Origin of the sequence: Aedoeadaptatus nemausensis (assembly GCF_903819165.1) — a bacterium.
In the GTDB taxonomy this organism is placed as follows: domain Bacteria; phylum Bacillota; class Clostridia; order Tissierellales; family Peptoniphilaceae; genus Aedoeadaptatus; species Aedoeadaptatus nemausensis.
In genome coordinates, this window is record NZ_CAIJCS010000019.1 from 1 (window position 1) to 57,671 (window position 57,671).

General features: G+C 44.8%; 55 protein-coding genes, 1 riboswitch and 1 other annotated feature (1 of these 57 running past the window's edge). Of the genes, 9 read left to right on the forward strand and 46 right to left on the reverse strand.

Going from position 1 to position 57,671, the window contains the following annotated elements; translation table 11 throughout:
• From PEPTYR26121_RS04650 to PEPTYR26121_RS04695, 10 genes are all read right to left on the reverse strand, one after another.
• On the reverse strand, nt 1-95 hold a 95-nt coding region (locus PEPTYR26121_RS04650), incomplete at its 3' end, for a GTP-binding protein (protein WP_005434227.1).
• A gap of 15 nt (nt 96-110) precedes the next feature.
• Entirely contained in the window at nt 111-2,192 is a 2,082-nt protein-coding gene (gene fusA, locus PEPTYR26121_RS04655; protein ID WP_180499737.1) for an elongation factor G, read from the reverse strand.
• A 15-nt stretch (nt 2,193-2,207) separates the two neighbouring features.
• Complete coding sequence (gene rpsG / locus PEPTYR26121_RS04660) at nt 2,208-2,678, reverse strand: 30S ribosomal protein S7 (protein WP_180499739.1); 471 nt, start codon at nt 2,676-2,678, stop codon at nt 2,208-2,210.
• A 99-nt stretch (nt 2,679-2,777) separates the two neighbouring features.
• The gene (rpsL, locus tag PEPTYR26121_RS04665) at nt 2,778-3,194 is read right to left on the reverse strand and encodes a 30S ribosomal protein S12 (protein WP_180499741.1); all 417 of its coding nucleotides are present in this window, start codon (nt 3,192-3,194) and stop codon (nt 2,778-2,780) included.
• A gap of 168 nt (nt 3,195-3,362) precedes the next feature.
• A complete protein-coding gene (locus tag PEPTYR26121_RS04670; RefSeq protein WP_180499742.1) occupies nt 3,363-3,902 on the reverse strand; it encodes a biotin transporter BioY in 540 nt (179 codons plus the stop codon).
• 98 nt (nt 3,903-4,000) lie between these two features.
• Entirely contained in the window at nt 4,001-7,540 is a 3,540-nt protein-coding gene (gene rpoC / locus PEPTYR26121_RS04675; RefSeq protein WP_180499744.1) for a DNA-directed RNA polymerase subunit beta', read from the reverse strand.
• A 47-nt stretch (nt 7,541-7,587) separates the two neighbouring features.
• Entirely contained in the window at nt 7,588-11,295 is a 3,708-nt protein-coding gene (gene rpoB / locus PEPTYR26121_RS04680) for a DNA-directed RNA polymerase subunit beta (protein WP_180499746.1), read from the reverse strand.
• Between the two features lie 184 nt (nt 11,296-11,479).
• Nucleotides 11,480-12,832 (reverse strand): VanW family protein, encoded by a 1,353-nt coding sequence (locus PEPTYR26121_RS04685; protein WP_180499748.1) that lies wholly within the window; start codon nt 12,830-12,832, stop codon nt 11,480-11,482.
• A complete protein-coding gene (gene nth, locus PEPTYR26121_RS04690; RefSeq protein WP_218956332.1) occupies nt 12,825-13,466 on the reverse strand; it encodes an endonuclease III in 642 nt (213 codons plus the stop codon). The genes PEPTYR26121_RS04685 and nth overlap by 8 nt, the downstream gene beginning before the upstream one ends.
• Before the next feature lie 8 nt (nt 13,467-13,474).
• The gene (locus PEPTYR26121_RS04695) at nt 13,475-14,383 is read right to left on the reverse strand and encodes an epoxyqueuosine reductase (RefSeq protein WP_180499752.1); all 909 of its coding nucleotides are present in this window, start codon (nt 14,381-14,383) and stop codon (nt 13,475-13,477) included.
• Between the two features lie 60 nt (nt 14,384-14,443).
• On the opposite strand from PEPTYR26121_RS04695, the gene rodA reads away from it, so the two are divergent.
• Both rodA and PEPTYR26121_RS04705 read left to right on the forward strand, forming a co-directional pair.
• Nucleotides 14,444-15,688: a rod shape-determining protein RodA gene (rodA, locus tag PEPTYR26121_RS04700; protein WP_180499754.1), complete on the forward strand. Its 1,245-nt coding sequence runs from the start codon at nt 14,444-14,446 to the stop codon at nt 15,686-15,688.
• A gap of 198 nt (nt 15,689-15,886) precedes the next feature.
• On the forward strand, nt 15,887-16,534 hold the full coding sequence (locus tag PEPTYR26121_RS04705) for a 50S ribosomal protein L25 (protein ID WP_180499755.1): 648 nt from the start codon (nt 15,887-15,889) through the stop codon (nt 16,532-16,534).
• An 80-nt stretch (nt 16,535-16,614) separates the two neighbouring features.
• Here PEPTYR26121_RS04705 and PEPTYR26121_RS04710 read toward each other — a convergent pair whose 3' ends face one another.
• The 3 genes from PEPTYR26121_RS04710 to PEPTYR26121_RS04720 all read right to left on the reverse strand — a co-directional run bounded on the left by PEPTYR26121_RS04710 (nt 16,615) and on the right by PEPTYR26121_RS04720 (nt 19,707).
• Nucleotides 16,615-17,223, reverse strand: a complete 609-nt coding sequence (locus PEPTYR26121_RS04710; RefSeq protein WP_180499757.1) for an ECF transporter S component — start codon at nt 17,221-17,223, stop codon at nt 16,615-16,617.
• Between the two features lie 61 nt (nt 17,224-17,284).
• A riboswitch (FMN riboswitch) is annotated at nt 17,285-17,399 on the reverse strand.
• A gap of 104 nt (nt 17,400-17,503) precedes the next feature.
• Nucleotides 17,504-18,187 (reverse strand): phosphoribosylaminoimidazolesuccinocarboxamide synthase, encoded by a 684-nt coding sequence (locus PEPTYR26121_RS04715; RefSeq protein ID WP_180499759.1) that lies wholly within the window; start codon nt 18,185-18,187, stop codon nt 17,504-17,506.
• A gap of 137 nt (nt 18,188-18,324) precedes the next feature.
• Nucleotides 18,325-19,707 carry a L,D-transpeptidase family protein gene (locus PEPTYR26121_RS04720; RefSeq protein ID WP_180499761.1) on the reverse strand — a complete coding sequence of 461 codons (1,383 nt, stop codon included), beginning with the start codon at nt 19,705-19,707 and terminating at the stop codon, nt 18,325-18,327.
• Between the two features lie 142 nt (nt 19,708-19,849).
• Between PEPTYR26121_RS04720 and PEPTYR26121_RS04725 the strand changes: the two genes are divergently transcribed.
• Nucleotides 19,850-20,614: an IclR family transcriptional regulator gene (locus PEPTYR26121_RS04725; RefSeq protein ID WP_180499763.1), complete on the forward strand. Its 765-nt coding sequence runs from the start codon at nt 19,850-19,852 to the stop codon at nt 20,612-20,614.
• Between the two features lie 46 nt (nt 20,615-20,660).
• Here the strand turns inward: PEPTYR26121_RS04725 and PEPTYR26121_RS04730 are convergent, their stop codons facing one another.
• The 6 genes from PEPTYR26121_RS04730 to PEPTYR26121_RS04755 all read right to left on the reverse strand — a co-directional run bounded on the left by PEPTYR26121_RS04730 (nt 20,661) and on the right by PEPTYR26121_RS04755 (nt 25,724).
• Nucleotides 20,661-22,088 (reverse strand): NCS2 family permease, encoded by a 1,428-nt coding sequence (locus PEPTYR26121_RS04730; protein ID WP_180499765.1) that lies wholly within the window; start codon nt 22,086-22,088, stop codon nt 20,661-20,663.
• A 52-nt stretch (nt 22,089-22,140) separates the two neighbouring features.
• Entirely contained in the window at nt 22,141-22,470 is a 330-nt protein-coding gene (locus tag PEPTYR26121_RS04735) for a branched-chain amino acid transporter permease (RefSeq protein WP_180499767.1), read from the reverse strand.
• Nucleotides 22,460-23,137 carry an AzlC family ABC transporter permease gene (locus PEPTYR26121_RS04740; protein WP_180499769.1) on the reverse strand — a complete coding sequence of 226 codons (678 nt, stop codon included), beginning with the start codon at nt 23,135-23,137 and terminating at the stop codon, nt 22,460-22,462. Before PEPTYR26121_RS04740 ends, PEPTYR26121_RS04735 begins: the two co-directional genes overlap by 11 nt.
• Before the next feature lie 250 nt (nt 23,138-23,387).
• Nucleotides 23,388-23,777, reverse strand: a complete 390-nt coding sequence (gene rplL, locus PEPTYR26121_RS04745) for a 50S ribosomal protein L7/L12 (protein ID WP_180499771.1) — start codon at nt 23,775-23,777, stop codon at nt 23,388-23,390.
• A gap of 29 nt (nt 23,778-23,806) precedes the next feature.
• The gene (rplJ, locus tag PEPTYR26121_RS04750; protein WP_180499773.1) at nt 23,807-24,343 is read right to left on the reverse strand and encodes a 50S ribosomal protein L10; all 537 of its coding nucleotides are present in this window, start codon (nt 24,341-24,343) and stop codon (nt 23,807-23,809) included.
• Between the two features lie 17 nt (nt 24,344-24,360).
• Nucleotides 24,361-24,477: a sequence feature (ribosomal protein L10 leader region), on the reverse strand.
• Nucleotides 24,478-24,521: 44 nt separating this feature from the next.
• Nucleotides 24,522-25,724 carry an aminoacetone oxidase family FAD-binding enzyme gene (locus PEPTYR26121_RS04755; RefSeq protein WP_180499775.1) on the reverse strand — a complete coding sequence of 401 codons (1,203 nt, stop codon included), beginning with the start codon at nt 25,722-25,724 and terminating at the stop codon, nt 24,522-24,524.
• A 76-nt stretch (nt 25,725-25,800) separates the two neighbouring features.
• Between PEPTYR26121_RS04755 and pepT the strand changes: the two genes are divergently transcribed.
• Nucleotides 25,801-27,018 carry a peptidase T gene (gene pepT / locus PEPTYR26121_RS04760; RefSeq protein WP_180499777.1) on the forward strand — a complete coding sequence of 406 codons (1,218 nt, stop codon included), beginning with the start codon at nt 25,801-25,803 and terminating at the stop codon, nt 27,016-27,018.
• Between the two features lie 45 nt (nt 27,019-27,063).
• On the opposite strand, the gene PEPTYR26121_RS04765 is transcribed toward pepT, so the two are convergent.
• Genes PEPTYR26121_RS04765 through PEPTYR26121_RS04785 form a run of 5 tightly spaced genes read right to left on the reverse strand, consistent with a single transcriptional unit; the run spans nt 27,064 to nt 31,291 of the window.
• Complete coding sequence (locus PEPTYR26121_RS04765; protein ID WP_180499779.1) at nt 27,064-28,467, reverse strand: S-layer homology domain-containing protein; 1,404 nt, start codon at nt 28,465-28,467, stop codon at nt 27,064-27,066.
• Between the two features lie 13 nt (nt 28,468-28,480).
• Complete coding sequence (locus tag PEPTYR26121_RS04770; RefSeq protein WP_180499781.1) at nt 28,481-29,425, reverse strand: NADH:flavin oxidoreductase; 945 nt, start codon at nt 29,423-29,425, stop codon at nt 28,481-28,483.
• Between the two features lie 54 nt (nt 29,426-29,479).
• Nucleotides 29,480-29,659: a rubredoxin gene (locus PEPTYR26121_RS04775; protein WP_425484709.1), complete on the reverse strand. Its 180-nt coding sequence runs from the start codon at nt 29,657-29,659 to the stop codon at nt 29,480-29,482.
• Between the two features lie 53 nt (nt 29,660-29,712).
• Nucleotides 29,713-30,960 (reverse strand): amidohydrolase family protein, encoded by a 1,248-nt coding sequence (locus PEPTYR26121_RS04780; RefSeq protein WP_180499783.1) that lies wholly within the window; start codon nt 30,958-30,960, stop codon nt 29,713-29,715.
• 1 nt (nt 30,961) lies between these two features.
• Nucleotides 30,962-31,291 carry a rhodanese-like domain-containing protein gene (locus PEPTYR26121_RS04785; protein WP_218956318.1) on the reverse strand — a complete coding sequence of 110 codons (330 nt, stop codon included), beginning with the start codon at nt 31,289-31,291 and terminating at the stop codon, nt 30,962-30,964.
• 138 nt (nt 31,292-31,429) lie between these two features.
• On the opposite strand from PEPTYR26121_RS04785, the gene nadA reads away from it, so the two are divergent.
• Genes nadA through PEPTYR26121_RS04805 form a run of 4 tightly spaced genes read left to right on the forward strand, consistent with a single transcriptional unit; the run spans nt 31,430 to nt 34,523 of the window.
• Complete coding sequence (gene nadA, locus PEPTYR26121_RS04790) at nt 31,430-32,326, forward strand: quinolinate synthase NadA (RefSeq protein ID WP_180499784.1); 897 nt, start codon at nt 31,430-31,432, stop codon at nt 32,324-32,326.
• Between the two features lie 22 nt (nt 32,327-32,348).
• Complete coding sequence (gene nadC / locus PEPTYR26121_RS04795; RefSeq protein ID WP_180499786.1) at nt 32,349-33,206, forward strand: carboxylating nicotinate-nucleotide diphosphorylase; 858 nt, start codon at nt 32,349-32,351, stop codon at nt 33,204-33,206.
• A complete protein-coding gene (locus tag PEPTYR26121_RS04800; protein ID WP_180499788.1) occupies nt 33,193-33,708 on the forward strand; it encodes a transcription repressor NadR in 516 nt (171 codons plus the stop codon). Before nadC ends, PEPTYR26121_RS04800 begins: the two co-directional genes overlap by 14 nt.
• An 11-nt stretch (nt 33,709-33,719) precedes the next feature.
• On the forward strand, nt 33,720-34,523 hold the full coding sequence (locus tag PEPTYR26121_RS04805) for an aspartate dehydrogenase domain-containing protein (protein ID WP_180499789.1): 804 nt from the start codon (nt 33,720-33,722) through the stop codon (nt 34,521-34,523).
• 54 nt (nt 34,524-34,577) lie between these two features.
• Here PEPTYR26121_RS04805 and PEPTYR26121_RS04810 read toward each other — a convergent pair whose 3' ends face one another.
• Complete coding sequence (locus PEPTYR26121_RS04810; RefSeq protein ID WP_180499791.1) at nt 34,578-35,720, reverse strand: acyl-CoA dehydrogenase family protein; 1,143 nt, start codon at nt 35,718-35,720, stop codon at nt 34,578-34,580.
• 208 nt (nt 35,721-35,928) lie between these two features.
• Between PEPTYR26121_RS04810 and bioB the strand changes: the two genes are divergently transcribed.
• Nucleotides 35,929-36,879, forward strand: a complete 951-nt coding sequence (gene bioB, locus PEPTYR26121_RS04815; RefSeq protein WP_180499793.1) for a biotin synthase BioB — start codon at nt 35,929-35,931, stop codon at nt 36,877-36,879.
• Nucleotides 36,880-36,890: 11 nt separating this feature from the next.
• Here the strand turns inward: bioB and PEPTYR26121_RS04820 are convergent, their stop codons facing one another.
• The 21 genes from PEPTYR26121_RS04820 to typA form a co-directional block, all read right to left on the reverse strand.
• On the reverse strand, nt 36,891-39,152 hold the full coding sequence (locus PEPTYR26121_RS04820; protein WP_218956319.1) for an ATP-binding cassette domain-containing protein: 2,262 nt from the start codon (nt 39,150-39,152) through the stop codon (nt 36,891-36,893).
• Nucleotides 39,153-39,198: 46 nt separating this feature from the next.
• Nucleotides 39,199-39,669, reverse strand: coding sequence for a glutathione peroxidase (locus PEPTYR26121_RS04825; protein ID WP_180499795.1), 471 nt, complete (start codon nt 39,667-39,669; stop codon nt 39,199-39,201).
• A gap of 154 nt (nt 39,670-39,823) precedes the next feature.
• Entirely contained in the window at nt 39,824-41,341 is a 1,518-nt protein-coding gene (gene ahpF / locus PEPTYR26121_RS04830; protein ID WP_180499797.1) for an alkyl hydroperoxide reductase subunit F, read from the reverse strand.
• Nucleotides 41,341-41,910, reverse strand: a complete 570-nt coding sequence (gene ahpC / locus PEPTYR26121_RS04835) for an alkyl hydroperoxide reductase subunit C (protein ID WP_180499799.1) — start codon at nt 41,908-41,910, stop codon at nt 41,341-41,343. Before ahpC ends, ahpF begins: the two co-directional genes overlap by 1 nt.
• Nucleotides 41,911-42,123: 213 nt before the next feature.
• Nucleotides 42,124-43,500 carry a sensor histidine kinase gene (locus tag PEPTYR26121_RS04840; protein ID WP_180499801.1) on the reverse strand — a complete coding sequence of 459 codons (1,377 nt, stop codon included), beginning with the start codon at nt 43,498-43,500 and terminating at the stop codon, nt 42,124-42,126.
• Complete coding sequence (locus PEPTYR26121_RS04845) at nt 43,491-44,150, reverse strand: response regulator transcription factor (protein ID WP_180499803.1); 660 nt, start codon at nt 44,148-44,150, stop codon at nt 43,491-43,493. Before PEPTYR26121_RS04845 ends, PEPTYR26121_RS04840 begins: the two co-directional genes overlap by 10 nt.
• Nucleotides 44,151-44,188: 38 nt before the next feature.
• Nucleotides 44,189-44,932, reverse strand: a complete 744-nt coding sequence (locus PEPTYR26121_RS04850) for a lantibiotic immunity ABC transporter MutG family permease subunit (RefSeq protein WP_246285900.1) — start codon at nt 44,930-44,932, stop codon at nt 44,189-44,191.
• The gene (locus PEPTYR26121_RS04855; RefSeq protein ID WP_180499805.1) at nt 44,929-45,669 is read right to left on the reverse strand and encodes a lantibiotic immunity ABC transporter MutE/EpiE family permease subunit; all 741 of its coding nucleotides are present in this window, start codon (nt 45,667-45,669) and stop codon (nt 44,929-44,931) included. Before PEPTYR26121_RS04855 ends, PEPTYR26121_RS04850 begins: the two co-directional genes overlap by 4 nt.
• A gap of 3 nt (nt 45,670-45,672) precedes the next feature.
• Nucleotides 45,673-46,374 carry a lantibiotic protection ABC transporter ATP-binding protein gene (locus tag PEPTYR26121_RS04860; RefSeq protein ID WP_180499807.1) on the reverse strand — a complete coding sequence of 234 codons (702 nt, stop codon included), beginning with the start codon at nt 46,372-46,374 and terminating at the stop codon, nt 45,673-45,675.
• Between the two features lie 284 nt (nt 46,375-46,658).
• On the reverse strand, nt 46,659-48,059 hold the full coding sequence (locus PEPTYR26121_RS04865; RefSeq protein WP_180499809.1) for an ABC transporter ATP-binding protein: 1,401 nt from the start codon (nt 48,057-48,059) through the stop codon (nt 46,659-46,661).
• A complete protein-coding gene (locus PEPTYR26121_RS04870) occupies nt 48,056-48,784 on the reverse strand; it encodes an energy-coupling factor transporter transmembrane component T family protein (protein ID WP_180499811.1) in 729 nt (242 codons plus the stop codon). The genes PEPTYR26121_RS04865 and PEPTYR26121_RS04870 overlap by 4 nt, the downstream gene beginning before the upstream one ends.
• The gene (locus tag PEPTYR26121_RS04875) at nt 48,784-49,374 is read right to left on the reverse strand and encodes an MptD family putative ECF transporter S component (protein WP_180499813.1); all 591 of its coding nucleotides are present in this window, start codon (nt 49,372-49,374) and stop codon (nt 48,784-48,786) included. Before PEPTYR26121_RS04875 ends, PEPTYR26121_RS04870 begins: the two co-directional genes overlap by 1 nt.
• A 25-nt stretch (nt 49,375-49,399) precedes the next feature.
• Nucleotides 49,400-51,124 (reverse strand): ABC transporter ATP-binding protein, encoded by a 1,725-nt coding sequence (locus PEPTYR26121_RS04880; RefSeq protein ID WP_180499815.1) that lies wholly within the window; start codon nt 51,122-51,124, stop codon nt 49,400-49,402.
• Nucleotides 51,121-52,890, reverse strand: coding sequence for an ABC transporter ATP-binding protein (locus PEPTYR26121_RS04885; protein ID WP_180499816.1), 1,770 nt, complete (start codon nt 52,888-52,890; stop codon nt 51,121-51,123). The genes PEPTYR26121_RS04880 and PEPTYR26121_RS04885 overlap by 4 nt, the downstream gene beginning before the upstream one ends.
• A 107-nt stretch (nt 52,891-52,997) precedes the next feature.
• Nucleotides 52,998-53,612: a TetR/AcrR family transcriptional regulator gene (locus PEPTYR26121_RS04890; RefSeq protein WP_180499818.1), complete on the reverse strand. Its 615-nt coding sequence runs from the start codon at nt 53,610-53,612 to the stop codon at nt 52,998-53,000.
• 368 nt (nt 53,613-53,980) lie between these two features.
• A complete protein-coding gene (gene rlmD, locus PEPTYR26121_RS04895) occupies nt 53,981-55,255 on the reverse strand; it encodes a 23S rRNA (uracil(1939)-C(5))-methyltransferase RlmD (protein ID WP_180499820.1) in 1,275 nt (424 codons plus the stop codon).
• Entirely contained in the window at nt 55,255-56,061 is an 807-nt protein-coding gene (locus PEPTYR26121_RS04900) for a CvfB family protein (protein ID WP_180499822.1), read from the reverse strand. The genes rlmD and PEPTYR26121_RS04900 overlap by 1 nt, the downstream gene beginning before the upstream one ends.
• Nucleotides 56,058-56,630: a hypothetical protein gene (locus PEPTYR26121_RS04905; protein WP_180499824.1), complete on the reverse strand. Its 573-nt coding sequence runs from the start codon at nt 56,628-56,630 to the stop codon at nt 56,058-56,060. The genes PEPTYR26121_RS04900 and PEPTYR26121_RS04905 overlap by 4 nt, the downstream gene beginning before the upstream one ends.
• Nucleotides 56,631-56,736: 106 nt before the next feature.
• Entirely contained in the window at nt 56,737-57,021 is a 285-nt protein-coding gene (locus PEPTYR26121_RS04910; protein ID WP_180499826.1) for a hypothetical protein, read from the reverse strand.
• A 73-nt stretch (nt 57,022-57,094) separates the two neighbouring features.
• Nucleotides 57,095-57,559 carry a YbaK/EbsC family protein gene (locus PEPTYR26121_RS04915; protein ID WP_180499828.1) on the reverse strand — a complete coding sequence of 155 codons (465 nt, stop codon included), beginning with the start codon at nt 57,557-57,559 and terminating at the stop codon, nt 57,095-57,097.
• 9 nt (nt 57,560-57,568) lie between these two features.
• Nucleotides 57,569-57,671: the 3' portion of a translational GTPase TypA gene (gene typA, locus PEPTYR26121_RS04920; RefSeq protein WP_180499830.1), read on the reverse strand. Its footprint extends 1,718 nt past the window's final position; the window shows 103 of its 1,821 coding nt (coding positions 1,719-1,821); the start codon falls outside the window, past its right edge — the gene reads right to left on this strand; the stop codon is at nt 57,569-57,571.

Below are 57,671 nucleotides of genomic sequence, written 5' to 3' on the forward strand. Positions count from 1 at the left end.
ATTGCTGCGGTAAGGGTGGTTTTGCCGTGGTCAACGTGGCCGATGGTGCCGACGTTAACGTGCGGTTTGGTTCTTTCAAATTTTCCTTTTGCCATAATAAGCCTCCTATTTTAGTTGTCTTTGTTTTTACCGTTCAGAACTTCTTCCGAAACATTCTTCGGTACTTGTTCGTAGTGATCGAATTGCATGGAGTAGTTTGCGCGACCTTGCGTATTGGAACGCAAGCTGGTTGCGTAACCGAACATTTCAGCCAAGGGAACGAAACAGGTTACGATTTGAGCACCCGCTACAAGTTCCATACCTTCCATACGGCCACGACGAGAGTTGATATCGCCGATAACATCGCCCATGTATTCTTCAGGCGTTACGATTTCAACTTTCATAACAGGTTCGAGAAGAACCGGTTGTGCTTTGCTTAGTGCGTCGCGAAGTGCCATGGAGCCGGCGATCTTAAATGCCATTTCCGAAGAGTCGACATCGTGGAAGGAGCCGTCATAAAGACTTACTTTCACGTCGAGTACTTCGTAGCCACCTAAGACACCATTTTGCATCGCTTCTTCGATACCTTGTTGGGTCGGTCCGATGAATTCCTTGGGAATAGCACCACCGACGATGTTATTTTCGAATTCAAAGCCTTTACCTGCTTCGAGGGGTTCGACCTTGATCTTGGCGTGACCGTATTGACCGCGACCACCGGATTGACGTACGAATTTACCTTCGCCGTCAGCGGATCCGAGAATACCTTCACGGTAAGATACTTTCGGGTTACCGATGTTCGCTTCTACTTTGAATTCACGAAGCAGGCGGTCGACGATAATATCCAAGTGCAACTCGCCCATACCGGAGATAATGGTTTGACCGGTTTCTTCGTCTGTATAGGTGCGGAATGTCGGGTCTTCTTCTGCAAGCTTTTGAAGGCCGATGCCCATTTTGTCTTGAGACGCTTTGGTCTTCGGTTCGATCGCTACAGAAATTACCGGTTCCGGGAATTCCATGTTTTCAAGGATGATTTCATCGCTTTCGTCACAAAGGGTGTCCCCTGTGGAGGTGTGCTTAAGGCCGACGGCCGCCGCAATTTCACCTGCGTAGATTTCATCTACTTCTTCACGCTTGTTAGCGTGCATCAACAGGATACGACCTACACGTTCTTTCTTGCCCTTGCTGGAGTTGTAGACATAACTACCCGCTTTAAGGGAACCGGAGTAAACGCGGAAGTAGGAAAGTTTACCTACATAGGGGTCGGTTACGATCTTAAATGCTAATGCGGAGAAGGGTTCGTCGTCGCTTGCGTGACGAGATTCTTCTTCTTCAGTAGCGGGATCAATACCGGTAATCGCAGGAATGTCGATAGGAGCCGGTAGGTAATCGATGATCGCATCGAGTAGTAATTGAACACCTTTGTTTTTGTAGGAAGAACCGCAGGTTACCGGAGTCATTTCAACTGCTAGGGTACCTTTACGGATTGCGCGTTTGATCATTTCTTCAGTGACTTCTTCTCCTTCGAGATAAGCCATCATTAATTCTTCGTCAAAATCGGAGATTTTTTCGATGAGGTTTTCGCGCCATTCTTCGGCTTGTGCCTTATATTCTTCCGGAACTTCGGTAATTTCGATTTCCGTTCCCATGTCGTCTTTGTAGATTTCAGCTTCCATCTTGACCAAGTCGATCATACCGATGAAATCTTCTTCTGCGCCGATGGGAATTTGGATCGGTACCGGGTTGCCGCGAAGTTTTTCGTCAATAGTGTTAACCGAACGGAAGAAATCCGCGCCGGTAACGTCCATTTTGTTAATGTGTGCAATTCTCGGAACGTGATAGCGGTCCGCTTGTCTCCATACGGTTTCCGATTGAGGTTCTACACCGCTTTTGGCGTCGAACAAGGATACGGCACCGTCGAGAACACGTAGCGAACGCTCAACTTCTACGGTAAAGTCAACGTGGCCCGGTGTATCGATGATATTGAGTCGATAACCTCTCCAGTGAGCAGTCGTAGCAGCAGAGGTGATCGTAATCCCTCTTTCTTGCTCTTGCTCCATCCAGTCCATTTGAGCACCACCGTCGTGGGTTTCACCAATTTTGTGAATACGTCCGGTGTAATATAAGATACGCTCTGTCGTCGTCGTTTTACCGGCGTCGATGTGCGCCATAATTCCGATATTACGTACTTTATCAAGCGCCACTTCTCTAGCCACGTAATTTCCCCTTTCTTACCATCTGAAATGCGCGAATGCTTTATTCGCTTCAGCCGCACGGTGCATTTCGTCTTTACGTTTTACTGCACCGCCTAATTCGTTGGATGCGTCCATGATTTCTTTGGATAAACGTTCAATCATGGTCTTTTCGCCGCGGGCTCTTGCGTAGCGAACGATCCAGCGAAGACCCAAGGTTTGACGTCTTTCGGGACGTACTTCCATAGGTACTTGGTAGTTTGCACCACCGACGCGACGAGCTTTAACTTCCAATACCGGCATGGCATTGTTTAATGCCTTGTAGAAGACTTCTAAGGGTTCTTCACCGGTTTGTTCTTTTACGACGTCCAATGCGCCGTAGACGATTTTTTGTGCCACGCCGCGCTTACCATCGAGCATGACATTGTTGATTAACTTTGTAATGACAACGTCATTGTAAATGGGATCGGGCATGACCTCTCTTTTAGGAATATGTCCTTTTCTTGGCATTCTCTTCCCTCCTTAACTATGGATCTGAGAAATATCACAGGTACTCGACTTAAGTCGTGTGCCAAGAGCATCTATATTTATGATTGTGCTCTTTGATGATTAGTTGCTTTTGGGCTTCTTCGCACCGTATTTGGAGCGAGCTTGTCTTCTGCCGTCTACGCCGGCGGTATCTAAAGAACCGCGAACAACGTGGTAACGGACACCGGGAAGGTCTTTAACACGACCGCCGCGAACTAAAACAACACTGTGTTCTTGCAGGTTGTGACCGATTCCGGGGATATAAGCCATAACTTCATATCCGTTAGAAAGACGAACACGGGCTACTTTACGAAGCGCGGAGTTCGGTTTCTTCGGGGTAACCGTACGAACAGCGACACAGACGCCTCTCTTTTGAGGAGAGTTTACGGCTGTGAGTTGTTTGTCCAAAGAGTCGTAGTTGAAACCTAAAGCCGGAGATTTCGACTTCGTCAAAGATTTCTTTCTACCTTGTTTGACTAATTGATTAATTGTAGGCACTTAGTGCACCTCCTTTTATTAAGAATTATGACTAACAGCACAAATCGTTTAAACTCATGAAAAACTACCCGATGAGCGGGTAGTTTCAAAGTCAGTCGATTTACACTCTGGTATTGTACCATCAGAGATTTAGATTTTCAAGTGTTTTAGCGGATTTCCGCCTTTTTTCTATAGTTTTTCCAAAGTTTTTACTTTTCCCGTGGCAAATAGACGCTCCGCGATCCAGGCTAAGGCCAGTGCCTTTACGGTATCTCCGGGAATAAAGCCCAAAATCGTCTTAAACGCTACAGCCACGCCGCCGCTATGATAGCTCAAGCTAGGAATCCCCGTAAGATTAATAAAGAGGGCGCCGAAGAGCCAGAAAATTATGAAATAATGCAGTAAATTTTTAGGGCGCCACTTTTCAATGGCGAGGCCGATCAGGTAAGGAGATAAAATATAGCCGATAAAAAACGATCCGGTGGCGCCGGCAAAGATCGCCGCGCCTCCCCTTCCTCCCGGTAAAACCGGCAGTCCGATTGCGATGCAGAGAATAAAGACGAGAACCGTAAGGGTTCCGTGTTTTTTGCCGAGCAAGGCGCCTCCCAAGGCACAGACCATGTTTTGTAAAACGATGGGAATGCCTACGGGGGTCGGGATGGCAAACAGCCCGCTTAAAATAATAATTGCGAGGTAAAGGGCCATTGCCGTCATTTGTTTTGTCTTCATGTAAAGCCTCCTAATTTACAAAGTTATTGTAAATAATAAGCTTTACAATTCTATTTGTCAATATAAAAGAGACCTCGCTTTTGCGAAGTCTCTTTCATTTATGCGTTCATGCCTTCCAGGATGTCGAGGTTTTCTTTTCTCTGATCCTCTTCCTCCCAGTAGACCGTGCCATTTTGACGCACGCCCGTACCGGCGGGAATAAGCTGTCCGATAATAATATTTTCTTTTAAGCCTTCGAGATAGTCTTGCTTTCCTTCGATGGCCGCATCGGTTAAGACGCGAGTCGTCTCTTGGAAAGACGCTGCCGACAGGAAGGAGTCCGTAGCGAGGGACGCTTTTGTAATACCGAGAAGCGTCGGGCTCGCCGTGGCCTCTTGAAGGCCTTCGGCTTCGGCCGCCTTGTTGGCGCGCTCGAATTCGATTTTTGTTACCATGCTGCCCGGCAGTAGGTTCGTACCGCCTGCCTCTTCGATGCGCACTTTAGACATCATTTGCTTCACAATGACTTCGATGTGCTTGTCGTCGATATCTACCCCTTGTAAACGATAGACTCTCTGTACTTCTTTTACGATATATTCTTGAACGCCGGTAGCACCTTTTACGCGAAGTAAATCTTGAGGATAGACGGAACCTTGGGTAAGTTCGTCGCCTTTTTCCACGCGGTCGCCGGGTTTTACGCGAATGCGCGCGCCGTAGACCACATTGTAAGCTTCGCTCGTGCCGTCGTCGCCTGTTACGACGATTTCACGTTTTTTAGCGGTTTCTCGAATGTCCACCGTACCGTCGATTTCAGAAATAATCGCGAGGCCCTTGGGCTTGCGCACTTCGAAAAGTTCTTCGACACGGGGCAAACCTTGGGTAATATCCGCAGCCGCTGCAACACCCCCGGTGTGGAAGGTACGCATGGTAAGCTGTGTACCCGGTTCACCGATGGATTGTGCGGCAATAACGCCGACCGCTTCGCCGATGCCCACGGGTCGTCCCGTTGCCAGGTTTTGGCCGTAGCATTTGGCGCAGACGCCGTGTTCGGAGTGGCAACCTAATACGGAGCGAATCTTCACTTCTTCGATGCCCGCCTCCGTAATAGCGTCGGCCGCGTTGGCATTGATCATTTCACCCGCTTCGACGATAAGCTCGTCGGTTTCGGGATGGCGAATATCTTCGTAAGATGTGCGTCCTTCAATACGATCGTGTAATTCTTCGATCATTTCGCGACCGTCTTTAAAGGCCTTGGCTACGATATAGCTTTCCGTGCCGCAGTCTTTTTCCGTTACGGTAACTTGTTGGGATACATCGACGAGACGACGGGTCAAGTAACCCGAGTCCGCCGTACGGAGAGCCGTATCCGCCAAACCTTTACGGGAACCGTGAGTGGACATAAAGAATTCCAATACGTCCAAGCCCTCGCGGAAGTTCGAGGTAATGGGAACTTCGATGGTGCGCCCGGAAGGCGAAGCCATCAAACCACGCATACCTGCGAGCTGACGAATTTGGTTCTTCGAACCACGGGCTCCGGAGTTCGCAAAAATATAAATGTTATTTAAAGCGCCGAAGCCGTCCATAACCTTATTGGTTAAGTGATCGGTCGCCTCGTTCCAAATATCGATAACGTGTTCGTATCGTTCTTCGTCACTGATTAAACCTTTACGATAGGCCTTTTCATATTTTTCTACATCGGCTTCCGCCTGCTCGAGAATTTCAGGTTTTTCATCGGGAATCTGCACATCGCCCATGGAAATGGACATGGCGCCTACGGTGGAATAGTGATAACCTAAGCTCTTCACTTCGTCGAGGAACTCTGCCGTTTCCAGATTATCGTGCAGTTTATAGCAGCGATCGATAATTTTACCGAGGAGTTTTTTGTCGATGACCTTGTCGATTTCCAAACTGTAGGGATCTTCCTTGCGATCGACAAATCCCAGGTCTTGAGGGATCACTTCGTTAATGAGGAAGCGCCCTACCGTACTTTCGACGATCTTTCCGCGCTTGTCTTCTTCGTCTTTGTGACGGCGCACCTTTACGTGAGAGTGTAAGTGAACCCAGCCGCTTTCGTAAGCGTGCATCATTTCCTTCGTATCCATGAAGGTCATGCCGTCGCCCTTGACGCTGTCTTTGCGGTCGAGGGTGAGATAGTACAAACCGAGAACCATATCTTGAGACGGCGTCGTAATGGGCTTGCCGTCTTTAAGTGCCAGGATGTTATTGGTGGAAAGCATTAAGAGGCGAGCTTCCGCCTGTGCTTCCGCCGATAAGGGCAAGTGAACCGCCATTTGGTCCCCGTCGAAGTCGGCGTTATATGCCGTACAGGCGAGGGGGTGAAGTTTAATGGCCTTACCTTCTACGAGCACCGGCTCAAAAGCTTGGATACCGAGGCGGTGAAGGGTAGGCGCACGGTTTAAAAGTACCGGGTGGTCTTTAATAACTTCTTCGAGCACATCCCAAACTTCAGGGCGTACTCTTTCCACCATGCGTTTTGCGCTCTTAATATTATGAGCCAACTCGCGCTCTACAAGCTCACGCATAACGAAGGGCTTGAAGAGTTCGAGAGCCATGTTTCTCGGAAGTCCACATTGGTAGAACTTGAGGGAAGGTCCGACGACGATTACGGAACGACCGGAATAGTCGACACGTTTCCCTAAGAGGTTTTGACGGAAACGACCTTGTTTCCCTTTAAGCATTTCCGACAAGCTCTTTAAGGGACGGTTGCCGGCGCCTGTAACGGGGCGGCCGCGACGACCGTTGTCGATTAATGCGTCTACAGACTCTTGTAGCATGCGCTTTTCGTTACGTACGATAATCTCCGGCGCACCGATGTCCATTAATTTGCGGAGACGGTTGTTACGGTTAATAACCCGTCTGTAAAGATCGTTTAGGTCACTGGTAGCGAAGCGTCCACCGTCTAATTGCACCATGGGACGCAGTTCCGGCGGAATGACGGGAATGCAATCTAAAATCATCCACTCGCATTTGTTGCCGGAGCTTCTGAAGGCTTCGATAACTTCCAGTCTGCGGGTAATGCGTACCCGCTTTTGGCCGCTGGCATCTTCCAGTTGATCGCGAAGCTCTTTTGCGATTTCATCCAGGTCGATGTTGCGTAAAATGTCGCGAATGGCTTCCGCGCCCATTTTTGCCTCGAATTTATTGCCGTAATCCCGCTTGAATTCGCGGTATTCCGTTTCGCTTAAAAGTTGTTTTTCGTAGATTTCCGTCACATCGTCGTCTACACGGGTGACGATGTAGGATGCGAAGTACAGGACTTTTTCCAAGGCGCGGGGGCTTACGTCCAAGACCAGGCCCATACGGGAAGGAATGCCTTTAAAGTACCAAATATGAGATACGGGAGCGGCGAGCTCGATATGGCCCATACGCTCTCTACGTACTTTAGATTTCGTTACTTCTACGCCGCACTTTTCGCACACGACCCCTTTGTAGCGAAGGCGCTTATATTTTCCGCACGAACACTCCCAGTCTTTCGTAGGGCCGAAGATCTTTTCACAGAAAAGACCTTCTTTTTCAGGCTTTAGCGTTCTGTAGTTAATGGTTTCCGGTTTCTTAACTTCTCCGTAGGACCAGGATCTGATCTTTTCAGAGGATGCTAAACCGATTTTAATTGAATGAAATAATTCGTTTCTGCTCAAGGAGCATGACTCCTTTCTTTAAATAGTCTGAACTACGTTCTGAAGAATTACTCGTCTTCTTCCTCTTCGTCTTCATCTTGCGTAAAGCCTTGCGGAATTTCATCGCCTGAGATTTTCTTTATCCCCGCGAGCACATTGACGCTGCTCTTGCCTTCGATTAATTCTCCCGCATCTTCTCCGTCGATCTTGCCGTCCATACTGTCTAAGTGGTTCAGATCGTCATCGTCGGTAGAAAGGTCTACCGGATTGTCGTCTTCGTCCAGCACTTGGATTTCGAGGGCCAGTGCCTCCAATTCTTTGATAAGAACTTTGAAGGATTCGGGAATACCCGGTTGAGGAATATTTTCGCCCTTGACGATGGCTTCGTAGGTCTTAACCCGTCCTACGATATCGTCGGATTTTACCGTAAGCATCTCTTGAAGGGTGTGGCTTGCACCATAGGCCTCGAGAGCCCAAACCTCCATCTCTCCGAAACGTTGACCGCCGAATTGAGCGCGGCCGCCGAGAGGTTGTTGGGTTACTAAGGAGTAAGGACCTGTGGAACGGGAGTGGATCTTTTCATCGACCAAGTGGTGAAGCTTGAGCATATACATATAGCCCACCGTAACCGGGTGATCGAAATCTTCGCCGGTTCTGCCGTCGCGAAGTTGTACCTTTCCGTCTGCGGAATAGCCTGCCTCTTCAAGAGTGTCGAAAATATCTTGCTCGTTGGCGCCGTCGAATACGGGAGTAGCCACGTGCCAGCCCAGTTTTTTAGCCGCCAAGCCCAAGTGCACCTCGAGAACCTGACCCAGGTTCATACGGGAAGGTACACCTAGGGGGTTCAGTACGATCTGAATGGGACGTCCGTCGGGCATATAGGGCATATCTTCTTTTGGAAGAACTCTCGAAATAACCCCTTTGTTTCCGTGGCGACCGCACATTTTATCGCCTACTTGGATTTTACGTTTCGTGGCGATAAAGACGCGAACCATTTCGTTGACGCCCGGTTGGAGCTCGTCGCCTTCTGCACGGCTGAAGACCTTTACGTCCACGACGATGCCCGCTTCCCCGTGAGGTAAACGGAGGGAAGTATCGCGCACTTCTCTCGCCTTCTCGCCGAAGATGGCGCGCAGAAGTCTTTCTTCTGCGGAAAGTTCCGTTTCGCCCTTAGGCGTTACTTTTCCGACTAAGATGTCGCCGGGATTGACTTCCGCACCCACGCGGATAATGCCCCGCTCATCTAAATCCTTCAGCATATCGTCGCCTACGTTTGAAATATCCCTTGTAATCTCTTCGGGACCTAATTTCGTATCGCGGGCTTCCGATTCGTACTCCTCTATATGAAGAGAAGTTAAGACGTCGTCGATAACAAGCTCTTCGTTAATAAGCATAGCGTCTTCGTAGTTGTAGCCTTCCCAGTTCATGAAGGCGATTAAAATATTTTTACCTAAGGCCATTTCACCGAGATCCGTAGAAGGTCCGTCGGCAATGACCTCGCCGCGCTTAACCTTTTGACCCTCTTCAACGATGGGACGTTGGTTGATAGTGGTGCCTTGGTTGGCTTTTTCAAATTTATGGAGTCGGTATTCGATGTCGTTCTTGCCGCTTTCAGGCGTTACGACGATGCGATTACTGCTCACTTTAGAAACCGTTCCGTCTTCTGTGGCAATGACGCAGACGCCGGAATCTCTCGCCGCTTTATACTCGATTCCCGTAGCGACGATGGGCGCTTCGGTTTTTAATAAGGGTACCGCTTGACGCTGCATGTTCGATCCCATGAGCGCGCGATTCGCATCGTCGTTTTCCAGGAAGGGAATCATACTGGTGCCGACGGCAACGATTTGTTGAGGCGAAACGTCCATGTAGCTGATATCTTCGCGTTTATAAACGTCGACGGCACCGCCGTAACCCCGGGCAATAACCCGGCTGTTAATGAAGTGGCCGTTTTCGTCCAGCTTTTCGTCCGCCTGGGCGATGATGTTTTCATCCTCCACATCGGCGGTAATGTATTCGATTTGATCGGTTACCTGTCCTTCCCCTTTGACGACCTTGCGGTAAGGCGCTTCAATAAAGCCGTATTCATTGATGCGGGCAAAGGTGGTGAGGGATGTAATCAGACCGATGTTCGGACCTTCCGGCGTCTCAATAGGGCACATACGTCCGTAGTGGGAGTTGTGCACGTCACGGACCTCCATACCGGCGCGATCACGGGATAGACCGCCGGGCCCTAGAGCCGAGAGACGACGTTTGTGGGTCAGCTCGGACAGAGGGTTGTTCTGGTCCATAAATTGAGACAATTGAGAGGAGCCGAAGAACTCTTTAATCGCAGCGGTTACCGGGCGAATATTAATGAGAGATTGGGGCGTGGCGCCGTCCGGATCTTGGACCGCCATACGTTCGCGAATAACCCGTTCCATACGGGTCAAACCGATTCTGAATTGGTTTTGTAAAAGTTCCCCTACAGAGCGAATGCGACGATTGCCCAAGTGGTCGATATCGTCTGTTTTACCGATGCCGTAGAAGAGATTAAACTCGTAGTTTACGGCAGCCAAAATATCGTCCACTAAAATATGCTTCGGCGTCAGTTCTTTATAATGTAATTTTATGCGCGCTAAAAGTTCTTCTCCTTCATATTCTTCGAGAAGTTCCTGTAAGCGTGGCAGATAAATTTTTTCTTTAAAGCCTAGAGCTTCAAAGTCGATATCCAGATCTAAAGAATCCGTATCTACGAAATTATTCCCGATTAAGACGAGTTTTTTCTTTTCGCCCAATTCATTAGGATCTTCGATCAGGATTTCAACGCGGTTAATCCCGGCGTTTTCGATGGCGATGGCCTCTTCGCGGCTTACGCGATCGCCGGCTTTGCCCATAATTTCGCCGGTTTCCCCGTCGATAACATCTTCTGCCAAAACTTGATTTTGCAGACGTTCACGAAGGGCGAGCTTCTTATTGAATTTATAGCGGCCCACTTTCGCCATATCGTAGCGACGAGCGTCGAAAAACATGTTTTCGAATAGAGATTGGGCACTTTCAATAGTAGGCGGCTCCCCGGGACGTAGTTTCTTGTAGATTTCAAGAAGAGCTTCTTCTTTATTGCTGGTTTGGTCTTTTTCAAAAACTTTAAGCAGTTCTTCCGATTCACCCATTAAACGAGTGATTTCCAAATTCGATTCCACGCCGATGGCGCGAAGTAAAACGGTAATGGGGATTTTGCGCGTGCGGTCGATACGAACATTGACCACGCCTTGGGCGTCGGTTTCGAACTCGAGCCACGCACCGCGATTGGGGATGAGCGTTGCCGAATATAATTTTTTACCGGTTTTGTCGAACTCTTCCTTATAGTAGGCTCCCGGCGAACGAACCAATTGACTGACGACGACACGTTCTGCGCCGTTAATTACAAAGGTTCCCGTTTCGCTCATAAGCGGCAAATCGCCCATAAAGACTTCTTGCTCTTTTACCTCGCCGGTTTCGGTATTGATCAGGCGTACCTTTACCTTCAGCGGCGCCGAATAGTTTGTATCCTTTTCCTTCGCCTCTTCAAAGTCGTACTTTTTTTCCTCCGAAACATAGTAGTCGACAAATTCGAGGATCAAATTCCCCGCGAAGTCTTCGATCGGCGAAATGTCTCGAAACACCTCTTCAAGCCCTTCGTCGATGAGCCATTTAAAGGAATCTGTTTGAACGCCTAACAGATTCGGTATTTCCAAAACATCGTCGATTCTGGAATAGCTCATTCTCTCCCGTTTACCGTACTGAACAGGATGTACCATCTAAATTCCTCACCCCTTAAGTTCTCTCGAAAAATAAAAAATGTATCTGTAAAAATTAACTTACGAGCACTCTCCAAGTAACTTACATATACATTATCTTCCGTAACTGCGATTTCGTTTCCATATAACTTTTTAATATTATGCAATTTATTATACTATCACGATCTGAACGACAACGCAAGGATTAATCGGAAATTCCCTTTAAATACTTTCCGTCTACAGGCACATAGCGAGAAGTGCTCGCCAATTCTCGTTTAATCTCCCGATTTCCCTGTTTATAAACTTTATAGGTCTTGTAAAAAGAGCCGTCTTCCTTCTCCTGCACGACTTTGACCTCGCCCTCTTTAAGCTCCTCTGTGTTTTGCCAATTTTCTCCGGCGGCCATCGTCCTGATCAGCTCGGGCAAAAGATCGATCGTATAGGGCTTCTCGGCACCGTGGCCGAAAATCGTACATACTACGTGACCTTTTCCTACCTTTGTTTCTATATAAATAGGCGTGTTATAAGGATTGGTAAAGATGAAATCTTTATAACCGTCACTTACGGCGCAGTCCGTTCCCTTTTCAGCATATTCTACGGCCTTGGAATGGTTGTGACGAGATAGGATATTGAGATCTGCCCGCACCGCCGCATTGTACATGGTGGTGGATACTTGGCAGACGCCGCCGCCGGTTCCCGTGGTTTCGATGCCTGCGGAAAGAGTCTCCCCTTCTTTAAAGCCGTTTTCTTTCGTAATACCGCCGATTGTTTCAAGGAAAGAAAGGCGCTCACCGGGTTGCAAGACGATGGGATTAAAAAACGATGCTCCGCGCTCTAAATTGACGACGCGATTTTCATCATTGGGATCGTAATCCGTGGTCCAGGTGGCGAGGACGGAATCGATACCCTGTAGTGCCTCTGTGGAAATCGCCGGCGCTATCTCTTCTATTTTCAACTTCACGGGCTTTTCGATTCCCTTCGAAAGGGAAAGGGCAGCTTCTTCTAAGTTCACCCCTTCGCCCACTTCGCCGTTTTCCACAACGACTTTCTCTCCCCGCAAGACGACCCGGGCAGGTTTCGCCCCGTCATAGAGAGTGCCGTTCAATTTCTCGATCCCTTTTGAAAGGACATTCTTATCCACGGCCAGAGGCACTTTCGGCTCAGTTCTTCTTATAGCTATGAAAGGCCGTTTTATAAAGGAAGTTTTTCGACTGAGCTCCATAGCTTCTCGGGCCACTTTATCGGGAGAGATGGACAAGCCGAGCATGCCGGCGCTCGCCTTTGCCTTGCGCTTGCCGTTAATTAGTGTAACGTCCTTACCTTTAAATTCTTCCTGCGCTTTTTCGAGCTTGTTCTTCGCATCGGCTTCCGTTAAAAAACCGAGCTTTACGCCCTGATATTGTACCCCGGGACTGATACGCCCGAATAAGGGAACGCAGGCCACGGCTAGGCATAGAATGAGAATAATCGAGAGCACCCGGCCCCCTTGTCGTATTCTTTTTTTCCGCTTCAACTCTTGTCGCTTGCGGTGTCGAAAGTCAAAATAGTTTTTAGCCATTGGCATCCTCGCCTCGATAGTATTTGCAATAATCGGTTAGGGGACATTCTTCGCAAAGAGGATTTTGTGATTTGCAAATCCGTCTCCCCAGAAAAATAAGTAAATGATGGCCCTTGCTCCAACAGTCTTCGGGCCAGATATCCATAAGCTGTTTTTCCGTCTTGTCTACATTCTTCGCATCGGCAAGGCCTAAGCGATTGGATACGCGGAACACATGGGTATCGACGGCGATGGCCGGAATGTCTAAAACATTGGAGGCTACCACATTGGCCGTCTTACGCCCCACCCCGGGAAGGGTCATTAAGCCCTCGATGGTGTCGGGGATCTCTCCGTCGTAGCGATCTAAAATAATGCGGGAGGCCGCCAGGATGTTTTTCGCCTTGTTTCGATAGACGCCGCAGCTATGGACATAGTCTTCCATTTCTTCTTGAGAAAGCGTCACCATTTTTTCCGGCGTATTGTAATTTTCAAAGAGCACCTTCGTCACTTTGTTAACCCTTACATCGGTACATTGTGCGGAGAGAATAGTCGCCACTAAAAGTTCGTAAGGCGTGGTGTAATCTAACTCCGCCCGAGCATCGGGAAAAGTTTCCTCCAGGATCTCATATACTTTCAAGGCGTCTTCTCGTGTCATCTGCATACTTATCTTTTATCCTTCCCAAAATAATCGTCGATATAATCGGCGTTTTTCTTCCATTGTTTAGCCCCGCGCCAGGATCCGCTTAACCGGCCGAAACTCCTCTTGAAACCGCGATTGCTCGTTTCCCGAATGGCTTCCAGAGATATTCGCTCTACGGGATCTTCTATCTGAAATATTCGCTCAATTCCTCGGTTTTTAGGGCACACTATCTGACACTGATCGCAGCCGTAGAGCCAGTCGCCCATAATATGTTTTTCACGTTCGCTCAGCTCCCCGCGCTTTTGCGTAATCCAGGAGCGGCACCGCCTGGGATCGACGATTCCCTCCTCGGAAAGGGCCCCTCCCGGACAGGCACGCACACATCGCATACAGTCACCGCAGTCTTTTTCAGACAGTTTTATATCGCCTCCTGAAAGATTGGTAAGCAATAGACCGATGCCGACATAACTTCCTAAGCTATCGTGAATAAAAAGACCGTTGCGCCCGATGAAACCTCTCCCCGTGAGCTCCGCAAAGCCCCTCTCGTAAAGAGAGCCTGTATCCACTTGTAGATAGCTTTCCAGCTCGGGATACTCCTCTCTCAAATAGCGCTCCAGCCTGCGGAGCTTGTCTCCCAATAAGTGATGGTAATCCCGATCTCGAGATACGCCGGCCAAGCGCCCGTAACCCGGCATCGCCTCAGGGGTCTTCTCCGCAAAAGGCGTTTGCTCAAAAGCCACAAAAATCGAGCGCGCCGACGGAAGCACCGATCGGGGATCGATCCTTTCATTAATTGAATCCGGCTCGATAGGTAGGCGGCGTCCTTCCCGTTCCCTTTGCTCAAAAATTAACTTCATCTCGTGAAGGGCCACCGCCGGAATATGGGCCAAGTCGTGGAAACCTATTTTATTTTTAATGCCCTCTATTTCCATTGGTTCTTCCTTTCGTTATTATATAATAGTATCATATTCGGATCTTATAAAGGAGAGACTATGAAAAACCCTTTTAATCGCCAAGGATTGGAGCGGCTGGTTTCCCACTTCAATTTTGATTTTAATAAACGAAACATCGACTTGACTTTGGTCTTGGCCATCGTCGCCATTACCCTGTTAGGCTTCGTCGTCTTGTCGTCGGCCACTTTAACTTACGGCAATCGCCCTTATTTGATTAAACAGGGCGTCGCCACCTTGCTCGGCGCCGGCATCGCCTTCGGACTTATGGTAGTAGATTACCGCATTTGGAAAAACTATTATCCCTTTCTCTACTTATTGAGCGTGCTCCTCCTCGTCGCCACCCTTCTTTTCGGGCACGGCGACACGACCTGGGGATCTAAGAGCTGGCTCACCATCGGGCCGGTCAACTTTCAGCCGGCGGAATTTGTCAAAATCTTTCTCGTTATTTGCCTCGCCGCTTATTTGGATACCCACGGCCATAAATTGAACGAGCCGAAGGAGCTCTTAAAAACACTCGCCTTTGCGGGCTTTCCCGTGGGACTTATATTGCTTCAGCCGGACTTCGGTACGGCCATGGTGTTTTTATTTTTTATCGCCATTATGCTTTTCTTCTCCAATTTAGACTGGAAATATATTTTCGGCGCATTGGGCGCTGCCCTCCTTTCCCTTCCCCTTCTCTACGCCCGCCTCGACGATTACCAAAAAGACAGAATCCTCGACTTTTTAAAGCCCGATGCCAATACGAGCGGCAGTGGCTATCAGGCTTACGAAGGGCGTATCGCCATCGGCGACGGCCGCCTCTTCGGGAGAGGTTTATATAAGGGGCCTCAAACCCAATTTAATTTCGTTCCCACAAAAGAAACAGACTTTATCTTTCCCGTGCTCGTGGAAGAATTGGGCTTTTTAGGAGGAAGCCTCTTAATCCTCCTCTACGGCCTTATTTTTTACAGACTGATTTCCCTCTCAAAAATTGCAAAAGATAAAATGGGCGAGCTTATGATTTTAGGCTTCCTCGGAATTCTCTTTATTCACGTATGGGAAAATATCGGCATGACCTTGGGTCTAATGCCCGTCACGGGGATTCCCCTCCCCTTTATAAGCTACGGCGGAACTTTTCAAATGGTAAACTTCGCCATGATCGGCCTCTGCCTAAGTGTACGATACCACCGCACCAGTCGCATCACCCACAGAAAATTACCTAATTACTGGGAAAGACTGACCGATCGGATCGCTGAAATTCAGCAAGAACAGCTTCATAAAGAGCGATCCAGACGCTCTCGGTAAAGAGACCGTAATACCCGAACTTTTTATTTTTTATGAAAAAGCCTAAAATTGGCGATTTTCCTCTCTCTTATGATATAATGGCTTAGTTATTGCCCTATGGAGATACTCGCGTGAAGATGAGGGCTTGAAATTACGAAAGAATGGCAATTCTCGGCATTTTATTGTATAATATGTTGTTGATAAACGAAGGAGGACATAATGAAAACAATCCATTTAAATGTACAAAAGCGCGAAGAAATCGGTACATCCGGCGCTAAAAAACTCAGAGCACAAGGTTTAGTTCCCGGCGTGTTCTACGCTCAAGACGAAGAACCCGTAGCAGTCGTCGCTAAAGCCAACGAACTTCAAAAAGTTGTCGATCAAGCAGGTACTTCTGCCCTCGTCGATATGGAACTCGACGGCAAAACTACCAAGATTCTCTTCAAGGAAATCCAAGAACATCCCTTTAAGAATCAATTGGTTCACTTCGACGCATACGGCGTAAACTTAAAAGAAAAGATCAAACTTTTCATCCCCGTCGTATTGGAAAACCGCGACGATATCCACGTACAACCTTCCGTTCTCTTGCACTTGCTTGAAGAAGTTGAAGTTGAATGTCTACCGACGAGCCTTCCCTCGGAAGCTGTCGTTGACGTACAAAACATGGAAATCGGCGATACCGTTACCGTTGCCGACCTCGACGTTTCCTCTATTGAAGGCATCGAAGTATTAACCGACGCCGAAGAAGCTGTCGCCGCTCTGCAAGAACCCAGAGAAGAAGTCATCGAAGAAGAAGATGATGAAGCCGAAGCAGCTGACGTCCCCACAGTTGAAGAAACTGAAGACGAAGGCGAAGACGAAGAATAATCGATCATTAAAGCTCTCTCGCGAGGGCTTTTTTTGTTGCACTTTTTTCGCAACAAAAAACGCCCCTCGCGGGGGCGTACTTAACGATGAAGCAAATAGCTTACGCGTTTATATAAAACTAAGGTTACCATAGAGGTAATAAAACCTTTGATCAGATTAAAGGGAACGATGCAATAAATCATTAAACTCCAGAGAGAATCCACTCGGGAGGTAACGGCACGTCCCATTTCGATGATCGCTTCCATGGGCATAATTTTTCCATAGAGCGGAAAGACGACAAAGTAATTGCTCATGGTGGCAAAAGCCGTCATGCTCACGACGCCTATAAGAAGGCCGAGGACCGCGCCGCCATAGGTTTTGTGGCGTCTGTAAAAAGCCGAAGATGCGGCGACAAAGATGGCGCCTACAATAAAGTTCGACAGCTCACCCACACCACCGGTGGTCGTACCGCGTACAAAAAAGATCAAAATACATTTTACAAACTCGATACAGACACCTACCAAAGGCCCCATGGCAAAGCCGCCGATAAGAGCCGGCATATCCGAAACATCCAGCTTAATAAATGGCGGTGCTATAAAGGTCAGTGGAAACTCCACATACATAAGTAAAAAGGCGATCACCGACAAGAGAGAGATTCGCGTCAGATTTTTCGTCGAGTAACCGGTTGCTGATTTTTCAATGGGATTCATCGTTTCCTCCTAATGCGGGGCATAAAAAGAGCCCTCCATACTAGGGCTTAAACATGAAAAAAGACATCTTCTTCCATCCGGACTGTAACCGTCGGTATTGGAATTGCACCAATTCTGCCAAAAGGCCCGTGGACTTTACCACCGATGAGGAATTTCACCTCGCCCTGAAGATCGTTTCGACTATTGATTTGTAATCTCATTATACCATAAGTTTAGTATAGAAAAAAGTGTAATAAAAAAGGACCCCGCAGGGTCCTTTGATTATTTCGAAAACAATATCTTATTCTCCGACGATCATTTTAGATAAGCGTAAAGGTTCGATGTATTCGTCCCCTTTGTATACGCGCATGTTCCCGCCGGATACTTCGTCGATTAAGACGATTTCGTCGCTTCCCGCGAGGCGACCGAATTCCAATTTAATATCATAGAGCGTAAGACCTCTCTCGGCAAGGTCTTCTGCGATGACTTTTGTAATGGAACGCATCAGTTCTTTAATTCTGTCGTATTCCCCTTCTTTGAAAATACCTAGTTGGATCAAGGCATCTTCGTTGATGAGCGGATCTTGACGATCGTCATCTTTTAAAGTGAATTCCACGTATTCGTCTAATTTGTCGCCATCTTTAGCGTAGCGTCCGTAGCGACGAATAAAACTTCCCGTAGCAATGTAGCGGCAGATGACTTCCAGGCCTTCACCGAAGACGGTGGCGGGCTTAATTTCCATTAGGCAATTATCTACATCGGCATCGATGTAATGGGTAGGAATGCCTTCTTTTTCGAATTTTTCGAAGAAGTATTGACTCATGGCGACACAGGCCCGTCCGGAGCCTTCGATAGAAAGGCCTACTTGGTTTTCACCCGGATCGAAAACGCCGTCTTTTCCCGTTACATCGTCTTTGAAAAAGAAATAAGTCTTACCGTCTTTTTCTCGAATGTCTTTCGTCTTGCCTTGGTAAATAGTTTTCAAAATAACCTCCTGTCTCTAACAGCAATTTACAATTCATTGTAACGCAAAATCCCTAATATGAACAGATGCCAATCCATTCTTTTTATAGATTCTTTACAAAAAGAATGAATATAAAAAAAGCACCGAAAGGTGCTTTTTTAAATAGCGTGTTTCGCCGAATTATAGACAATGACGGGCATGCCTTCGAAGACGTTTTCGTAGAATGTTCCGGCTTTTTTCGGCGGTGTGTTGACACAGCCGTGGCTGCCGCCGCCTAGGTAGATGCTGCCGCCGTAGCTTCCCCTCCAGCTGGAGTCGTGTATACCGCATCCCGTCCAGTCGAAAGGCATCCAGTATTTTACATAACTTTTCCAGGTCTCCCCGGTGAGGTAGCGATTACGTTCTTTCATCCAAACCTCTTGGGTTCCCGTAGGCGTACTGTTGCCTCTGTAGGGATTACCCGTTACCACAGGCGCCTCGACGATGAGATTGCCGTCTTTGTAGAGCCACATATGCTGTCTCGCAATATCGATTTCGATATAGCTGTTGCCCAAGTCGTTTACATTCCGACTCTGAGCTTTCCGCTTGTACACAGGCTCCATTGTTTTACTTTCCTTGGCATTGATCGCTTCGAGAAGTTGGGTGCGGGTTTCCTTTTGATCGATTTGCCAGCCGTAAATTCCGCCTTTAACGCGCATCATGGCGCCGCCGGTAGCTTGAAAATCCCTCGTGCCGCGGAAAGTATCGTATTTTTCCGCCAAGTTGGCCACATAGGTTTTGATTTTTTCTTCGTCGGGCTCCAGGGAACCGTCGGGGCGTTGTTTATGAAGCTGAATTAAATCTTGACCGGCCAAATTTTCTTCCCGATCGGAGAAGTTATACTTTAAGGCGTAGCCTTCGATTTCATTCATGCTCGCCACATGTTTTTTCATGTGATCCAAATCTTCCGCCGGTTCGGCTTCAACATAAACTTTCGCCTTGTCTGCATCCAAGACCTTGTCCTGTTTATGGAAGGATTCTAAAATTGCCCGCTTGAGCTTGGGCCCGTCGACTCGGGTTCCCGGCTTGGCATCGGCGATAAAGTATCCTTTACCGTCTGCATATTCAATTTGTTGGGGTACGGGATCGGTAATATCTTTATCCGTCACCATGTGGAGATAGGCTAATTTTCGCTCGAGTTTTTCATCGTCGTAATCGATTTTAGTGTCTACTTTAAAATCTTTTTTTACAAAAGCGAGTACGGGCCAACCCCAGGGATTGGCATCCTTTTCTTCAAAGGTCGGCATCGTTTCCAGATAATCGATGTCCTTTGCGGCAATGGTGTCTTTTTTATCGCCCCGTCCTTCGATGGCCAGGCTGTAATCTTTCCAGGACTCTTTAAAAGACTCTCTTAATTTATTTTTAGGTTGCAACGAAATATCGGCACCGTTGACCGATGTATTCGGCATATAAACCTGAGAAAAAGCCAAAGCGCCTAAAACATATATAAGGGCCAGCACTCCCAATAGAATGGCTAATACTTTTCCAACGGTTTTTTTCATCTGCTTCTCCTTCTTACTTTTACTTGTACAGCTAGTATAGTGTACCAATAAATATTTATGGGTTCAAGTTCGATTTAGGTCTTTCATCTTTTTGAAATTAGGTATAATCTATGTAGTAGTAATTAGAGAAAAGAGGAGTCTTATGGAGAGAAACCCCCGAACAATTCAATCCCTTGCCCGAGCTTTCGCTATTTTAGATTGCTTCGATTCTGTGCACCCGCGGCTCAGCATTACAGAAATCAGCGAAATCGTAAAATTAAATGTCAATACAACCCGCGGCCTCGTCAACACTCTGGTTCATTTTCAATATTTAAGCCGCGACGAGGAAGACAATGACTACCATCTGGGCCTCGCCTTTATTCCCAAGGCGAATTTGGTGGAAGAACAGTTTTTATTCCATATCAAAAATAAAATCCAGCCGATGCTCAGAAAGTGGGCCAATGCCTACGGCTTAAGCGCCAGACTTAATATGATCGACGACGGCCAACTTATGACCGTCTTTACGGAAGTGCCGGATAACTCTCGGTATATGATTATGACGCGCTCCCGAACCCCCTTCCCCCTCCACGCCACTGCGTCGGGGAAAGTCTACTTAGCTTCCCTCCCCGATTCCGTCGTTGAAACCTATATTAAAGATACCCGCCTCGTTCAGTACACGGACTTAACGATCACGGCGCCGGAGCAACTCCTCGGCGAAATCGATAGAATACGAGAGCGAGGCTACGCTTTGGAAATCGGCGAAATCAACGAAGGCATCGGCTCCATCGCCTTTCCCATTTTCGACAAGCGGAAGGAATGCATCGGCACTATTTCCCTCTCGGGAGCCAACGAGCAAATCTATGAAGAAGAAAAGGCTGCGGCCGAAACTCTTTCAAGCTACATCGACAGTTTACAGCCCTTGGGCTAAAAAAATACCCTCCGGATAATCAAAGATAATCTCCCGGAGGGTGTTTTTATGCCATGGCCAAATAAGCCATAAGTCCATAGTTTATAAGGAATAATATCGTAGCGGCGACCAAGATCGGGTGAAGCTCTTTTGCTTTTCCCTGTACGATTTTGACGATGCAGTAGAAAATAAAGCCTGCCGCAATACCGTCGCTGATGGAGTAGCTGTAGCCCATGAAAATAGAGGCGAAGAAAGCGGGAACCGCCACTTCCAAGTCCGTCCATTCGATTTCTTTAAAGCTTGCACACATCATGATTCCGACGATAATGAGTACCGGAGCCGTCGCTTGTGCCGGCACAAGGCCTGCCACCGGCGCGATAAAGATCGACGCGAGGAAGAGTGCGGCCGTTACTGTAGAGGTAAGGCCCGTACGTCCGCCGGCACCGATACCTGCGGCACTTTCAACAAAAGTCGTAGTGTTGCTCGTGCCGACGATAGAGCCGATGACCGTCCCGACGGAATCGGCGAAAAGAGCTTTGTCCAGCTTGGATTTAAAGCCCGTGCTGTTTTGCATATTGTTAATATCGTCTTCACTAAAGATTCCCGTACGACGACCGGTGCCGATAAAGGTCCCGAGGGTATCGAAGGTGTCGCTTAAGGAGAAGGCGAAAATCGTCATAAGGACGAGAGGAATTCGCGCGGGGTCGGTAAAGAGCCCGATTAAGCCTTCCCTACCCAAGGCCACTCCGAAAACCGTGGAAAGATCTTGGAAGGAACTTGCCACCGTCGGCGTTTCGGAAAGAGCGGAAAGATCCACGACGCCGAAGGGAATGCCCAAGAGAGTCGTAGCGGCGATACTGATAATAATGGCACCTCGAACATTTTTAATCACGAGGATCACCGTAATAATAATACCGATTATAGCGAGTAACACGCCGGGATCGCTGAAGCTTACAAGACTCGGCACAGCAGCCGACGATCCGACAATAGTACCGCCGTCGAGGGCTTGATAGGTGCCCGGGTCCAAAGTAAAGCTTAAAAGACCGCTGTTTTTAATGCCGATATAGGCGATGAAGACGCCGATACCGCCGCTGATAGCGTGTTGCAGGGACTCGGGAATGGCCGTAATGATCATTTTACGTACTTTTGTAACCGTAATCAGAACATTAATCACGCCGCACAAAAATACCATGCCCAGGGCTTCCTTCCAGCTGAAACCTAAGCCGAAGACGACAGTATAGGTGAAAAAGGCGTTGAGCCCCATGCCCGGCGCTAAGGCGTAAGGTACATTGGCAAAGAGTCCCATGACCAAAGTGGAAACCACTGTAGCGATAATGGTGGCCAAGAAGACGGCGCCCCAGGGAATGCCCGTTTGGGAAAGAATAGCGGGGTTTACGAAAATAATATAGCTCATGGCGAAGAAAGTGGTAACGCCGGCGAGCACTTCCGTGGAAACGTCCGTATTGTTTTCCCGAAGTTTAAAGAATGATTCCATGTTTTCCTCCTTATAAAATAAATACCTCGTTAGTATATCACGACTGAAGACTTTAGAGGAATACTTGTTGAATCAAAATCATGTATACCGCCGTCCCCGCCACAATGGAAAGAATAGATTTCCTCTTCCACAAATAACTTCCCGCCGTTACGAGACTCGCGATGGTCAGAGGCATAAAGCCCGACAAACTGTCGAATTTTATGGTGCGTAAGCAATAGACCACGAGTAAGGCCATCATGGAATAGGGCAGGAGATTCCCCAAGTCCCTCACGATTTTTGGGATCGTATCTCGCCGAGAAAAGAAAAACAGGGGGAACATGCGGATGCCGAAGGTAATGGCGGCCACAATGCCGATGGCGATATACACTTCTTTAGTTGACATATTTCCTCCTGTAGTAAAGATTTCCGATTAATATAACGATCATGGCAGGCAAAATAAAATTATCCGAACCGAATACGAGGACGGCAATAAGGGACGCACCCATGCCTAAAATCGCCGGGAAGTGGTGATCCGTTCCCTTCCACTGCTCGATAAAAGTGGTAATAAACAGAGCCGTCATCATAAATTCGATGCCCTCCACATTAATGGGAATGACGCTCCCGAGGAGGGCTCCTAAAAGGGTGCCGAGAACCCAATAGCTGAAGTTCAAAAGGCCCATGGCGAACATATCGTCGGGCGTGGCCATGCCGCCGTCTTCTCCCGTGCTGATGTAGAGAGAGAAAGTTTCGTCGCTGCAAAAATGAGTGATCAGGATTTTCTTCCACCGGGGTTCCCCTTCCAAGGGATTTAAAAGGGATATGGTGTAAAATAAATATCTTAAGTTTATGGACAGCGCCAAAATAATAAGTTCGATCACTGCCAGTGGTTGAGCGAATAAACTTACCATGGCAAATTGCATGGCTCCGGCACAAATCCCCCCACTCATTAAAACACTTACTAATGTGGAGCGGCCCACCGATCGAATTAAAACGCCGAAGCCCATCCCCATAAGCAAGTAGCTGATCAATAAAGGAATGGTCTTCGGAAAGACCTTTTTAAACTCCCTCATACTACCTCCTCCTACTTTCTTTCTGTCTCATGAAATGATTATACACGTTTTCATAATAAAAGAGAAGAAAACGGCTAAATTTCAACGCTTTATCGGGGTACCCCGCTATCGATGCTACGACATTTTCCACTTCTTAACTACAAAAAAATCACTTACTTTTTATGGTTTCCACAATGTTTCCATGCCTCATAAAGTTCTCCATACAAAAAGCCCCCATCCCGGAGGATGAGGGCTTTTTAATAAGCAAAACTTATTTTACTTCTACAGTTGCGCCGACTTCTTCTAATTTAGCTTTGATTTCGTCAGCTTCTTCTTTGTTAGCGCCTTCTTTAACGGGCTTCGGAGCACCGTCAACTAAAGCTTTAGCGTCTTTTAAGCCAAGGCCGGTGACGTCTTTAACAACTTTGATAACCTTAACTTTTTCTTGACCTGCAGATTCAAGAATAACGTCGAATTCAGATTTTTCTTCGCCGCCTGCAGCAGGTGCGCCTGCTGCGGGTGCGCCTGCTGCTGCAACAGCAACGGGAGCTTGTGCGCTTACGCCGAATTCTTCTTCTAATTCGCTAACTAAGTCAGCAAGTTCGATAACGGTTAAATTTTTGATCTCTTCAATAAGAGCGGTTACTTTTTCAGATGCCATGTTATATTACCTCCATGTAATTGATGCCCTTAGGCAGTTTCTTCTTCTTTCTTTTCACGAATTTGATCAAGCGCAACGGCGAGACCTCTGATGTTTCCGGAAAGGACAGTTGCAAGTCCTTGGATCGGAGCGTTTAAGCTGCCAAGCAAGTGTGCAACGAGAACTTCGCGGCTCGGTAGTTTTGCAAGCGCCTTAACTTCTTCAACACTTACGAGTTTACCGTCTAACACGCCGGCTTTAAGTTCCAAGCGATCGTTGTCTTCGGCAAAGTCATGAAGAATTTTAGCCGGTTGAACGGCGTCTTCAATGCCAAATGCGATGGCCGTCGGGCCTGCGAGGAATTCCTCTACGCCTTCGATGCCTAAATCGCCAAATGCACGTTTCAGCATGGTGTTTTTGTACACCTTGTAATCTACGCCGTTTTCGCGAAGATTCTTTCTGAGTTCGGTCACTTCAGCAACGTTTAAGCCTTTGTTGTCGACGAAAACAATCGATTGAGACTTCTCGATTTTTTCTTTAATCTCGTTGACGAGATTAATTTTCGATTGGAGTAGCTCTTCTTTCACAGATTCACCTCCTCATTTTTTACAATAAAAAATCACATTGCAGACACAATGCGAGTACTAAAATCAGATTCAGTCACCTCGGCAGGAAATTAAGGCGAACCACCTGCTGTCTGCGGTTTTAACTACTACATAGTACCAAAGAAGGCCTTTGTTGTAAAGGCCTTTTCTCCATTTTATTTTATTTTTTTAAAATCGATTCCGCCACGCGGTGCGCTCCCGCCATGGCCCAGTGGATATTATAACCGCCGCAGTCTCCGTCCACATCTAAAACCTCGCCCATGGCGTAAAGCCCGGGCACGAGTTTTGATTCGAGATGGTCGGTAAAATCGTCGATACGAATGCCGCCGCAGGTAACTTGGGCGTAATCAAAACCCCTTACACCTTCTACATCTAAAGTAAAATCGAATAGCAGATCTAAAAGCTTGGAGCGCAAATCGAAATCCAACGAATCCATCATAGCGTCGCCCTTAAGGCCGCATTCTTTTAAGATCACGTGGACCCATTTCTTCGAAACCACACCTTCTAAAAAAGATTCCACCCTATCGGGAAGATAACTCCGCCCTTCCAGATAATCTCGGTAATTTTCCGCCTGGTCTAAATGATTGAGCATGGGAAAAGACACTTCGTAGCGCCCGGGCGATTCCCCGACTTTCCGGGCAAGATCCAGTACCGGCGGGCCGCTTACCCCGTCCCTCGCCAACAAGATTTCGCCCTTTCGGCGATCGATTTCTTTTCCGTCTTTTAAAAGCGCAATCTCCCCTTCGACCTTCGTGCCGCTTAAGTGAGCGAGATAGGGAGACTTACATAGAAGGGCGGAAATTCCCGGGAAGGTGCGCGTCCTCTTATGTCCGAAATCTTCCAGTAGGCCATAGCCCTTGCCGTCGCTTCCCGAATCGGGCATGGCGAGGCCGCCGGTGGCCACCACCACGGAATCGGCTCTGTAAGTTTTTTCATTGCTGTGAATTAAAAAGCCCTTTTTGCTCTTTTCGATCTTCGAGATAAAGGCATCGGTCACTTCCACGCCGCCCCACTCCGAAAAGCGTCGTCTCAAAGCATTGAGCACCGTCTGAGATTGAAGGGTGCGGGGGTAAAGCTTGCCCCGATCTTCCTCCACCAAGTCGATTCCCAAGCTTTCAAAAAAAAGATCCCGTACCTCGGGAGAGAAAGACTTCGTCGGATCGAAGGATAGTTTTCCCTCACTGTGAAAATGACAAATATCCAGATCTACATTGCTGACATTAGCCCGGCCGTTTCCCGTGGCCAGGAGCTTTTTGCCTACTCTGTTTTTACGCTCGTAAATCGTAACCTCCAGGCCTTCTCTCGCCAAGAGCACACCTAAACTTAAGCCGCTGACGCCGCCTCCGATAATGCCGACAGACATGGCGCACCTCCTTTCAAATTAATGCGAGTATAGCACGTGATTGTGCTACAATACAAGGTAGATCAAAGGAGGTATTATGAATATTACAGAACGTTTGACAAAATACGTAAAGGTCTATACTACAAGTGATGAAAACTCCAAAACTTTCCCCTCGACAAAGCGCCAATTCGATTTGGCTCATATCCTCGTCGACGAATTGAAGGAACTGGGTCTAAGCGACGCCGCCGTGGACGAATACGGCTACGTTACCGCCCACTTGGAAGGTAATACGGACAAAAAAATGCCCACATTGGGTTTACTTTCCCACATGGACACCTCCCCTGCCGCCAAGGGCGAAAATGTAAATCCCCGGGTCATCCGCTATGAAGGCGGCGACATCGTACTCAATAAAGAGAAAAACATCGTCCTTTCCCCGGAAGATTTCCCCGCCCTAGACGACGTGGTGGGCCTCGATCTTATGGTCACCGACGGCACCACCCTTTTAGGCGCCGACGACAAGGCCGGCATCGCCATTATTATGGATACACTAAAGACCATTATCGAAAAAGATCTTCCCCACGGCCCTCTCGCCATCGGCTTTACACCCGATGAGGAAATCGGCCGAGGCGTCGATAAATTCGACGTAGAAAAATTCGGCGCCGATATCGCCTTTACCCTCGACGGCTCCCGCCTGGGCGAAGTGCAATACGAATGCTTCCACGCCGTAAGCGGCAAGGTGGACATTCAAGGAAAGAGCGTCCACCCGGGATCGGCAAAAGATAAAATGATCAACGCCATTTCCCTCGGCATGGAACTGGACGGTATGCTTCCCGAACAAATGCGCCCGCAATATACCGAAGGTTACGAAGGTTTCTTCCACCTGGATCAATTCCGGGGCAATGTGGAAGAGGCGGAAATGATTTATATCCTCAGGGATTTCGATGCGAAAAAAGTAGAAAAAATGTGTACGATTTTTGAATCCGCCGTCGATTTCCTCAATACGAAATACGGCGATCGCATTAAACTCACATTAGAAGAATCCTATCGCAATATGCGCGAAAAAATCGAACCTCATATGGATTTAATCGATCTTTGCGTCGAAGTTATGAAAGAAGAAGGCATCGAGCCCATCGTCGAGCCCATTCGCGGCGGCACCGACGGCAGCAAGCTTTCCTGGATGGGACTTCCCACACCGAATATCTTTACAGGCGGCATGAACTTCCACGGCCCCTACGAATACATTCCCATTCAACACATGGAAAAATCCAGAGACTTCCTCGTAAGCCTCCTTCAAGCCATGGAAAAACGAGCATAAATTTACCCAACAGAAAACCCTCGCCAAGCGAGGGTTTTTGTGTGCCTATAGATTTTTTATGAAAAACTTTTTATTGTCCAGCTTATAAAGAGTTTGAGCAATTTCAGATCGTTTGATCTTATCTAATGGCTTTAAGTTCTTATTTTCATCCCCGTTTAAAATTTTTTCATAACTTGCCCAAGTCATTGCTTCGATGGCATAGGGGCTGATCCTACTCTTATCGCCGAAAAAAACCAACGGACTTCCTTGGACTTCCACTTTCGTAGACTTCTTGATGTATCGATACATGATCGTCATCGCTTGTTCTCTTGAAACAGGATCATTGGGTCCGAAGTTACCGTCACCATACCCGCTGACAACACCATTTTCGTATGCCCAATTGACGGCATCCGTATACCACTGGTTCCCTTGCACATCTTTAAAGAAGCTTTCCCTTCCGGTACTCTTATTGCCATCTATATTGTAGATAATTTGCGCTAATTGAGCTCTTGAAAGATTTTCTTCCGGTGAAAAAAGTCTACTGCCGGTTCCTGTCATAAAAGAGTTCTGAACTACATGTTGGACAGCGCGATAGTACCAGTCCGTCTCGCGTACATCATTGAAATGCTCGATGCGATAAATCTCCATATCTGACTCAATCTCCGGCTCTTCTTTTCTTTTCTCTTCAACAATTGGAATAGGCATAGGTTTCTTAGCGCTAATCGCAATTTTTTCTTTGATAGTATCCAATGCAATTTTCATTTCGTCCGGATCAAAATGTACAAAATAGAGACCGGCATTTTGTAAATTATTAAAAAGAACCTCCGTCATGCTTCTCGTTTGATTTAAATAAAAGAGCTCGTCGTACTCATCTCCATCTTCTAAAACATAAAGAGGTGTTCTAGTTCTAATTACATATACATCGGTATCCGGTTTAAATCTACTCGTTAATTCTTTCGCCGATGAATAAATTCCGAGCATATGCTCATTCGCAATTTTTTGAAAGTCTTGATCCGAAGAACTGTCAAAAGATACATCGCTTAACCCTCCGTCGTTATCGATAAAAACAACGACTTGTTTAAAATTAGGGTTTTCCCTCTTTTGCAGTTCAATTACTTTTTCCATATTACTCGTTAAATCTAAAGGCTTTTCATCTTCCTTATCCGTTGACAATACATGAACATCATCAAAGACACTCGCTTCTTTTATAAGCCTTTGCTCCTCGTAGCTATTGCTGATGACCAAGCTGACTCTGTTTACAGGATTTTTTCTTTTAAGATCTCGTGCAAAGTCTTGTATATGTGTTTCTATGGAATCATTATACAGCTCCAAGGCTCCGGAATTTACCAATAAATAGACATGGCTACCTTCGTAATTATTCTCATTATTTGCATAGACTCTCGGAGTAATAACAAAGAATAACAATCCGATTAGAGCGATTGACCTCCATCTTTTTAAAATCTTGGACAATAGAATACCTCCTTTATTCTCCCCAATGGGGATTTTGTAAAAAGGCGCGGCCGATGCCGATAAGATCCGCCTTGTTTTCTTCCAACAGTTTATCCGCTTCTTCTTTCGTCTTTACGCCCCCCGTGAGCATAACGGGCACGCTCGCTTTTTCTTTTACTGCCGCGGAAAGATCGCCGAACCATCCCGGCTCTTCCACGCCCTTACGTACATAGCCCGTCATACCGCCGGTCATATCCAGTAGGCAGGCGCCCGCTTCTTCAAAACGCAAGGCCGCGTCTACCCCTTCCTCGATCGTGGTGCCGCCCACAATGGTTTCGATACCGCCGATACGTACGGCCACCGGATAGTCGCCTACCGCTTTTTTAATCGCGCCGAAAACTTCAAGGGGATACTTTACCCGGTCCTTTCCGTATTCGTCTTCTCTGAAGTTCGTTAGAGGGGATAAGAATTGATTGAGCAAATAACCGTGAGCCACGTGGAGCTCTACGCCGTCGTATCCCGCTTCCTTGGCGCGGACGGCCGCCGCCGCAAAAGCTTCCTCGATGCGGGTAAAGTCCTCCGCCGTCATTAAACTCGATGTTTTATCCCAGGGCCTTTTCGCTACGGCAATAGGATCCGCTCCCGTATACTCTCGCCGAGTCTTAACGCCGGCGTGATTGAGCTGAAGAAAGTATTGAGCGTCGGGATTGATGGATTTCATCGCCTTCACTAGTTTTTTATGACCTTCCACATGGGAATCTTTTGCCAGGGAAAGTTGCTTGGGGCTCGCTTTTCCTCTTTCCTCCACAAAAGCATGTTCCAAAATAAAAAGGCCGAAGTTCGGATTTTTCACCATCTTTTCGTAATAGGCGATCATGCCGTCGGTAATCTCTCCCGTCGCAGTGCCCTCCGTCGCCATGGGCGGCATCACATAAGGCGACGATAATAGGCGTCCGTTCATTTTAATATCCCTCTGCATTTTATTCTCCTCTCAATAAATCCTCGTAATAAAAAACACCCCGCAGGGTGTCTTTTATTTTTCCTCTACCTTTTCGAACATCCAGATGGACGCGCCACATTTGGGGCAGGTCCAATCTTCGGGAAGTTCTTTAAAGGGTACGCCCGCTTTTATTCCGTAATCGGGCACACCTTCCGACGGGTCGTAAATAAACCCGCAAGGTTTACAGCGATAAATACTCATATCTTTTGCCATACTATGCCTCCTTATAGGACTATCATACCCTTTGATCAGCTTTTAACGCAAGGCTAAAGTTTTAAAGAAATATCGAATCGACGCTCGGCTTTTTTAAAGAGATACTCTCCTTTCCGAACCGACGCCAAGACTTCCGCGCGATTCCGTATCACATCGTAGGGCGAATCGCCGTCTAAAATGATAAAGTTCGCGTCTTTTCCCAAGTTCAATCCGTAAGAATCTTCTATGGACAAACACCGTGCCCCTTGATAACTGATTAGATCCAGAGCGGTTTCGATCTCATGGGGCGCCATGATCTGAGCGAGATGGAGTCCGTTGTCCAGAATATTCATCATATTCCCATTGCCCATGGGATACCAGGGATCGTTAATGGAATCTTGGGCAAAGGCCACGGGAATGTCCCGTTCCAAGAATTCTTTCACCCGTGTAAGACCTCTGCGCTTGGGATAGGTATCTTGCCGCCCTTGAAGATAGGCGTTTTCCGTCGGGCAGGCGATGAAAGAAATACCGCTTCTCTTAAAGAGATCAAACATGCGAAAAGCATAGGAATCGTCGGCACTGCCGAAAGAGCAGGTATGGCTCGCCGTGGTACGGGTGCCGTAATCTTCCATTAGAACCAGGGCATTTAAAAGCTCGACAAAACGAGATTGAACATCGTCGGTTTCGTCGCAGTGCACATCGATTAATTTATCGTATTTTATGGCGAGATCCACGATGTCGTGAACGCTTCGCTCGCCGAATTCTCGTGCCGGCTCGTAATGAGGAATGCCGCCGACGCAATCGGCGCCCATTTTCAGTGCCTCCTCCACCAGTTCCTTCCCACCTCTGTAAGTGTACATCCCCTCCTGAGGGAAGGCGACGATCTGAATATCCACGATATCTTTCATTTCGTCCTTCAGTTCCAACATAGCCTTAAGACCGGTGAAGGTCGGATCCGTCACATCCACATGGGTGCGAATGGTCTGTACCCCTTGGGAAACCTCGTCGTAAATCCCCCGCTTCGCCCGCTCTTTTACACCTTCCACCGTTAAGGAGCGCTTAAACTCCGGCCAGAGCTCGATGGCTTCAAAAAGGGTGCCGCTTTTCGCACCCTGTGCGCCCATTGCCTCGAGAGTATACACATAATCTAAATGGAGGTGAGGATCTACATAGGGCGCCGTAACGAGCTTACCCTTTAAATCGACGATTTCATCGCCGCCCTCTAAATTTTGTCCTATGGCTTTAATCTTTCCGTCTTCCACTAAAATTTCCGTAGCGTCCTCGTGTTTATAGATTCGCCCGTTAATAAATTTCGTCGACATATTACCCCCTTACCGTCGGTCCCGTATAGTTTTTCATTCCGCCCGTCATGTTTACACATTGAAAGCCTCGGTCACTTAAAAAGGCGCAGGCCCTTCGGCTTCGATTACCGGAACGACAGATGACGTAAATCTCTTTATCTTTCGGCAGCTGATCAATTTGACCTAGAAGTTGACTCAGGGGAATCAAATGAGCCCCTTCGATAATTCCTTCCGCCGTTTCGTCGAGCTCCCGTACATCCAGTAAAAAAGGATTTTCCAGCGTATCCACTTCATTTATATCCATAGAGGAAAAAGATGGCCTCTCTCCCCTTAAAAACTCGAACATATCCATAGACCTCCTTTCTTAGATTATAGCTTTCGTACAAAAAAGAAACAATTTAAAAACTTACTGTCATGACAGTTGTATTGTCTTGTGGTATGATATCTCTTGTTCAGCACGCGACACTCTATGTTTTAAAGGAGTTTTTATATGGAAATCAATACCATCGATCGTTTAAAGAAAGAAAAGGACGCCGTCATTCTCGCCCACTATTATGTCGACGGCGATGTACAGGCCGTAGCCGATGTGGTCGGCGATTCCTTTACTCTGGCCAAGCTCGCCACGGAACTGGATGCGAATCATATTATTATGGCGGGCGTGGAATTTATGGGCGAAACCGTAAAGATATTAAATCCCGACAAACACGTATACTTACCGGATCTCGACGCCGACTGTCCCATGGCCCACATGGTGAGCGTGGAAAAAATCGAAGAGATGCGAGAAAAATATCCGGACCTCGCCGTGGTCTGCTATGTCAATTCCACCGCCGATATTAAGGCTCACTCCGATTACTGCTGTACTTCTTCCAATGCAGTAAAGGTCGTCTCCGCCATTGAAAGCGACACCATCTTTTTTATCCCCGACGGAAATTTAGGCCGCAATATTCAAGATCAGTTCCCCGATAAAACCTTTATTAATAACGACGGATGCTGCCCGGTGCACGATCAGATGACGGCTGAAAAAATCATTAATCTGAAAAAAGCCTATCCCGATGCCGCCGTCTTCGCCCATCCCGAATGCAAGCCCGAAGTCCTGGAACACGTGGATTATAAGGGAAGCACCAAGGGTATTTTAAAAGCAGTGGGCGACTTGAATCGGGACGTGAATATTATTATTACCGAGCAAGGACTCTTATACGAACTTGAAAAAAATTATCCGGATAAAAAATTCATCTTCCCCGATATGATCTGTGAGGGAATGAAAAAGATCACTACAGACAAAATCGTCGCCATTTTAGAAGAAGGCGTCAATGAAATCCACGTGGATCCGACACTCGCCGAGCGGGCGAAGCTTCCATTGGATCGCATGCTCGCCATTTGCAAATAATTCGCTATAGAAAGGGGTTTTTATGACCTTCGGCTTACCGCATTTTTTAATCGATCCCATTATTTTCGATGCACTAAAAGAAGACATTAACGAAGAAGATTTTTCCACTAATAGCGTGGTCGACGAAAAAGCCACGGGGAGCGTCCATCTCCTCGCAAAGGAAGAGGGCATTCTCGCCGGCCTTCCCGTCTTCGAGCGCGTCTTTCATCTATTGGATAACAGGACCAAAGTAGAATTCTTCAAGTGCGACGGCGACCGTGTAAAAAAAGGTGAAAAAATCGCCACCGTCTCCGGCCCCTTGCGCGCTCTCTTAACCGGCGAGCGGGTCGCGTTAAATTTCCTGCAACGCATGTGCGGCATCGCCACTTACACGAATAAAATGGCACGGGCCTTAGAAGGCACGAATACAAAAATTGCCGACACGCGAAAGACCACGCCGAATTTCAGATTATTCGCAAAATACGCCGTCCGCATAGGCGGAGGCACCAATCACCGCTATAATCTTTCCGACGGCGTCATGCTGAAAGACAATCACATCGCAGCGGCGGGTTCCATTGAAAAGGCCGTAAAATCGGCGAGAAGCTACACCTCTTTTATGAAGAAAATCGAGGTGGAAGTGGAAAATATGGACATGGTAAAAGAAGCCGTGGCCGCCGGCGCAGACATTATTATGCTCGATAATATGAGTCGCGAAGATATGAAGTCGGCCATCGATTATATTGCAGATCGCGCCGTCGTGGAGCTTTCCGGCAATGTCAGCTTCGATAACATTAAAGACTACGGGGATTTGGGCGCCGACATTATTTCCAGCGGCTCTCTCACCCACTCCGCACCGGTTTTGGATCTTTCCATGAAAGGACTGCGCCATGACCCAAACTAAACAGGAAAGGCTTGCGGCCTTACAGGATTATTTATCCCGCGCCGAGAGTCCGGTTTCAGGGGATGATTTGGCGAAGTATTTCGGCGTCTCCAGACAAGTCATCGTCGGCGACATCAGTTTACTTCGCGCAAAAAAAATCCCCATCACTTCCACTAATCGAGGTTACATTATGGATGGCGCCGGTGCTACTCGTCGGGTGTTTAAATGCAAACATCGCGACGATCAAATCGTCGATGAGTTGAATCTGATCGTGGATCTTGGCGCTACCGTAGAAGATGTCTATGTGGAGCACCGCATTTACGGCAAGGTAGAGGCGGAAATGAACATTAAATCCAGAAAAAACGTTCGACATTTTATGAATACCATTTACGACAGCGTGAGCACGCCTCTTAAAAATATTACCGATGGCTACCACTTCCATACGGTCTCCGCAGAAGACGAGGAGACTCTTCATGAGGTGGAAAGCGCATTGGACGCCCACGGTTTTCTCGTAAAAGAATAAAGGGAGGACCTATGAAAAAAATAGCCGTTATCGGCTACGGCGCACTGGGAAAAATTTTAACCCGCGCCCTCGTCGAAAAACTCGACACATCTTATGAACTTAAAGGCATTTACGACAGTGCCCTATCGGAAGAATCTATCGATATCGCGGGAAAATCCGTTCCCCTCTACCCGTCATTTGACGCACTTCTTAAAGACGATACAGAAATCGTTGTGGAAATCGCAGGGGTCGGCGCCGTAAAAGAATATATTCCGCCACTCCTCGAAGCGGGAAAAGACGTGGTAATTACATCGGTAGGCGCATTGGCGGACGAAGAGCTCTATGAACACATCCGAAAGACAGCGGAAACTGCAGGACGTAAAGTCCACATTACATCCGGCGCCATCGGCGGCTTCGACATTATGCGCACCCTCTATTTAATGGGAGGCGCTACGAGCGAAATTCAGAGTACAAAAGCGCCCAAGAGCTTAAACGGCGCCCCCTATTTAAAAGGCGAGCTTCTACCGGAAAATGAAAAATGCACGGCATTCGAAGGCAACGCCCGGGAAGCTATCGCAGGCTTTCCTAAAAACACCAATGTTTCCGTGGCCACGGGCATCGTCACCAACGGCGCTGAACACACCGGCGTCCGCCTGGTTTCCGATCCCGAAAGCCGAGGCAACACCCATCGCGTCACGGTGGAAAATGACAGGGCCAAAGCCGTCGTGGAAATTACATCGAAGCCCGATCCGAACAATCCGAAATCCAGCATCACGGCGGCGTGGAGCGTCGTGGCACTTTTGGAAAACCTCGCCTCTCCCATTCAATTTTTCTAAATAAAAAAAGCGTCTCGAAAGACGCTTTTCTTTTCGCACCTTCGGGTGCGTTTTTTATTTAAAAACCGGTCCTTGAATGACCATCCGTTGGATTTCGTTGGTGCCTTCGTAGATTTGTGTAATCTTGGCGTCGCGCATCATACGTTCCACGTGGAATTCCTTCATGTAACCTTCACCGCCCATTAATTGGATAGCTTCGGTTGTTACCTTCATGGCAGCATCGGAGCAGATAAGTTTTGCTTGAGCGCAGGCCTTGGGATCTTGAATACCTTGGTCTTCGAGCCAAGCGGCTTTATAAAGCATAAGTTCCGCCTGATCGATAATATTTCTGAGGTCTACCGCCTTAAACGCGAGGTATTGGTTCTTATAAAGAGGTTTGCCGAATTGTTCACGTCTCTTCAAAAACTCGATGGCGTGAGCGTAAGCACCTTTCGCAATGCCTAAAGCTTGTGCTGCTACGCCGACGCGACCGCCGTTTAAGGTTTCCATGGCGAGCTTAAAGCCGTCCCCTTCTTCGCCGAGGCGAGCGGATACCGGCACGACCATATCGGTGAATTTAAGTTCGGCAACTTCCGCACTTCTTAGTCCCATTTTATCTTCTAAACCGACTACTTCATATCCCGGAGTATTCGTGGGAACCATAAAGGAGGTAAGGCCCTTGGTGCCGGGAGCGTCTACGTCAGTTTTAGCGACGATCATGGCGTAATCCGCCGTCTTACCATTGGTGATAAAGCGTTTGGTACCGTTGATAATGTAATTGTCGCCGTCGCGAACCGCTACGGTTTGCACGCCGCTTGCATCACTGCCCGCATTTTTTTCAGTAAGTGCGAAGCAACCGGTAATGGAACCGTCGGCCACGCCGCCTATAAAGAATTTCTTTTGCTCTTCCGTGCCGTATTTTAAAATGCCGCCTAGAAAGAGGGAAAGAGAAACGGAATAAAGAACGCAAAGGGATGCGTCAACTTTACCGAGTTCTTCAATGGTCAGAATATAGGACATGTAGTCTTTTCCCAGGCCGCCGTATTTTTTGTCGAATTGGAAACCGACGAATCCTTCTTTTACCATCTCCTGATATTGTTCCATAGGATAGATGGAGTTTTGATCCCGTTCAATGACGCCGGGAAGGACTCTTTCTTCTACAAATTTACGTGCTCTTTCTTGCACTTCCAAATGCTCTTTTGATAAATTAAAATCCATTGTGACCTCCTTCTAAAAAGATACATGTCGCCTAATTGCTACATGATAATCGTTTTCTTTATTATATCCCCGCTTAAACTTACAGTCAATTTATATCGTACTTTTTTACTCTGAGTTTTTGCTTCTTTTCAAAATTCATTAATTTCTATACAATTTAATTGTTGAGTTTACATGTTTGAAACCATCTACATTGTGGAGGATTTATAAAATGAAGAACACGGCAAAATTTATAAATGGCTACAAACTGAGCCGAGAGGAGGCCTTGGCCCTTTACGACGCTCCACTAAAAGATCTTATGGAAAGTGCCGATGCTATACGCCGCGCCACTCTTGGCGACACATTCGATCTCTGCACGATTATGCGAGGAAAAAATGGCCATTGCTCCGAGGACTGCGCCTTTTGCGTGCAGTCTTCCGTGAGCGAGGGCCATGTAGATCTGCAGGAGATGATCGCAGAAGAAGAGGTCCTCGAAAATGCCAAGTGTGCCGAGTCCGCCGGCATCGGCCGCTTTGCTCTCGTCTTTGCAGGAAGGAAGCTATCGAGGAGCGAAGTCCGAGCCGTGGCTCGCATTTATCGCCGCTTAAAGAGGGAGACCGATCTCCATCTCTGCCTTTCCGGCGGCTTATTAGATCTCGACGAACTCGCCATTTTAAAAGAAGCGGGCCTCGAGAGACTCCATAATAATCTGGAAACCTCTCGCCGCTACTTCCCCTCCATCTGCACGACCCACAGTTATGACGAAAAGATTCAAACGATAAGAAACGCTCAATCTTCGGGAATCGAAGTATGCAGCGGCGGTATCTTCAATATCGGCGAGACACGAGAAGATCGGGTGGATCTGGCCCTAAATCTTCGGGAGCTCGGAATCTTATCGGTTCCCCTCAATATTTTAAGCCCCATGGAAGGCACGCCCCTTGCGAATCAAATGCCCCTTCCCGAAGAAGAGATACTTCGCACAGTGGCCGTCTTTCGCCACATACTCCCCACCGCTTACTTGCGACTGGCCGGAGGACGGCAACTTCTCTCGGGAGATGGAGAAGCGACTTTGACTGCCGGCATGAACGCCGCCATTACGGGAAATTTTTTAAATACAAGGGGCGCCGCCGAATCCACAGATCTCCAAATGATTCGCCGCCACAACTTTACGATTACGCCATAAAAAAAGACGGTCTAGCCGTCTTTTTTTGCATTGAGCGCTTTTTTTAAATAATAACTCGTCTTCGTATCTTCATTTAAGAAATCTCGAAGACTCCCCTCAAATATAATATTGCCGCCTTCCTTTCCCGCTACGGGCCCCAGTTCCAAAATATAATCCGCGTGGAGCAATACCTCCATATCGTGTTCGATAACTACGACGGTATTTTCATTTTCTACGAGATTTTGAAGTAAAGCGAGGAAGTTCTGAACATCGGCTGTGTGAAGCCCCCGAGTAGGCTCGTCGAAAATATAAAGTTCGCCCCTCCGGCGCAGACGATGGGCGAGTTTTAGTCGCTGAAGTTCCCCGCCTGAGAGGGTGCTCGTGGCCTGACCGAGGGAGAGATAAGAAAGGCCAACCTCCTCGAGAAGGCTCAGCCGCTTTCGAATCATATCGTCGTCGAAGAGATCCTTAGCCTCTTCCGCCGTCATATGGAGCACGTCGACAATAGAATGGCCGCTATAAGTGTAGCTCCTCGCCTCTTTGGAATAGCGCTCTCCGCCGCAATCTTCGCAGATAATTTTAACCGGATCGGAATAAGCCACGTCCGGTTCCACAAAGCCCTTCCCCTTGCAAGTCGGACAGGCGCCCTTGGAATTAAAAGAGAAGAGTCCCTTATCCACCTTATTTTCCTTGGCGAATAGACTGCGGATTTTATCCATAATCCCCATATACGTAGCCAGATTGGAGCGTCTCGATTGGCCGATTTCCTTTTGATCGATCATAATCGCCTGATCGTAGCGCTCGTAAATCGCATCGATCAAACTGCTCTTTCCCGAGCCGGACACGCCGCAGATCCCCGTCAAACTGTTCTTCGGAATCTTCACGGAGATATTCTTTAAATTATTCTTCTTTACATGAGATACCTCATAAAAGCCCTCGAAACTTTTCTCTTCCGGGAGTTCAAAGTCCCCGCCGGATCGTTTTTCGCGATCTTCCAAGGCCTCGGGCTTTCCCTGAAAGACGATCTCTCCCCCGTGGCGACCGGATCCCGGTCCCATTTCCACGATCCAATCGGCCATGTCGATAATCTGATCGTCGTGCTCCACGATGAGCACCGTGTTGTGCCGATCCCGAAGGGCTTTAAAGATAGTGCCGATCTTCTTCACTTCCTCCGGATGTAAGCCGGCGGAAGGCTCGTCGAATATATAGCACAAATTATTGAGCGTGGATCCGAGCTTCGAAGCGATCTTTAAGCGCTGAGCTTCTCCGCCCGAAAGGGTGGACACCTGACGATTTAAATTTAAATAGCCGAGTCCCATGGCCATAAGTTGTTTCACCGTAGGAATCATTTGGCGCGCCAAAGTTTTCCCGTAATCTCCCTCGACGGATTCTAAAAATTCCAGGAGCTCTTCCATTTCCAGATTGTAAATATCGGCAATATTGAAGCCGTTAATCTTCGATTCCAGCACCTTCGGGTGGAGCCCCGTGCCCTTGCAGGTTCCGCAACGGGCGTAGTGACAAAAAGCGAGCACATCCTCTTTCGACACGCTCTTTAAATTGGAAATGTCCCGCTTCACATAGAGCCGTTCGAAGCGTGGAATAAGGCCGTCCCACCAGGATTTATGATCGCCGTTTTTCGTATGGAAAGGTGCGAGCACCACGCCGCCGTCGGCAGGCCCGTAAATAAAGAGGTCGTAATCCTCCTTCGGATAATCCTTTATGGGAAGATCCGGATCGAAGAGACCGCATGTCATCATCCATCGGCCCTGCCATTGGCTCGGCGAAAGTGGCGCGAACTGCACCGCATAGTCCCGAAGCGATTTGTCGAAATCCACGAGCTTTCCAAGATCCACTTCGATCTCCAAGCCGTTGCCGTCGCAGGTAGGGCAGGTGCCGTAGCGGGAATACTTCGAAAGATCGCTTGCCTCTTGAATCTTCGGCTCGGCGATGCGGGAAAAAAGCAAGCGCATCATCGGTCCGATGTCCATATAACTCGCAATATCCGAGCGGGAACTCGAGTGAATCGCCCGTTGACGCACCACTACGGCAGTGCTTAAGTTTTCAATTTTATCTACATCGGGCCGTCTGTATAAGGTCATATGGCGACGTTCGTAAGAAGAAAAATCCTTCGTCAGCTGCCTTTTACTTTCCTTCGCAATAGTATCGAATACCACCGACGACTTTCCCGAGCCGGAAAGCCCGGTAAACACGACGATTTCATTTTTCGGGAGCGTCATGTCGATATTCTTTAAATTATTTTCCCGCATGCCGTAGAGGCGAATCTCGTCCTTCAAAATGCCCTCCTTTTAAAAATCCCCCGCCAAAGACGAAGGATCCTTTTTATAGTAAAGCTTTAATAGCGTCCTCGAAACTTTCAGGCGATTTCTGCGGCGCAAAACGATCCACCACATTTCCCTTCCTGTCGACGAGGAACTTCGTAAAATTCCATTTGATATCACTTCCGAAGAGGCCGCCCTGTTCCTTCTTTAAGAAAGTATAGAGAGGATCTTCCCCTTCCCCGTTGACCTCGATTTTCCCCATCATGGGAAATGACACTTGGAAGGTAATGTCGCAGAAATTTTGAATCTCTTCATTACTCCCCGGCTCCTGGCCTCCGAACTGATTACAGGGAAAACCCAAGATCACGAAACCATCGTCCTTGTATTTTTCGTATAGAGATTCGAGCCCTTTGTACTGTTTCGTAAAACCGCACTTACTCGCCGTATTCACTACGAGGACCACTTTGCCCTCGAATTCGGAAAGGGAAACATCCTTCCCTTCGATATCCTTCACCGTATAATCGTAAAACATAAAAACCTCTTTTCTATAATCAATAGATACCGAAGAAAGTAGGGTTTGAAACTTTTATAAGATAGGCGCTAAAAAATCGGCAAACTGCCTTCGCAATCTGCCGATTTTTCTCAAGAGGATTCAATTATAATGTTATGATTTTGTGATTTTTTGTTTATTGTCGCATTAGATATTGGTAGCTTCCAAGGGCTGCCGTGGCGCCGCTGCCCTGGGCGATGACGATTTGCTTAAAGGCGCTGTCCGTACAGTCTCCCGCCGCAAATACGCCTTCCATGCTTGTGGCACCTACTTCGTCGACGATGATTTCGCCGCGGTTGTTCTTCTCGATGGTTTCCACCCATTCCGTAACGGGAACGAGGCCCACCTGGATAAAGCAGCCGTCTGTGGCTTCTTCGTGCTCTTCGCCGTTGATACGGTCGACATAGCGAATTTTTTCAAGTTTCTCGCCGCCTTCCAAGGCTTTTGTCTCCGCATTGGTTACGACGCGAACATTGCTTAAAGTCTTCAGCTTATCTTGAAGGACGCTGTCGGCCTTAAGCTCCGGCAAAAATTCGAGAACCAACACTTCCTCGGCGAGGCCCGCCAAGTCGATGGCCGCTTCGATACCGGAGTTGCCGCCGCCGATGACGGTAACCTTTTTCCCTTTAAAGAGAGGGCCGTCGCAGTGGGTACAATAGGCCACGCCCTTGTTGCGAAACTCTATTTCGCCGGGGATGCCGATCAGGCGCCATTTCGCGCCGGTGGCGATGACGACGGTTTTCGCCGAAAGCTCGCCGCTGTCGGTGGTAATCTTTATCACATCGTCCCTGTGAATCTTCTCCACTTCCACTTCGTCCATTAGATCCACGCCGTATTGTAAGACGTGGTCTTTAACAGAGGCCATAAATTTCGGCCCTTCCGTGTAAGTGAATCCCGTAATATTTTCGATGGCGAGGGTTTCCTCTACTTGACCGCCGAAGTTTTTCGCGATCAAGCCCGTCTTAATGCCCTTGCGTGCGCCGTAAATCGCCGCCGTGGCACCGGCCGGGCCGCCGCCGATCACGAGGAGGTCGTAAAGGGACTTATCTTTTAGGGAAGGCCTTTCTTTTTTGCCCGTCACTTTATCGAGTATGGCATTTAAATTGATCTTGCCGTTATAGAAACTTTCCCCGTTGAGGAAGCTTGCCGGCACGGCCATAACGCCTTTTTCGTCCACATAATCTTGGAACATGGAGCCGTCCACCATGCGGTGGCTTATCTTCGGGTTCACAGTCGCCATAATATTAAGCGCCTGCACTACTTCCGGGCAATTGTGGCAACTTAAACTGACTACCGTCTCGAAGGCGAGTTCTCTGTCGATGGATTTTATTCTCTCCAGCTGATGATCTTCAATTTTCGGGGCACGGCCGCTCACTTGTAAGAGCGCTAAAACGAAGGATTCAAATTCGTGACCCAAGGGCACGCCGGCAAAGACGATGCCCCCTCGATCGCCGGAAGATAGTGAAAAACTCGGAGTCAATTCCAGCTCTTTTTTCTCCACATGTAAACGAGGGGAAAGGCCGACGATTTCTTCTACAAAGCCGCTCAGCTTTTTGGAATTTTCAGAATCGTCCAGGCTCATAGTAAATACAACTTCCCCTTCGAGAAGTTGTAAATACTGCTTAAGCTGATTTTTTAATCCTTGATCCAACATTAAATCTTACCGACGAGGTCCAATCCCGGAGTTAAGGTTTCGCCGGATTCTTTCCATTTCGCCGGGCAAACTTGGCCGGGGTTCTCGCGAACATATTGTGCGGCGCGAATCTTATCATAAACTTGGCTCGCATCGCGACCGATGCCGTCGGCATTAACTTCTACCGCTTGAATGATTCCGTCGGGATCGATGATAAAAGTGGCACGTTGCGCGAGGCCCGCTTCTTCGTCGAGAACGTAGAAATCTCTCGCAATGGATTTATGAGGATCGGCGAGCATGGTGTATTCCAATTTGCTGATGGCTTCGGAATGATCGTGCCATGCCTTGTGGACAAAGTGTGTATCGCAGGACATGGAGTAAACTTCTACGCCGAGGGATTGTAATTTAGCATATTGCTCTTGCATATCTTCAAGCTCCGTCGGGCAGACGAAGGTAAAGTCCGCAGGGTAGAACATGAGAACATTCCATTTGCCCTCAAAATCTTTATTGGAAATGGTGACAAATTCTTCATTTTTGGGATTATAACCATTGGTGTTAAACTCAGGTATTCTTTTTCCTACTTGTGACATAATGTCCTCCTTATTAATTTAATGATATTTCTTCTCAATTATAACATGGGATGGAAATTAAGTCTACTCTTTCTCTCGGAATTAAAAAATCCCAAACGTTATCTCCTCACGCTTGAGATTTCGATTGTTTTAGTTGTAAATTCACTGATGCCTAAGCGGACTGAGCACACCTCATGAAACACATCCATTGTTTGTTTTGGTAAAGAGTCAACTTCATGGTTTATTCTTTACAGGTAATATTATGCTTACTTTCGCGCCGATTTCGTCAGTTCTATTTTCTAAAATTAGACGTCCTCCGTGGTTCTTAATAATTTGCTCGGCGACAAATAATCCGATTCCATAATTTTGTTTTGAATGCCTGCTTTTGTCTCCTTGATAGAATTGATCTTTTGCATATACTAAATCCTCATTGGAAAATCCGTGTCCTTGATCCAATATGGATATTTCGAGATTGTCCTCTTTGGAGCATATGCTTAATTTTATGGTCGAGTTTATAGGACTGTGTTCCCCTGCATTACTGAGAATATTCAGAAAAGCTCGCTCAAGTTCTTTCGTATCTACAATTAAAAAATCATTCTCATAGTTACTATCTACTAAAAGATGAAGCTGGTAAGATGATGTGAATTCTTTCGTTAATTTTTCAATATTCTCTACAAATTGCTCTACTTCTACTTCGAGAAAATTTAATTCATTTACTTGGTTCGATTTATTCAAAAGCATTAAGGACTCGATATATTGGCTAATGCGGTTTGTGTTTTTTCTAATATAGTTAAGATACATTTCCTGCTCTTCTGTTAGATCTGTTTCTCCTAATAATTCTGAGTTTCCCTTTATGATTGAAACCGGTGTTTTTATATCGTGACTTAATGCTGAAATCTGATTCCTTTTTTTCTCTGCCTCTCTCCAATTTGTTCTTAAAGACTCGCTTAATCCCACTTTCATTTTTTCTAAACTTTCGGATATGGCATTAAACTCTTGAATATTTGATTTTTTAACTTGAAAATCTAAATTTTGTTTCCCGATTTCTTCTGAAGCCTGTAGCAAAGGATTTAATTCTTTCGAAATTCGCCTTGCCCAAAATAAAGTAATGGCAATGATACTCGTAAAACAAAATATTATGAGTAAAGACACGAACAAAATAGTGATTGTCGGAAGCGTTTGTTGCATCCAAGAATTTGAGTAGTAAGGTTTTAGATTATAAGCAACTATGACATAGCCATCTGACCTTTGTATTTCTACAAAGGATAAGTTCGCATTAGAGTATCCGGAGCCTTTGTGATAGTTAATTGCCTTATCTTGAATATTCTTATTCATATTTGTTTCTATCACTTTTTCATCTTTTGATAAAAATAGATACGATGTTTTATCCGGAAGTAATGACTTTTGGAATTTTTTTGATGTGGCAATGTCCATCCTTCTTTCAAGAATTGAAGTTTCAGTATAATTTGCCGGCACGATCCACTTAAATTGGATGGAAGCATGCATAAAACCCAGGATTAATCCAACGGAAATGACGAGCCCCAATGTAATACTCAATAAATATTTGAAAAGTACCTTATTAAGAGATTGGCTTTTTGATTTTAATTCCATTTATATCCGATCCCCCATACTGTTTCAATTGGATTTTTCCCATACTTTTGGAACTTCGCCCTAATGTTTTTGATATGTTCCGATATGGCAGATGCATCGCCTATCCCATCAAATCCAAAGACAAGCTCGTATAGTTGCTCCCTTGAAAATACTTGTCCTTTTCTTTTTGCCAGTAATTCTGAAATTTGATACTCCGATTTTGTCAAATGAACTTTTTTGTCCGCTACAAACACTTCATTGGAAGATAAATCAAATCGAATGTCATCAAGGTTTAAACTCGTGTGCCGTTCTCGCTTTTCTCGTCTTAAATGCGCCTCGACACGAGCTACTAGTTCTGCTGCACCGAATGGTTTGGTAATGTAATCATCCCCACCAATTAATAGCCCTTCTACGATATCGTCTTCCCTCGTTTTTGCAGTTAAAAAGAGAATAGGACAGTCTACTTTACCTCGAATCTCTTTACAAAAACGAATTCCGTCCATACCCGGCATCATGACATCGAGCAGAATCAAATCATATTGACTAAGTTTGCTATTATCGATGTCTAAAGGGTTTTGGAATATATGAACTTGATGGTGGTTCTTTTTCAAAATGTTTTTTATTAGATCGAGCATGTCCAGCTCATCATCAACTGCAAGAATTAAAGACATTCCGTCACCTCCTCATTTAAAATAATATTACCCCCTTATTAATCACCGGCAGTCTTTCCATCCCACTTATTGAACCAAATGATCGAAGAAATAAGTAGAATGAGGATCATAAGAGTCGCTACAAAACTCCACAGTCTTATCTCTCTGTAAAAATAGGAACTATCCAAAACGTTTCGCATCATAATAAACGTAGCGGGAAACCTGGTTGGCCATGTACAAGGAATAAAGTACCAAATATTATCACCAAGAATTGTCATCAAAAGTAAAGAAATCATTGTTTCTATAAAACCCAATCCAATCGATGCGCCGCTACTAGATGCGAACCCAATCCACGTATGAATTATATACAAAGCTATGCTGCTAATAAAAATTAAAAATAACTCAATGATCCAATCAAGGGCGTGTTGATATCCGGATAAAGCAGCAAAAATGATAACGGCCCACGTTAACGAAACAATAAATCCCAACTCCATTACAATCAGTTTTCCAAGGTAAGCCTTCGTTCGAGATTTTGTCGTTGATAAAAGCACCTGAAAATTTCCCGCACTTGCTTCCATATCTACAGCTTTGAATGTAATAAAACTACAGACTATTGGAAGCATTGCTCCTAAAATTACAAAATAGGTCTGCACCATATCATTTTTTTCATAATTTTTTAAACTGGTCGTTATTGACGCTACGTAAAAAAACACTGAATAGGCAATTGGTAAAACTATGTGAACCCAAACAAGCCAGGTGTGCTTCATTTTATATAGTTCGGATTTAATAATATTCAACATCATTTTACCTCTTGCTTCGAAAACCATTTTGCACTTATCAATGTCAGTAAAATAAATAGACATACAGATAAAATACAGGGCAGAAAGATGGATGTGTTCGATAGCATCGGGTTTGATGATTTTATTAAAACACCACCCGGTAAAATATGCAAAACAGGTACCATTGATCGAATTCCCCAAGAATATGGACAATAAATCCACGTGCCTCTATCGGATAACATAATTCCCAGCCCTAAACCCAATACTGCATTTATTGCAATACTTACGATAAAGCCAAACTTTTTTGCCAAGAAAAAGCAAAATGGGATTTGCCAAATGTTAGTTATAATTAGTAATACACTTGCACATAACAATCTCAGAAATGTATAGTTCGGTGTTAGTTGTTCGCCCACGAAAGATTGAAAAATAAACACTCCCAGCATATGAACCATTGCAGCCATACTTATATAAAGTGAAGCTGTTACTATTTTTGAAATCCACTCCTTTTGAAGATCAATATTAAGCGAAAAAACAGCCCTGTAGTTTATTTTTCTATCTTCTCTTCTATTCATCATGGCCGGAATTAAGGCGAATGTTGCCGGCATTATGATAACGTACCACCAGTTATAGGAATTCGTGGTGAAATAACTTGGCATGAGAAAGAATGATAATAAGATTAAAGATAGTGGCATAATGACCAATAACTTTTTCAAGAAACTATGCTTATGTTTTAAATTTTCTGCAAGAATATAATTCGTCATGTGCTATGCCCTCGTTTCACTTTTTACAACATCCATAAAAAGTTTCTCTAAATTCTCATGATGACTCATAATATTTTGGTACTTCAATTGCCCATTATGAATAATCCCTATATGATCCGCAGTTTGTTCTACTTCCGCTAGAATATGACTGGATAAAATCACAGTTATTCCTTTTTCGGGGAAACTTCTTATTAAACCACGTAATTCTTGAATTCCCAATGGGTCAAGTCCATTCGTCGGCTCATCTAAAATCAAAAGCTTCGGATTATTTAATAATGCAATGGCGATCCCCAGTCTTTGTTTCATTCCTAAAGAAAACTGACCGGTTTTCTTCTTTCCGGTATCGTTTAAACTAACAATTTCCAAAACTTCATCAATCCTGGAATCAGGCAATCCTAACAATAAAGTTCTTACTTTTAAATTCTCCCTAGCACTTAAATTTTCATATAAAGGCGGCGTTTCAATGAGGGCTCCTATATCTGCTAAATCATTCCGACTCCATGGATGCCCTTCAAATAAAATATCCCCTGATGATTTATACAACATACCGATGATCATTTTTAATGTAGTAGACTTGCCGGCTCCATTAGGTCCAAGTAGTCCATAAATTGAATTTTCCTTAATTCTTAGGGATATACCATCTACAGCTTTTTGGTTGCCAAATACCTTCGATAACTTTTTTGTTTCCAAGATAAATTGATCCATAATAACCTCCTCTTTCTTAATTGAAGATTACGGCATAAATTTAAGGATTTCTTAAGGACTATTTGTCATTGATTCGCCAGGGAAAATGGATGCATTCTTTCCAAAAAAAGACCCCCAAGCGTCGGATTCCTTCGTCCAACGTTTGGGGGCTCTTTGATCTCTTCAAGAGATCTTTTTCGATTATCTTAATTTTAAGTTCACGGCCACCTGGGTGGGTAGTATAGAGCAAGTCATTTCATCCAAAGCTTTCTAAATTGAATAAATCTAAAGGTTAACTTTCCCATTTAAGTATCTCGGCTCTCAACAAGTTCTACAATCCTATCACAAACTGACTCTAAAAATTCAACATCATGGGATATTATTAAAATCAACTTATCTTCTTCCTTTACTTTCTTTATGTTTTTAGCTACTATTTTCATATTTCTATAGTCCAATCCGCTAGTTGGTTCATCAAAAAACAGAATTTTCTTGTCGGATAGTAAAGCTGATAAGATAATGACTCTCTGTTTTTGTCCTCCTGACAAGGTGTGAGGATTCCTCTCGCTAATATCTTTCAACTCCATATCTTTTAGCCAAGTATCTAAAACATAATCATCTTTAATGGTTGAGGTTAATACTATTTCATCTTTAACAGTGTCCGTGAATAACTGACAGTTCACCTCCTGCATGATAAGCAAACTTTCATTTAATCTGCTTCTTATATTGAAATTCTCATTTTCTTTTAAAATTTTCCCTTTATTTGCTTTGTATAATCCACATATGATTTTTGCTAAAGTAGACTTTCCAATTCCATTTTCTCCAACTATCCCTATAATATTTCCATAGCCAAATTTAAGATCCTTAATGGACAAAATTGTTTTGGTATTTCTTTTGAATATCAGATTTTTTAACTCTAATAAAGTCCCTTTATTTAAAGTTTCAAAATCATCAAATCCTTCAATAGCCTTATAATCAGAATGCCTAAGTCCTGTTCTCATTCGTTCATCTTCACTTAGATTTTCAATTTCACCCATACTATATTCCCCGATGATTTTCCCATCTTGTAAGTATATTGCTCTATCGACAATGTCTTTTAAATACCACAGCCTATGTTCTGCAATAATAATAGTTTTTCCTAAAGATTTAAGCTTTTTTATTGTAAGCGATAGTTCTTTCATTGACTTTATGTCTAAGCTTGAAGATGGTTCATCGAGAATAAATATCTCAGGGTTTAATGCGTAAATGCTTGCTATAGCAATCTTCTGTTTTTCTCCTCCGGAAAGATTGAATATATTTTTATTCATTAAGTTTTCAAGATGAAGCTCTTTTTCGACTTCTTCAATTCTTTTGTTAATTACTTCCCTTTCTATGCCGTAATTTTCTAAACCAAAAGCAATTTCATCGGTTGTATTGGTTGTATAGAATTGTGTTTTGGGATTTTGAAAAACTGAACCTACATCCCTAGATAATTTATAAATTGGTGTAGTAAATGTATTCATACCATTGACCATGACACTGCCGGAAATGTCCCCATCATAAAACTCAGGTATTATGCCGTTCATAAGCTTTAATAGAGTCGACTTTCCACAACCGCTCCTACCACATAGAAGAATGCATTCCCCTTTTTTGATTTTCAAATTTATATCTTTTAATGAGTAATCAGATCCTCCCTTGTACTTAAAACTTAATTCTCTAATTTCAATCATAAATCCCACCCTGATACTTTCATAAATATTATTATTGATAAAATTAAAATCATAAAAAATAGAACACCAATATCATTTTTTCTAAACTTAATTAGGTGTCTACTTGTTTTGTTAACAGGAGCATCAAGTCCCCTTATAATGGCTGATTGAGAGAGTTCATCCCCAATTTCTATCACACTTACAAATAAGGGTACAAAAAAGTACTCCATAATTAATGTTGGTTTTCTAATTAAATTGATTAAGTTAAAATTAATTCCTCGAGTTTTCATCGCCATATTTATATGACTCCATTCGTCTTTAATAGTAGGCAAACATCTAAATATTACAGAAATCATTATGAGCGAGTCTTTTGAAAGTTTTAATTTTTGTAAAGTTGCCACTGCACTGGAAACAGATGTTGAATTTAAAATCCATTTACCCACGATAATACATGGCAGAAATTTTCTTCCAATTGCCAAGAGGAATAAAATTAAATTCAAAAGAAAATTCATGTTAACATAGGCAAAAGCTTTTTCTAATGCTAGACTTATTACAAAAAATGAAATATACCTTATAGCAGATTTTTTATAACCATCACTAATAATAATGACAAGAAAAAATAATGTAATAAGGCTTTGATAGATCCAATCAAACCCTAAAAAAATTAAAATATTCGCACCTATAAGCAAGATAAGTTTTGTTCTGAGGTCATATTTTGACCCCAGAACAAACTTTGAATTTTCCATTATAAAACTCCTGCGGATTCCAACTTTTTATTTAGTATTTTCTTTGTAAAATATGAACCAATTAAAGAGAATATAAATGTTCCTATAATCATAACCGGTAACATCCATATTGGTGTCCATGCCCTTACTGTGTTACAAAAGCTTTGATCTAAGCCACCTTTTATTACACTTTCAAAAAATGCTTCTCTCATAACCCAAATTGGTAAGAATCCTCCAAATAAGTTTAGAGAAAAAAACATATGACTCATTGTATTTTTCTTAAAGTCTGTATAATTTCCACCTTTTGCTATGAACATAGCAATTATTCCGGCAGGCACTGCCACTAATGGCGCAATTGGAATATGTCCCGTTGCAACTAATAAAATACTTGGTAAGATAGCTGCGATTACAATAGCAGTAGCTGACTTTGTCTTTGCAAGAAGCATATGATAGGTTGGTGCAGCAAGTAGTGCTACAAGCATCGGCATTAGTAAAAATAAAACAGGGACAGGCACAGATATTGCCCCAATAACTAAATATGTTACAAAGTAAAGTGCAATTAAAACACCGGCTGTAACTGCGTTTTTTGATGATTTCTTTTGTGTTTTCATAAGTTTCCTCCTTTAAAATTGATTGTTACTGTACAATCTTCCATTCTTTAGACTTTTCTTGATAATTCCATAAGTCTTTATATAGTCCTTCATTTTTAATAAGTTCTTCATGCTTCCCAACTTCCTCTACCTTTCCTTTGTTTAAAACAACAATTTTATCAGCTCCCATTACGTTTCTTAATTTATGGGCTACAACCACAACTGTTTTATTTTTAATTAAATTTGATATTGCTTCTTGTATAACAAGTTCATTTTCAGGATCAAGCGAAGATGTTGCTTCATCAAGCAGTATTATTGGGGCATTTTTTAATATTGCTCTCGCTATTGATATTCTTTGCTTCTCACCTCCGGACAGAGTCGCTCCTCCTTGTCCAATCATAGTTTCAAATCCATCATCTTTTCTGACTATAAAGTCATAAGCTCCTGCCATTTTTGCAGCATTCATTATTTCATCTTTACTCGCATCTTCATTTCCAAATTTTATATTGTTATAAATTGTGTCTTTAAAAAGATACACATCTTGAAAAACAACAGAAAATTTATCCATTAATTTATCAGGGTCGGCTGTTAGCAAATCTACTCCACCAATTTTAATTGTCCCTTCATTAGGATCATAAAATCTGGAAATTAATTTAATGAGTGTAGATTTCCCAGAGCCAGAGTAACCAACAAAAGCAGTTAATTCATTTTCAGTAATATCTAATGAAACATTATCGATAACCTTAGATTCCTTGTATGAAAATGAAACATCGTGGATTTCAATTTTGTTGCTTTCGTTTACATCGCAATTTCCTGACATAGGTTTAGCGTTAAGTAAGTTAATGATTCTCTCTCCTGAAACTGATGCCATTTGTAGACCTGTATAATTTACAAGTGCAAGCTCCAAGGGGTCAAAAATCCTTGTACCTACAAATAAGAACATTAAAAATGTATCAATTTCCAAAGATCCATTTATAAATAAATAGGAACCGGCTAAACTCATCAAAGGAAGGCCTATTCTTAAAATCATACTTGCTATAGTAGTTAATGAACCAACCCCTTTCTCACTCTTAATATTTGCATTTCTTGAGTTATCTATATCTTCTTCAAGTTTTGTTAATGTATCATCTATGCTGTTATAAGCTTTTAGAGTCTTAATGGCATCCAAATATTCGTTTATGTCTTCTTCCTCTTTTATCCTCATTTTCTTTGTTTTCATATAAATTTTTTTCTGAAAGTTTTGCATGAGCGTGAGAAGTAGAACAGAAATAGGTAGTCCTATAAGAGTTGCTATTCCCATTTTTACATTAATTATCAAGAATAATATTGAGCAAAAAACCGCTACGCATATGCCACTGAAAAATTGAGGTAATTGATGCGTTACTGCCGTTTCAACTTTGAAAAAATCATTCATTAATGTATCTAAGATCTCTGCTGAACTTTTCCCAGAAATGTAACCTATCGGCAGTTTTCTTATGTGGTCTGCAAGCTCTATTCTTCCATCTGCACTTGCCTTGTATCCAAGTTCATAGGTATATTTTGTGGCTAAATTTTCCAATAAGAATGTTACAAAGAAAAATATTGCCATTATCCCAAAATACTTCCATAAAAGGCTCGTATCTATACTATCTGCTCCTCTATTCAAAAATAGTGTTTCTACAATTTTCGCCAAAGCAATAAATGGTATAAGGTTGGAAATAGATGCCAAAACATTTAAGATAATGGATTTTCTTATATTATTCATCTTTCCTAAAGTAATATTTCTTATCATTCATTCTCACTCCCTTCTATATCCATTTGCCAAATATTTGTCTTCTTATAAATATCAAAAAGTCGCTTATATATTCCATCTGCGACGATTAAATCTTCATGCTTACCTTTTTCTGCAATTTTTCCATCAGATATTACTAAGATTTGATTTGCATGCTCTATGGTGTTTAACCTATGCGCAATCATGATGACTGTCTTATCTTTAACCAATTCAGACAAAGCTTCCTGCATAAGATATTCATTTTCAGAGTCTGCAAAACTTGTTGCTTCGTCTAATACTAATATTGGTGCGTCCTTTAAAATCGCTCTTGCAACTGCAATACGTTGTTTCTCTCCGCCGGATAAATAAGTTCCTTTACCCAAAACAGTATTGTATCCATTAGGGAGTTGTTCAATAAAATCATGACATCTTGCTTTTTTGCAGGCTTTTAAAACATCATCTTTTGTAGAACCTGTCTTTGCCATAGCAACATTATTGAATACTGTATCTGTGATAAGATCGCTGTCTTGAAAAACAAATGCTATCTTGTCCATTAAGACGTTTATCGGAATATTTTTTATATTAACTCCACCAATTTTAATAGAGCCTTCTGAAGGATCGTAAAATCTTGGTATTAGCGTTCCAATGGTAGATTTGCCTGCTCCCGAATAGCCAACTAATGCTGTAACTTCTCCTTGTTTAGCACAGAAGCTTATATTCTTTAAAACCTCTTCATCTCCATAAGAAAAGCTTACATTCTCGAATTCAAGATCATGACCTTTTATCTCTTCCTCACTATTTTCAATTGCCAATTCTTTTTGATCTATAATTTCGCAGATTCTCAAAACAACTTCATTTAGTAAATTCATTCCTTCTGCAAAATCTCTAAGTTTTAATGCAGGTACGCTAATGGCAGGTGCAAGAATTAAATAGAAAATAAAAACTGTAGCAAAATCCAAGTTATTATTTCGTGACATTAAAAGTATTCCTACTGGAACTATGAATGTAGCAACAGATAAAATAAACATTCTAAATGAAACAAATCCCGGTCTTATCATTGATGTCATCGAACTTGTAAAATCTCTATATTCTCCTACTGACTTTGAGAAAGTTTTAAATGATTTTACTCCTGTTCCAAATATTTTAACTTCCGGCATACCTTTAACGTATTCAGTAGTTGCTGAATTAATTTGATCCAAAATCGCAAAGTTCTTCTCAAGTCCACCCGACTTTATAATCTTTGCCATGATTGCAATCTGAATTCCTAAACCGACAAATATAATTAACAAAGTCGTAAGACCTAATATTAAATTTATCTTCAACATAACAACTATCATTGCTAAAATTAGTGCTAATGTTGAAATTAAATTTGGTAATTGATGAGAAAAATATCCCTCAATTTGATTCATGTCCGATCCTAATACTTGCCTTATTTTTGACTTGTTGTCTCCTGTAAAAAATCCTAAAGGAAGATTCCCAATATGGCATAATATCTTCTTTTTTAAGTTAGCTATTAAAACATATGAAAACTTATGGCATAAAATACCGCCAATGTAAGTTAAGCAATATGACAATACCACTGCTGCAAGTCCATAGGTGCAGAACTGAATTGTACTTTGTTCTAATTTCCCATATAAAAATAGAGATTTTATGACTTTGTATATCACCAAAATTGGACAAATACTTAATAGCATCCCAAGACTAACAAATAATATTCCTCCTACAAGTTGTCCTTTTTTTATTTCGCTGTAGGAAATAATATCTTTGATTGATTTCTTCTTTTTCATCTAAAACATACCTCCTTACCGAACGAGTTCGTTCATTTGCCTTAAAACTAATACAAGGAAAACACCGTTGATGTTTTCCTTGTAAAATACTTATATTTTATTTTTCTCTACTGAGGTCTTTGAAATAGCTCACTTATTATTCCAAAGGCTTCACTTGGATTTGTTTTGTTTTCTCCTTTAATAATATAGCCATTATATATTGTTCCGACAGCTCCGTATAAAATAAAAGCTGCAAAACTCCTCACATTTTCTCTGTTTATTCCCATATTATTTTCTATTTTTTTGCCTTCAATCCCTTCAATTATAAATTCTGAATAGACGTCTATAAATTTTCCAATGTAATGAATCAATTCCCATAGCCTGTAAGAGTTATCTGTAATTGAACTCTCCTTTGAAAAATTATATCTTGTCGTAAACTGACCGATATCTTTCACTATAAGTTCCCTTAAAGTTTTTATTCTTTCTTCGTAATCTATTTCATTGTTTTGAAGTATATCCAACTTATTTTTTAGTTTCTCTTCAAAATATGTTTCCATACACGCCAAAAAAATATCTTCTTTTGATTTGAAGTAGTAATAAAACATTCCAGGTGCACCATTAACTTCTGCGAGAATATCTCGAACAGAAACTTTCTCATATCCATACTTTTCAAAAAGCCTGGATGCTATATTTATAAGCTCCTGTTTTCTTTCTTCCGGATCCTTTATATTTCTTTTTGTCAAAACCTCACCACCAATCGACCGACACTCGTTCTGTATGCCTATATATTAGCTTTCACTCACCATTTTTGTCAATAGCAACATTAAATTTTTCTTTTGCACCTGCCTATGATCCTCTCCTTTATACTCTCGTTATTAATCACAATAATAACTCCATGTTTTTCGATCTGAATTTTTAATTTTAACAGCCCAACTTTTTCTCTATTAATTCTTCTACTTTGTATTTCATTTACAATAGTTTTGATAAACAAATTTCCCTCCGTTTTTACTTTGAGAAGCATCCATTTTCGCCAAAAAAAGACCCCCAAGCGTCGGATTCCTTCGTCCAATTTTTTGGGGGCTCTTTGATCTCTTCAAGAGATCACTTGCGATTATTTTATTTTTAAATTCACCACGGTCTCCACCGAAGCCGTATGGGGAAACATATCAATGGGCTGAATTTTTGCGATGTGGTATGCTTCCGCCAAACGACTGAGATCCCGCGCCAATGTGGAGGGATTGCAGCTGACGTAGATAATCTGCTCGGGTTTCGATTCGAGAAGAGTATCCACGACGACGGGATCGAGACCCGCCCGGGGCGGATCCACGATCAGGCCGTGAATCGTCTCTTCTTCGGCAATTTTCGGGAGCATCTTTTCTGCAGGGCCGGCGATGTAGCGCACATTGATGACGCCGTTTTTCTCCGCCGTTTGCCGCGCATAGTCTACGGAGATCTCCGAGATTTCATTCCCGATCACCTGCCCCGCCATGCGACTCGCCGCCAAGGTAATGGTGCCGATGCCGGAATACAGTTCCACCACGGTTTCCGCGCCGATTAAATTCTTCGTCACTTCCCGGGTAATGGCTTCGGCGCCGAAAGGATTGATCTGGAAGAAATTGCCCGCGCCGATGCCGTAACGAAACTGCCCCAAAGTCTCCTCGATGGTCTCTTTTCCGTAAAGATGATGGAAGGTTTTTCCGTAGTGGAAACGGGGATTTTTATTCTTCGAATAATAAAGGGAATCCACCTTTTCCTCGACGGCAAAGGCGACGGCATCGTGAAGAAGACGATCGCTTATATCTTTTTTGCCGACGAGGATCACCATTACTTCCCCTGCACGGGTAGTGCGAATGCCTACGGTTCGGATATCGGCGAGCCACTTTTCCCTTTGAAGGACGGCGAGGATCTCATTACCTCTATCCGATTGCATAAGGCAGCGGCGAATGGGAATGAGCTCCCCGTCCTTTCCATAGAGGCAGAGCTTGCCGTTCTTTACGTGAAATTGCATATGATTACGATAGCCGAAGACATCGCCTCCGGTGATCACCTCTTCCACCTTTGTGTCTATGCCGCCGATGCGAGCCACAGCGCTCGCAACCCGCTCCCGTTTCCATGCGAGTTCTGATTTTCGCTCGAGGGAAAGAAAAGCGCAGCCGTTGCAGCGATCATAGGGACAGGGGTTTTTCACTCGGTGAGAAGATTTTTTATCGTAGCCGACGATCTTTCCCTCGTAGAATTTCTTTTTCTTTTTGAGGATCTCCACCTCGACTTTGTCGCCGATTTCGCCGCCGTCTAAAAACACCACGGCGCCGTCCACTTTGCCGAGCCCCCTGCCCTTGACATCGTAATCCACGACGTCGAGATGAACGCGATCGAAGACCTTCATTATTTTCGTCTCGTTTCCGTCTTGCCGGGAATGGCTTTCCCCTCTTTATACAGTTTACCCACGGCACGCTTGAATGCTTTTTTCGTAAGACCCGTGAGCTTCATAATCTCTTCCGGATCGGATTTGTCGCCGATGGGGAGCACGCCGCCGTATTCTCCCATAAGATCGTACAAAACATCGGAATCCTGTAGCATTTGAACGTGGGCGTAGGCGCGGAGTGATAAGGTGAGCTTGCCGTCGTCTAAAACATTGAATACGCGAGCTTCCACTTCGTCTCCGGCGCGGTAAATCCCCTTCATCTCCTGTTTCGGAATCATGCCGTCGTATTTGTCGTCGATGGCGACGAGGGCGCCCCCTCGGCCCACATGATAGACCGTACCCGTCACGCGATCGTCTTTTTTATAGGGGCTATCGGTGGAGAGTACATCTTTAATTTCCATGCTCACGGCCAGACGCTCGGATTTATCCACATACATGGTAAAGAGATAACTTTCCCCTTCCTTGATACGTTCCGTGGCTTCCGAGAAGGGAAGTAAAATATCTTTCGGCGCGTTAATGTCGACGAAATAGCCGATTTTCGATTTGTCCACGACTTTTAATTTCGCCACTTCTCCTACTTGAATAAAGGGCTCTTCCAACATACCGGCGATCTGACCGTTATTTTCCCGATAGAGAAATACCGGGTGCACTTCCCCGCCGGGAGCTCGTTTTTTCCCATGAACCGGCACTTCTTCCACGCCGTCGGTGGCCCAAAGGTACTCCCCTTTTTCTACTAATTTTAATTTCTGTACTGTTCCTAGTTTCATTGTCGTCCTTTCTCTAAAAGCGCACGCGCCATTATATCGTACATATCGTGTCCCCGTCCCTCGAGGGTGGAGCCTAAATCATAAAAAGCGTGGGTTCCCCGATCGCTTCTAAGTAGTGCCGTCAGGGCATAATAACTGAATGCCGGATGTTTCCCCAAATTCTCTACCATCACCCTGGCCTGGGTCTTGTGGGAAAGATCGGTAAATTGCGTCAGATAGATGCCGAATTTTATAGCCTCGATAACTTGAGAATCCCGCATCAGCAAAATACTCAAACCTAAAAAAGGTCTGTCCATTTGATCGAAGGCGTAGAGCCAGTTTTCAAAATGGGGAATGGCCTCGAGAGCCTTGTGTTTTTCAAAAAAGCTTTCGATATGCTGAATACTGAAGGCTTCCCGCCCGAAATATTCCATAATCCCCACATCTAGGGGATCAGTATTGACGGGTTCCACTTTTTCTTCTCCGCGTAAGACGGCCAGTTCAAAGCTTCCGTCTTCGCCGATATCTGTCGCCGGATCGGCAGTTATTTTCTCATATAGCGTCTTCGGTTTTTTCTTAAATCCAAACATAGCGCCTCCTCTTTTCATTTTCCCACAGGCAGGCCTTAAAAGCAATGAAACCGCCTTTTAATCTCATTTGCGGCAAAAAATAAGCTCCGGCACGCGCCGAAGCTCATTATAAAAACTGTGCGATGTAATTTAATTTGTCCGCAAGCCACAAGCGGAATTCGGGCATGCGACCGGCGACTTGGCTTCCCATTTCCCTGGCCGCATAAAGGGCTCGCTCGCCGCCTCCGTTTTGTGTCGCCCGGTACAGGTTTTCCAAAGTACCCGTATAGGCGAGAATGCCCATAATAATCAGGAAAAAGACCACACGACGACGGCGTCTGCGTCGTTTTTTTCTGCGCTTCTTTTCCTTTCTCTCGTCCATAAGGTTTTGAAACCCTCGACTCATTTCCATAATCCTCTCCCCCTTTGATTCGAGTATATCAGAGAAAATCCAATAAACGCCAAAGAGAGAGATAACGATCGTCTTATTTCGTTACATCCACCATATGATCTTCCCCGAAGAGCTCTCGGAGCTCCTCTACGGAAAATTTCGCCGCCGTATTCGACGAACCGCAGGCGGGATAGACGATGTCGTATGCATTTAAGCTTTCGTCTAAATAAATTACCACATCTTCTTTTGCGCCGAAAGGTGTTACGCCGCCGATTTCGTGGCCGATCTCTTCCGCCACTTCGTCGGGCTTCAGCATTTTCGCCTTGGTGTGGAAGGTGGCTTTAAACTTGCTGTTGTCGATGCGCCTGTCTCCTGCCACGACGATTAACATGGCCTCGCCGTCTTTTCCGCGGAAGGTGAGGGATTTGGCGATTTCCCCTTCCGTCACGCCGAGAGCCGCAGCCGCTTCGGCCACGGTACCCGTGGATTCGTCCGATGTGATGACCCGGTCTTCATAACCTTTATCCCTTAAATAAACCAGCGCACGTTCCGTAGACATAAATGCCTCCTATTTGTTTTTGTTTGCTTTATAGCGTTTGTTGGCGTCTAAAATCGTCTTTCTGATTCTGAAAGATTTCGGCGTAATTTCAATGAGCTCGTCCTCTTCGATA

Bases quoted from the DNA above. Each gene is read 5' to 3' on its own strand.
- rpsG (WP_180499739.1), bottom strand. From the start codon at position 2,678: ATGCCAAGAAAAGGACATATTCCTAAAAGAGAGGTCATGCCCGATCCC.
- PEPTYR26121_RS04670 (WP_180499742.1), bottom strand. From the start codon at position 3,902: ATGAAGACAAAACAAATGACGGCAATGGCCCTTTACCTCGCAATTATT.
- rpoB (WP_180499746.1), bottom strand. From the start codon at position 11,295: ATGGTACATCCTGTTCAGTACGGTAAACGGGAGAGAATGAGCTATTCC.
- PEPTYR26121_RS04685 (WP_180499748.1), bottom strand. From the start codon at position 12,832: ATGGCTAAAAACTATTTTGACTTTCGACACCGCAAGCGACAAGAGTTG.
- nth (WP_218956332.1), bottom strand. From the start codon at position 13,466: ATGACACGAGAAGACGCCTTGAAAGTATATGAGATCCTGGAGGAAACT.
- PEPTYR26121_RS04695 (WP_180499752.1), bottom strand. From the start codon at position 14,383: ATGGAAATAGAGGGCATTAAAAATAAAATAGGTTTCCACGACTTGGCC.
- rodA (WP_180499754.1), top strand. From the start codon at position 14,444: ATGAAAAACCCTTTTAATCGCCAAGGATTGGAGCGGCTGGTTTCCCAC.
- PEPTYR26121_RS04705 (WP_180499755.1), top strand. From the start codon at position 15,887: ATGAAAACAATCCATTTAAATGTACAAAAGCGCGAAGAAATCGGTACA.
- PEPTYR26121_RS04710 (WP_180499757.1), bottom strand. From the start codon at position 17,223: ATGAATCCCATTGAAAAATCAGCAACCGGTTACTCGACGAAAAATCTG.
- PEPTYR26121_RS04720 (WP_180499761.1), bottom strand. From the start codon at position 19,707: ATGAAAAAAACCGTTGGAAAAGTATTAGCCATTCTATTGGGAGTGCTG.
- PEPTYR26121_RS04725 (WP_180499763.1), top strand. From the start codon at position 19,850: ATGGAGAGAAACCCCCGAACAATTCAATCCCTTGCCCGAGCTTTCGCT.
- PEPTYR26121_RS04730 (WP_180499765.1), bottom strand. From the start codon at position 22,088: ATGGAATCATTCTTTAAACTTCGGGAAAACAATACGGACGTTTCCACG.
- PEPTYR26121_RS04735 (WP_180499767.1), bottom strand. From the start codon at position 22,470: ATGTCAACTAAAGAAGTGTATATCGCCATCGGCATTGTGGCCGCCATT.
- PEPTYR26121_RS04740 (WP_180499769.1), bottom strand. From the start codon at position 23,137: ATGAGGGAGTTTAAAAAGGTCTTTCCGAAGACCATTCCTTTATTGATC.
- rplL (WP_180499771.1), bottom strand. From the start codon at position 23,777: ATGGCATCTGAAAAAGTAACCGCTCTTATTGAAGAGATCAAAAATTTA.
- PEPTYR26121_RS04755 (WP_180499775.1), bottom strand. From the start codon at position 25,724: ATGTCTGTCGGCATTATCGGAGGCGGCGTCAGCGGCTTAAGTTTAGGT.
- pepT (WP_180499777.1), top strand. From the start codon at position 25,801: ATGAATATTACAGAACGTTTGACAAAATACGTAAAGGTCTATACTACA.
- PEPTYR26121_RS04770 (WP_180499781.1), bottom strand. From the start codon at position 29,425: ATGCAGAGGGATATTAAAATGAACGGACGCCTATTATCGTCGCCTTAT.
- PEPTYR26121_RS04775 (WP_425484709.1), bottom strand. From the start codon at position 29,659: ATGGCAAAAGATATGAGTATTTATCGCTGTAAACCTTGCGGGTTTATT.
- PEPTYR26121_RS04780 (WP_180499783.1), bottom strand. From the start codon at position 30,960: ATGTCGACGAAATTTATTAACGGGCGAATCTATAAACACGAGGACGCT.
- PEPTYR26121_RS04785 (WP_218956318.1), bottom strand. From the start codon at position 31,291: ATGGATATGTTCGAGTTTTTAAGGGGAGAGAGGCCATCTTTTTCCTCT.
- nadA (WP_180499784.1), top strand. From the start codon at position 31,430: ATGGAAATCAATACCATCGATCGTTTAAAGAAAGAAAAGGACGCCGTC.
- nadC (WP_180499786.1), top strand. From the start codon at position 32,349: ATGACCTTCGGCTTACCGCATTTTTTAATCGATCCCATTATTTTCGAT.
- PEPTYR26121_RS04800 (WP_180499788.1), top strand. From the start codon at position 33,193: ATGACCCAAACTAAACAGGAAAGGCTTGCGGCCTTACAGGATTATTTA.
- PEPTYR26121_RS04805 (WP_180499789.1), top strand. From the start codon at position 33,720: ATGAAAAAAATAGCCGTTATCGGCTACGGCGCACTGGGAAAAATTTTA.
- PEPTYR26121_RS04810 (WP_180499791.1), bottom strand. From the start codon at position 35,720: ATGGATTTTAATTTATCAAAAGAGCATTTGGAAGTGCAAGAAAGAGCA.
- bioB (WP_180499793.1), top strand. From the start codon at position 35,929: ATGAAGAACACGGCAAAATTTATAAATGGCTACAAACTGAGCCGAGAG.
- PEPTYR26121_RS04825 (WP_180499795.1), bottom strand. From the start codon at position 39,669: ATGTTTTACGATTATACGGTGAAGGATATCGAAGGGAAGGATGTTTCC.
- ahpF (WP_180499797.1), bottom strand. From the start codon at position 41,341: ATGTTGGATCAAGGATTAAAAAATCAGCTTAAGCAGTATTTACAACTT.
- ahpC (WP_180499799.1), bottom strand. From the start codon at position 41,910: ATGTCACAAGTAGGAAAAAGAATACCTGAGTTTAACACCAATGGTTAT.
- PEPTYR26121_RS04840 (WP_180499801.1), bottom strand. From the start codon at position 43,500: ATGGAATTAAAATCAAAAAGCCAATCTCTTAATAAGGTACTTTTCAAA.
- PEPTYR26121_RS04845 (WP_180499803.1), bottom strand. From the start codon at position 44,150: ATGTCTTTAATTCTTGCAGTTGATGATGAGCTGGACATGCTCGATCTA.
- PEPTYR26121_RS04850 (WP_246285900.1), bottom strand. From the start codon at position 44,932: ATGATGTTGAATATTATTAAATCCGAACTATATAAAATGAAGCACACC.
- PEPTYR26121_RS04855 (WP_180499805.1), bottom strand. From the start codon at position 45,669: ATGACGAATTATATTCTTGCAGAAAATTTAAAACATAAGCATAGTTTC.
- PEPTYR26121_RS04860 (WP_180499807.1), bottom strand. From the start codon at position 46,374: ATGGATCAATTTATCTTGGAAACAAAAAAGTTATCGAAGGTATTTGGC.
- PEPTYR26121_RS04865 (WP_180499809.1), bottom strand. From the start codon at position 48,059: ATGATTGAAATTAGAGAATTAAGTTTTAAGTACAAGGGAGGATCTGAT.
- PEPTYR26121_RS04870 (WP_180499811.1), bottom strand. From the start codon at position 48,784: ATGGAAAATTCAAAGTTTGTTCTGGGGTCAAAATATGACCTCAGAACA.
- PEPTYR26121_RS04875 (WP_180499813.1), bottom strand. From the start codon at position 49,374: ATGAAAACACAAAAGAAATCATCAAAAAACGCAGTTACAGCCGGTGTT.
- PEPTYR26121_RS04880 (WP_180499815.1), bottom strand. From the start codon at position 51,124: ATGATAAGAAATATTACTTTAGGAAAGATGAATAATATAAGAAAATCC.
- PEPTYR26121_RS04885 (WP_180499816.1), bottom strand. From the start codon at position 52,890: ATGAAAAAGAAGAAATCAATCAAAGATATTATTTCCTACAGCGAAATA.
- rlmD (WP_180499820.1), bottom strand. From the start codon at position 55,255: ATGAAGGTCTTCGATCGCGTTCATCTCGACGTCGTGGATTACGATGTC.
- PEPTYR26121_RS04900 (WP_180499822.1), bottom strand. From the start codon at position 56,061: ATGAAACTAGGAACAGTACAGAAATTAAAATTAGTAGAAAAAGGGGAG.
- PEPTYR26121_RS04905 (WP_180499824.1), bottom strand. From the start codon at position 56,630: ATGTTTGGATTTAAGAAAAAACCGAAGACGCTATATGAGAAAATAACT.
- PEPTYR26121_RS04910 (WP_180499826.1), bottom strand. From the start codon at position 57,021: ATGGAAATGAGTCGAGGGTTTCAAAACCTTATGGACGAGAGAAAGGAA.
- PEPTYR26121_RS04915 (WP_180499828.1), bottom strand. From the start codon at position 57,559: ATGTCTACGGAACGTGCGCTGGTTTATTTAAGGGATAAAGGTTATGAA.